The sequence below is a fragment of the Qipengyuania oceanensis genome, from assembly GCF_009827535.1.
Classification (GTDB): Bacteria; Pseudomonadota; Alphaproteobacteria; order Sphingomonadales; family Sphingomonadaceae; genus Qipengyuania_C; species Qipengyuania_C oceanensis.
In genome coordinates, this window is sequence record NZ_WTYN01000001.1 from 1,133,727 (window position 1) to 1,189,825 (window position 56,099).

53 protein-coding genes, 2 tRNA genes and 1 other RNA gene (2 of these 56 cut by a window edge) are annotated in these 56,099 nt (G+C 64.6%); 23 read left to right on the forward strand and 33 right to left on the reverse strand.

Annotated features, from left to right (window positions below; translation table 11 throughout):
- The 4 genes in view from GRI48_RS05490 to GRI48_RS05505 are tightly spaced (at most 19 nt apart) and all read right to left on the reverse strand, a layout consistent with a single transcriptional unit that may run on beyond the window.
- Positions 1-466: the 5' portion of an ABC-type transport auxiliary lipoprotein family protein gene (locus tag GRI48_RS05490; RefSeq protein ID WP_160672546.1), read on the reverse strand. Its footprint begins 131 nt before the window's first position; only the first 466 of its 597 coding nucleotides appear in the window; it begins with the start codon at positions 464-466; the stop codon falls past the left edge of the window.
- Between the two features lie 19 nt (positions 467-485).
- The gene (locus GRI48_RS05495; RefSeq protein WP_160672549.1) at positions 486-1,433 is read right to left on the reverse strand and encodes an MlaD family protein; all 948 of its coding nucleotides are present in this window, start codon (positions 1,431-1,433) and stop codon (positions 486-488) included.
- Positions 1,434-1,443: 10 nt separating this feature from the next.
- Positions 1,444-2,379 (reverse strand): ABC transporter ATP-binding protein, encoded by a 936-nt coding sequence (locus GRI48_RS05500; protein ID WP_160672552.1) that lies wholly within the window; start codon positions 2,377-2,379, stop codon positions 1,444-1,446.
- On the reverse strand, positions 2,376-3,488 hold the full coding sequence (locus GRI48_RS05505; protein WP_160672555.1) for an ABC transporter permease: 1,113 nt from the start codon (positions 3,486-3,488) through the stop codon (positions 2,376-2,378). The genes GRI48_RS05500 and GRI48_RS05505 overlap by 4 nt, the downstream gene beginning before the upstream one ends.
- 93 nt (positions 3,489-3,581) lie before the next feature.
- Here GRI48_RS05505 and GRI48_RS05510 point away from each other — a divergent pair, with 93 nt between their 5' ends.
- Together GRI48_RS05510 and GRI48_RS05515 are read left to right on the forward strand one after the other, a co-directional pair.
- Positions 3,582-6,389 carry a valine--tRNA ligase gene (locus tag GRI48_RS05510; protein ID WP_419956946.1) on the forward strand — a complete coding sequence of 936 codons (2,808 nt, stop codon included), beginning with the start codon at positions 3,582-3,584 and terminating at the stop codon, positions 6,387-6,389.
- Between the two features lies 1 nt (position 6,390).
- The gene (locus GRI48_RS05515) at positions 6,391-7,134 is read left to right on the forward strand and encodes a 7-carboxy-7-deazaguanine synthase QueE (RefSeq protein ID WP_160672561.1); all 744 of its coding nucleotides are present in this window, start codon (positions 6,391-6,393) and stop codon (positions 7,132-7,134) included.
- Positions 7,135-7,148: 14 nt separating this feature from the next.
- Here GRI48_RS05515 and GRI48_RS05520 read toward each other — a convergent pair whose 3' ends face one another.
- The 16 genes from GRI48_RS05520 to GRI48_RS05595 all read right to left on the reverse strand — a co-directional run bounded on the left by GRI48_RS05520 (position 7,149) and on the right by GRI48_RS05595 (position 22,316).
- Complete coding sequence (locus tag GRI48_RS05520) at positions 7,149-8,867, reverse strand: ATP-binding protein (RefSeq protein WP_160672564.1); 1,719 nt, start codon at positions 8,865-8,867, stop codon at positions 7,149-7,151.
- 111 nt (positions 8,868-8,978) lie between these two features.
- Positions 8,979-9,692, reverse strand: a complete 714-nt coding sequence (locus GRI48_RS05525) for a TIGR02186 family protein (protein ID WP_160675423.1) — start codon at positions 9,690-9,692, stop codon at positions 8,979-8,981.
- 35 nt (positions 9,693-9,727) lie between these two features.
- Entirely contained in the window at positions 9,728-10,639 is a 912-nt protein-coding gene (locus tag GRI48_RS05530; protein WP_160672567.1) for a sulfite exporter TauE/SafE family protein, read from the reverse strand.
- A 60-nt stretch (positions 10,640-10,699) separates the two neighbouring features.
- Positions 10,700-11,896 (reverse strand): hypothetical protein, encoded by a 1,197-nt coding sequence (locus tag GRI48_RS05535; protein WP_160672570.1) that lies wholly within the window; start codon positions 11,894-11,896, stop codon positions 10,700-10,702.
- Complete coding sequence (locus tag GRI48_RS05540) at positions 11,893-13,326, reverse strand: glycosyl transferase family protein (protein WP_160672573.1); 1,434 nt, start codon at positions 13,324-13,326, stop codon at positions 11,893-11,895. Before GRI48_RS05540 ends, GRI48_RS05535 begins: the two co-directional genes overlap by 4 nt.
- Before the next feature lie 82 nt (positions 13,327-13,408).
- Positions 13,409-15,103, reverse strand: coding sequence for a Na(+)/H(+) antiporter subunit D (locus GRI48_RS05545; RefSeq protein WP_160672576.1), 1,695 nt, complete (start codon positions 15,101-15,103; stop codon positions 13,409-13,411).
- Positions 15,096-15,395, reverse strand: a complete 300-nt coding sequence (locus GRI48_RS05550) for a hypothetical protein (RefSeq protein WP_202389185.1) — start codon at positions 15,393-15,395, stop codon at positions 15,096-15,098. Before GRI48_RS05550 ends, GRI48_RS05545 begins: the two co-directional genes overlap by 8 nt.
- On the reverse strand, positions 15,392-16,858 hold the full coding sequence (locus GRI48_RS05555) for a monovalent cation/H+ antiporter subunit D family protein (protein ID WP_202389186.1): 1,467 nt from the start codon (positions 16,856-16,858) through the stop codon (positions 15,392-15,394). Before GRI48_RS05555 ends, GRI48_RS05550 begins: the two co-directional genes overlap by 4 nt.
- Positions 16,858-18,342 (reverse strand): monovalent cation/H+ antiporter subunit D family protein, encoded by a 1,485-nt coding sequence (locus GRI48_RS05560; protein WP_202389187.1) that lies wholly within the window; start codon positions 18,340-18,342, stop codon positions 16,858-16,860. Before GRI48_RS05560 ends, GRI48_RS05555 begins: the two co-directional genes overlap by 1 nt.
- On the reverse strand, positions 18,342-18,710 hold the full coding sequence (locus tag GRI48_RS05565) for a cation:proton antiporter subunit C (protein WP_160672579.1): 369 nt from the start codon (positions 18,708-18,710) through the stop codon (positions 18,342-18,344). Before GRI48_RS05565 ends, GRI48_RS05560 begins: the two co-directional genes overlap by 1 nt.
- On the reverse strand, positions 18,707-19,762 hold the full coding sequence (locus GRI48_RS05570) for a DUF4040 domain-containing protein (RefSeq protein ID WP_160675435.1): 1,056 nt from the start codon (positions 19,760-19,762) through the stop codon (positions 18,707-18,709). Before GRI48_RS05570 ends, GRI48_RS05565 begins: the two co-directional genes overlap by 4 nt.
- Positions 19,759-20,079, reverse strand: a complete 321-nt coding sequence (mnhG, locus tag GRI48_RS05575) for a monovalent cation/H(+) antiporter subunit G (RefSeq protein WP_160672582.1) — start codon at positions 20,077-20,079, stop codon at positions 19,759-19,761. The genes GRI48_RS05570 and mnhG overlap by 4 nt, the downstream gene beginning before the upstream one ends.
- A complete protein-coding gene (locus tag GRI48_RS05580; protein WP_160672587.1) occupies positions 20,076-20,363 on the reverse strand; it encodes an MrpF/PhaF family protein in 288 nt (95 codons plus the stop codon). Before GRI48_RS05580 ends, mnhG begins: the two co-directional genes overlap by 4 nt.
- A gap of 3 nt (positions 20,364-20,366) precedes the next feature.
- The gene (locus GRI48_RS05585; RefSeq protein ID WP_160672590.1) at positions 20,367-20,843 is read right to left on the reverse strand and encodes a Na+/H+ antiporter subunit E; all 477 of its coding nucleotides are present in this window, start codon (positions 20,841-20,843) and stop codon (positions 20,367-20,369) included.
- Between the two features lie 148 nt (positions 20,844-20,991).
- Positions 20,992-21,429: a VOC family protein gene (locus GRI48_RS05590; protein ID WP_160672593.1), complete on the reverse strand. Its 438-nt coding sequence runs from the start codon at positions 21,427-21,429 to the stop codon at positions 20,992-20,994.
- A 107-nt stretch (positions 21,430-21,536) separates the two neighbouring features.
- The gene (locus GRI48_RS05595) at positions 21,537-22,316 is read right to left on the reverse strand and encodes a TorF family putative porin (protein ID WP_160672596.1); all 780 of its coding nucleotides are present in this window, start codon (positions 22,314-22,316) and stop codon (positions 21,537-21,539) included.
- 275 nt (positions 22,317-22,591) lie between these two features.
- Here GRI48_RS05595 and GRI48_RS05600 point away from each other — a divergent pair, with 275 nt between their 5' ends.
- From GRI48_RS05600 to GRI48_RS05615, 4 genes are all read left to right on the forward strand, one after another.
- Positions 22,592-23,401: a metallophosphoesterase gene (locus tag GRI48_RS05600; protein WP_337190774.1), complete on the forward strand. Its 810-nt coding sequence runs from the start codon at positions 22,592-22,594 to the stop codon at positions 23,399-23,401.
- Positions 23,398-24,720: a UDP-glucose dehydrogenase family protein gene (locus GRI48_RS05605; RefSeq protein WP_160672599.1), complete on the forward strand. Its 1,323-nt coding sequence runs from the start codon at positions 23,398-23,400 to the stop codon at positions 24,718-24,720. Before GRI48_RS05600 ends, GRI48_RS05605 begins: the two co-directional genes overlap by 4 nt.
- Before the next feature lie 233 nt (positions 24,721-24,953).
- Entirely contained in the window at positions 24,954-28,382 is a 3,429-nt protein-coding gene (locus GRI48_RS05610; protein ID WP_160672602.1) for an autotransporter domain-containing protein, read from the forward strand.
- Positions 28,383-28,516: 134 nt separating this feature from the next.
- Positions 28,517-28,939 carry a hypothetical protein gene (locus tag GRI48_RS05615; protein ID WP_160672605.1) on the forward strand — a complete coding sequence of 141 codons (423 nt, stop codon included), beginning with the start codon at positions 28,517-28,519 and terminating at the stop codon, positions 28,937-28,939.
- Positions 28,940-28,957: 18 nt separating this feature from the next.
- Here the strand turns inward: GRI48_RS05615 and rnpB are convergent.
- The 5 genes from rnpB to GRI48_RS05640 form a co-directional block, all read right to left on the reverse strand.
- Positions 28,958-29,369: RNase P RNA component class A (gene rnpB / locus GRI48_RS05620), an RNA gene on the reverse strand.
- Positions 29,370-29,452: 83 nt separating this feature from the next.
- On the reverse strand, positions 29,453-30,274 hold the full coding sequence (locus tag GRI48_RS05625) for a hypothetical protein (protein ID WP_160672609.1): 822 nt from the start codon (positions 30,272-30,274) through the stop codon (positions 29,453-29,455).
- Between the two features lie 135 nt (positions 30,275-30,409).
- Positions 30,410-31,114, reverse strand: coding sequence for an N-acetylmuramoyl-L-alanine amidase (locus tag GRI48_RS05630; protein WP_160672612.1), 705 nt, complete (start codon positions 31,112-31,114; stop codon positions 30,410-30,412).
- A 6-nt stretch (positions 31,115-31,120) separates the two neighbouring features.
- Positions 31,121-31,786 (reverse strand): histidine phosphotransferase family protein, encoded by a 666-nt coding sequence (locus GRI48_RS05635; protein ID WP_160672615.1) that lies wholly within the window; start codon positions 31,784-31,786, stop codon positions 31,121-31,123.
- Positions 31,787-31,798: 12 nt separating this feature from the next.
- Entirely contained in the window at positions 31,799-32,194 is a 396-nt protein-coding gene (locus GRI48_RS05640) for a M67 family metallopeptidase (protein WP_160672618.1), read from the reverse strand.
- Between the two features lie 16 nt (positions 32,195-32,210).
- Between GRI48_RS05640 and GRI48_RS05645 the strand changes: the two genes are divergently transcribed.
- From GRI48_RS05645 to GRI48_RS05665, 5 genes are all read left to right on the forward strand, one after another.
- On the forward strand, positions 32,211-33,155 hold the full coding sequence (locus GRI48_RS05645) for an RluA family pseudouridine synthase (RefSeq protein WP_160672621.1): 945 nt from the start codon (positions 32,211-32,213) through the stop codon (positions 33,153-33,155).
- Between the two features lie 141 nt (positions 33,156-33,296).
- A complete protein-coding gene (rpoH, locus tag GRI48_RS05650; protein WP_160672624.1) occupies positions 33,297-34,190 on the forward strand; it encodes an RNA polymerase sigma factor RpoH in 894 nt (297 codons plus the stop codon).
- A gap of 48 nt (positions 34,191-34,238) precedes the next feature.
- The gene (gene mtgA / locus GRI48_RS05655) at positions 34,239-34,907 is read left to right on the forward strand and encodes a monofunctional biosynthetic peptidoglycan transglycosylase (protein WP_160672627.1); all 669 of its coding nucleotides are present in this window, start codon (positions 34,239-34,241) and stop codon (positions 34,905-34,907) included.
- A 4-nt stretch (positions 34,908-34,911) separates the two neighbouring features.
- Positions 34,912-35,844, forward strand: a complete 933-nt coding sequence (locus GRI48_RS05660; protein ID WP_160672630.1) for a cation diffusion facilitator family transporter — start codon at positions 34,912-34,914, stop codon at positions 35,842-35,844.
- Between the two features lie 200 nt (positions 35,845-36,044).
- Complete coding sequence (locus GRI48_RS05665; protein WP_160672633.1) at positions 36,045-36,584, forward strand: hypothetical protein; 540 nt, start codon at positions 36,045-36,047, stop codon at positions 36,582-36,584.
- Between the two features lie 118 nt (positions 36,585-36,702).
- On the opposite strand, the gene GRI48_RS05670 is transcribed toward GRI48_RS05665, so the two are convergent.
- The 3 genes from GRI48_RS05670 to GRI48_RS05680 all read right to left on the reverse strand — a co-directional run bounded on the left by GRI48_RS05670 (position 36,703) and on the right by GRI48_RS05680 (position 39,264).
- Positions 36,703-37,101, reverse strand: coding sequence for a nuclear transport factor 2 family protein (locus GRI48_RS05670; RefSeq protein WP_202389271.1), 399 nt, complete (start codon positions 37,099-37,101; stop codon positions 36,703-36,705).
- The gene (gene clpX / locus GRI48_RS05675; protein WP_160672636.1) at positions 37,098-38,363 is read right to left on the reverse strand and encodes an ATP-dependent Clp protease ATP-binding subunit ClpX; all 1,266 of its coding nucleotides are present in this window, start codon (positions 38,361-38,363) and stop codon (positions 37,098-37,100) included. Before clpX ends, GRI48_RS05670 begins: the two co-directional genes overlap by 4 nt.
- A gap of 196 nt (positions 38,364-38,559) precedes the next feature.
- The gene (locus GRI48_RS05680) at positions 38,560-39,264 is read right to left on the reverse strand and encodes an ATP-dependent Clp protease proteolytic subunit (protein WP_160672639.1); all 705 of its coding nucleotides are present in this window, start codon (positions 39,262-39,264) and stop codon (positions 38,560-38,562) included.
- A 135-nt stretch (positions 39,265-39,399) separates the two neighbouring features.
- Between GRI48_RS05680 and GRI48_RS05685 the strand changes: the two genes are divergently transcribed.
- The 3 genes from GRI48_RS05685 to GRI48_RS05695 all read left to right on the forward strand — a co-directional run bounded on the left by GRI48_RS05685 (position 39,400) and on the right by GRI48_RS05695 (position 43,037).
- The gene (locus GRI48_RS05685) at positions 39,400-40,023 is read left to right on the forward strand and encodes an ATP-dependent Clp protease proteolytic subunit (RefSeq protein ID WP_160672642.1); all 624 of its coding nucleotides are present in this window, start codon (positions 39,400-39,402) and stop codon (positions 40,021-40,023) included.
- Between the two features lie 74 nt (positions 40,024-40,097).
- A complete protein-coding gene (locus GRI48_RS05690) occupies positions 40,098-41,678 on the forward strand; it encodes an amidase (protein WP_160672645.1) in 1,581 nt (526 codons plus the stop codon).
- A gap of 9 nt (positions 41,679-41,687) precedes the next feature.
- Complete coding sequence (locus tag GRI48_RS05695) at positions 41,688-43,037, forward strand: cation:proton antiporter (RefSeq protein ID WP_160672648.1); 1,350 nt, start codon at positions 41,688-41,690, stop codon at positions 43,035-43,037.
- 3 nt (positions 43,038-43,040) lie between these two features.
- Here the strand turns inward: GRI48_RS05695 and tig are convergent, their stop codons facing one another.
- Positions 43,041-44,618 carry a trigger factor gene (gene tig, locus GRI48_RS05700; protein ID WP_160672651.1) on the reverse strand — a complete coding sequence of 526 codons (1,578 nt, stop codon included), beginning with the start codon at positions 44,616-44,618 and terminating at the stop codon, positions 43,041-43,043.
- 63 nt (positions 44,619-44,681) lie between these two features.
- Positions 44,682-44,766 (reverse strand) — tRNA-Leu (locus tag GRI48_RS05705).
- A 124-nt stretch (positions 44,767-44,890) separates the two neighbouring features.
- Here GRI48_RS05705 and GRI48_RS05710 point away from each other — a divergent pair.
- From GRI48_RS05710 to GRI48_RS05720, 3 genes are read left to right on the forward strand one after another with little or no spacing between them, the layout of a single operon-like run.
- On the forward strand, positions 44,891-45,211 hold the full coding sequence (locus GRI48_RS05710) for a DUF3297 family protein (protein WP_160672654.1): 321 nt from the start codon (positions 44,891-44,893) through the stop codon (positions 45,209-45,211).
- Positions 45,212-45,269: 58 nt separating this feature from the next.
- Positions 45,270-46,694, forward strand: a complete 1,425-nt coding sequence (gene der / locus GRI48_RS05715) for a ribosome biogenesis GTPase Der (RefSeq protein WP_160672657.1) — start codon at positions 45,270-45,272, stop codon at positions 46,692-46,694.
- 2 nt (positions 46,695-46,696) lie between these two features.
- Positions 46,697-47,197, forward strand: a complete 501-nt coding sequence (locus GRI48_RS05720; RefSeq protein WP_237451860.1) for a DUF2721 domain-containing protein — start codon at positions 46,697-46,699, stop codon at positions 47,195-47,197.
- Here the strand turns inward: GRI48_RS05720 and GRI48_RS05725 are convergent.
- Positions 47,194-48,489, reverse strand: a complete 1,296-nt coding sequence (locus tag GRI48_RS05725; protein ID WP_160672660.1) for a DUF418 domain-containing protein — start codon at positions 48,487-48,489, stop codon at positions 47,194-47,196. The genes GRI48_RS05720 and GRI48_RS05725 overlap by 4 nt on opposite strands.
- 149 nt (positions 48,490-48,638) lie before the next feature.
- On the opposite strand from GRI48_RS05725, the gene GRI48_RS05730 reads away from it, so the two are divergent.
- From GRI48_RS05730 to GRI48_RS05740, 3 genes are read left to right on the forward strand one after another with little or no spacing between them, the layout of a single operon-like run.
- Complete coding sequence (locus tag GRI48_RS05730; RefSeq protein WP_160672663.1) at positions 48,639-49,355, forward strand: ParA family protein; 717 nt, start codon at positions 48,639-48,641, stop codon at positions 49,353-49,355.
- Positions 49,356-49,373: 18 nt separating this feature from the next.
- Positions 49,374-49,829, forward strand: a complete 456-nt coding sequence (locus GRI48_RS05735) for a hypothetical protein (RefSeq protein ID WP_160672666.1) — start codon at positions 49,374-49,376, stop codon at positions 49,827-49,829.
- 32 nt (positions 49,830-49,861) lie between these two features.
- Positions 49,862-51,151 (forward strand): SPOR domain-containing protein, encoded by a 1,290-nt coding sequence (locus GRI48_RS05740; RefSeq protein WP_160672669.1) that lies wholly within the window; start codon positions 49,862-49,864, stop codon positions 51,149-51,151.
- Positions 51,152-51,221: 70 nt separating this feature from the next.
- Here GRI48_RS05740 and GRI48_RS05745 read toward each other — a convergent pair whose 3' ends face one another.
- Both GRI48_RS05745 and GRI48_RS05750 read right to left on the reverse strand, forming a co-directional pair.
- Positions 51,222-52,451, reverse strand: coding sequence for a dihydroorotase (locus tag GRI48_RS05745; protein WP_160672672.1), 1,230 nt, complete (start codon positions 52,449-52,451; stop codon positions 51,222-51,224).
- Complete coding sequence (locus GRI48_RS05750) at positions 52,448-53,473, reverse strand: aspartate carbamoyltransferase catalytic subunit (RefSeq protein WP_160672676.1); 1,026 nt, start codon at positions 53,471-53,473, stop codon at positions 52,448-52,450. Before GRI48_RS05750 ends, GRI48_RS05745 begins: the two co-directional genes overlap by 4 nt.
- A gap of 126 nt (positions 53,474-53,599) precedes the next feature.
- On the opposite strand from GRI48_RS05750, the gene sppA reads away from it, so the two are divergent.
- The 3 genes from sppA to GRI48_RS05765 all read left to right on the forward strand — a co-directional run.
- Complete coding sequence (sppA, locus tag GRI48_RS05755; RefSeq protein ID WP_160672679.1) at positions 53,600-55,483, forward strand: signal peptide peptidase SppA; 1,884 nt, start codon at positions 53,600-53,602, stop codon at positions 55,481-55,483.
- Positions 55,484-55,555: 72 nt separating this feature from the next.
- Positions 55,556-55,630, forward strand: a tRNA-Val gene (locus tag GRI48_RS05760).
- A 207-nt stretch (positions 55,631-55,837) separates the two neighbouring features.
- Positions 55,838-56,099 carry the beginning of an HNH endonuclease gene (locus GRI48_RS05765; protein WP_160672682.1) on the forward strand. Its footprint extends 896 nt past the window's final position, so only the first 262 of its 1,158 coding nucleotides appear in the window; the start codon lies at positions 55,838-55,840; the stop codon falls past the right edge of the window.

A 56,099-nucleotide genomic window follows, 5' to 3' on the forward strand; every position in this document is an offset into this window, starting at 1 on the left:
CTTCCAGGCTGCGCACGGCGTCGAACACCACCACCACCGACGAGGTGGGCACGTCATAGCCGAACTGTCGAACGGTGCCGGTCAGCCGGTTGGTCGCCAGCACGCCCGGATCGTCGCCATCGATCACAACCCTGCCCGACTTCGCTCGCACGGTCTCTGCGATCAGGCGGCGGAACAGGCGGGCGGGCTTCTCGACCCAGACCGCATCCTTGAGATAGGCGAGTTCGGTGTCGGAGACCTGCACCGGCACTCGCGTGACGTCGATCGCCGAGGAGGCTTCGAACTCGGTCAGCGAAAGCGCCGTAGCCTGAGACCCGGATGCGCTGGTCCCTGCAGGGGCCACGGCGGTCGGGGTCAGGGTAAGCAGGCTTTCGGGCGGTTCGCCGCCGAAGCTCACGCAGGCGCCGAGCAGCAGGGCCGGAGCGAGAATCGCGGCTGTACGGGGAATGTGCCGGTTGCGGTTCATGGCCAAGCTATCCTCTGCCCTATGGCTCGTAATCGGGCAGCGGCTGCTTGGAAAGCAGCGCTCCTGCACCCTTATCGTCGACCTTTTCGGTCACGTCGCGCAGCGCCTTGCTGGTCGCCCTGAGGTCGCGCATCGTCGCTTCGACCGCAGGCAGCGTGCTCTCGGTCAGCTGCTTGGTGGCCGGCCGTGCCTCGGCGAGCGTCTGCTCGAGCTGCTGGGCCGCGCCGCCTGCCTGCTTGAGCGTGACGCGCAGCTGGTCGGCCAGCGCCTCGCCCTCCTTGTTGAGGATGCGATCGGTGGAAGCGGTCACCTTCTCGAACTGGTCGAGCGCCTCGGATGCCTCGCGCAGGGTCACCTGCAGCTCGCTCATCGTGCGCTCGATCTGCGGCGCGGCATCAGCCAGCGACGCGGTCATCTGGTTGGTATTTGCAAGGATGCCGGCGATCTCGCCCTGGTTGCGATCGGACAGCATCTCCGTCAGCCGCTCGGTCAAGGTCGCGAGGCGTTCGAGGAGCAGCGGAGCATTGGCCAGCAGTGCGCCAAGGCCACCCGGCTTCGGCGGAATGACCGGCACGCCTTCGGGGCACGCGGTCGAATCGCAGGTAATCGGTTCGGCGCCGTTGCGTGCGCCGTCGAGCAGGATCGTCGAGACTCCCGTAAAGCTGCCTTGGATGGTCGCGGTCGTGCCCACGAGGATCGGCACCTCGTCGTCGATCTTCATGCGCACACGGACGAACTCGGGGTCCTTGTCCCACAGGCGGATTTCGCTGACCTGCCCTACCGGGACGCCTGCGAAAGAGACCTGCGAGCCCTTGGCCAGCCCCTCGACCGACTGCTTGAAGAACACGTCGTATTCGTTCTGCGCGCCCTTCCCCCAGCCCGCAATCCATACGATCGCGAGGGCCAACGCGGCCAGCAAGCCCAGCGTGACGGCCCCGACCCAGACATGATTGGCGCGTGTTTCCATGCGGTTGGTCCTATGAACTCTTCGGCGGCGTCTTGTCCAACGCTTTGACCGTCTGCGCCGCGATCGGCATTTCCATGTGGCGGCGCAATTCGTCGAGCGCCTGGGCGGTCAGCGCGGCCCTTCCGCGCGGCCCGTTGAAGTACTCCTGGATCCACGGATGGTCGAGTTCCATGAGCTTGGGCACGGTGTCGATTGCGATCACCTTCTTGTCGGCGATCACGGCCACCCGGTCGCAGATTTCATGCAGCGTATCGAGGTCGTGGGTGATGAGAAACACCGTCAGGCCGAGCGTCCGCTTGAGCTCCAGCGTGAGCTTGTCGAACTTTGACGCGCCGATCGGGTCGAGCCCGGCGGTCGGTTCGTCGAGGAACAGCAGCTCGGGATCGAGCGACAGGGCGCGCGCCAGGCCGGCGCGCTTGCGCATCCCGCCCGACAGCTCGTTCGGATACTTGGCGACCGCTTCTTCCGGCAGCCCCGAGAGCATCACCTTGTAGCGCGCGATCTCTTCCAGCAACTGGCTGTCGAGATCGGGATAGAACTGCTTGAGCGGAACCTGCACGTTCTCGCCCACGGTCAGGGTCGAGAACAGCGCGCCGCCCTGGAAGAGCACGCCCCAGCGGTTGCGTACGCCCAGGTTCTCGTCCGGTTCGGCATCGGTGATCGAGCGCCCGAAGACCTCGATGCTGCCTTCCGCCGGCGTCTGCAGCCCGATGATGGAGCGCATCAGCACCGACTTCCCGGTCCCCGACCCGCCGACGACGCCGAGGATTTCCCCGCGGCGCACCTTCAGATCGAGCCCGTCGTGGATCGTCTGCTCGCCGAAGCTGTTGACCAGCCCTTCGACCACGATCGGATATTCGCCGCGGAAACGCTCGTGCTGGCCGGCAGCCCGGTCCCGGCTCCCGGTCTGTTCGCCGGCTGTGCTGTCCTGCTGTTCGTCGTTCATCCCCAGCCGATCTCGGTGAAGAACACCGCAAAGAAGGCATCGAGCACGATGACCGCGAAGATGGCCTGGACCACGGCCTTGGTCGTCCTGAGGCCGACTTCTTCCGAATTCCCCTCGACCTGCATGCCCTGGTAACAGCCGGTCAAGCCGACGATCAGCCCGAATACCGGTGCCTTCACCAGCCCGACCCACACATCGTAGACCGGCACCACGTCCTTGATCCGCTCGAGGAAGTTCCAGAACGGAATGCCGAGTGCGAAATTGGAGATGAAGGCCCCGCCCACGATCGCCATGACCGAGGCATAGAAGCCCAGCAGGATCATCATCAGCGTGACCGCCAGGATGCGCGGGACGACCAGCGCCTCCATTGGCGAAATGCCGATCGTGCGCATCGCGTCGATTTCCTCGGTCAGCTTCATCGTGCCGAGCTGCGCGGCAAAGGCCGAGCCGGAACGGCCCGCGACCATGATCGCGGTCATCAGCACGCCCAGTTCGCGCAAGGTAATGCGGCCGACCAGATTGACCGTCAGCGTCTCCGCGCCGAACTGCTGCAGCTGGACCGCGCCCTGCTGCGCGATCACGATGCCGATGAGGAAGCTCATCAGACCGATGATCGGCAAGGCTGACACGCCGACCAGCTCCATCTGGTGAACGAGGGCCTTCACGCGGAACCGGCGAGGGTTTCGGATCAGGCTGCCAATCGCAAGTATGACTCCGCCGAGGAACCCGATGACGTGGCGAGAGCCTGCGTACCCGGCCATCACCATGTCGCCGACCTGTTCGGGTACGCGCTGGCGCAACGGCATCCTTGCAGGACGCATGTCGAGACTGCTCTCGCTGTCGGCCAGTGCGGTGATCAACCGCTGAGCGCGTTCGCTGGCGTTGACGATTTCGGCATCGTTGCGGCGCGCGATCCTGCCGGCGACCCATGCGCCCACGGTGTCGATCTCGGTGACATCGCCGAGGTCGATCGTCGCGAGCGGCGTGTCGAGCGCGCGCAGTTCTTCATCGACTTCGCCGATGGTCGAGACGAGATACGGCCCGAAAAGCTTCAGGCAGGCGCCCGAATCGCCGCCTTCCTCGACCTCATATCCTGCCCCGCTCTGCATATCCGCTCGCGTATGGTGGCAAAAACGCGTCGCGACAAGGCGCTAGGCTTCCGGCCCGTGTTGCAATTGTTGCACTGCATCAAGGGCGCTGGCATGGGCCATCGTCTTATGAGCACACAACTGCCCACCACATTCGACCCCGCCGAGATCGAGGCGCGCTGGTATTCCCACTGGGAGGAGAACGGCCTGTTCCGGCCCGAGCGGCCCGATGCCGAGCCGTTCACGCTGGTCAACCCGCCGCCCAACGTGACCGGCTCGCTCCACATCGGCCATGCGCTCGACAACACGCTGCAGGACGTCGTCGTGCGTTACGAGCGGCTGCGCGGCAAGGACGCACTGTGGGTCGTGGGCGTGGATCACGCGGGCATCGCGACGCAGATGGTCGTCGAACGGCAGCTGGAAGAGCGGCAGGACAAGCGCACGAACTACTCGCGCGAGGAATTCGTCGACAAGGTATGGGAATGGAAAGAGGAAAGCGGCGGCACGATCACCCGCCAGCTTCGCCGGCTCGGCTGCTCGATGGACTGGAGCCGCGAGCAGTTCACGATGGACGAGCATTTTTCGAAGGCCGTGCTCAAGGTCTTCGTCGATCTCTACAACGACGGGCTGATCTACCGCGACAAGCGGCTGGTGAACTGGGACCCCGCACTGCGGACCGCGATTTCTGATCTCGAGGTCGAGAACCGCGAGGTCAACGGCCACATGTGGCACTTCAAGTACCCGCTGGCCGGCGGCGAGACCTACACCTACATCGAGCGCGACGTCGATGGGAATGTGACGCTCGAGGAAGAGCGGGATTACATCTCGATCGCCACGACCCGGCCCGAGACCATGCTCGGCGACGGTGCGGTCGCGGTGCACCCCTCGGACGAGCGATACGCGCCGATCGTGGGCAAGATGTGCGAGATTCCGGTCGGTCCCAAGGCCGATCGTCGTCTCATCCCGATCATCACCGACGAATATCCCGATCCCGACTTCGGTTCGGGCGCGGTGAAGATCACCGGCGCGCACGACGAGAACGATTACGGGGTCGCGCAGCGCAACGGCATTCCGATGTATCGCCTGATGGACGATGTCGCAGCCATGCGGGCCGACGGTGCGCCCTATGCCGCGGAATCGGCTCGCGCACGCGAGATAGCTGCCGGTGCCAACTTCAACGCCAACGAAATCGACGCGATGAATCTCGTGCCCGACGAATATCGCGGGCTCGACCGGTACGAGGCGCGCAAGCGGGTGGTCGCCGACATCGATGCCGAGGGTCTGATGATCGGTGTCGAGGACAAGCGCATCATGCAACCGTTCGGCGATCGCGGCGGCGTGGTCATCGAGCCAATGCTCACCGACCAATGGTACGTGAATGCCGAGGAACTGGCGAAGAAGCCGATCGAGGCGGTGAAATCGGGCGAGATCGAGATCGTCCCGAAGACCTGGGAAAAGACCTTCTTCAACTGGATGGAGAACATCCAGCCGTGGTGCGTCTCGCGTCAGCTCTGGTGGGGCCACCGGATCCCGGCGTGGTATGACGAGGACGGAAAGGCTTACGTCGCGCTGACGGAAGCCGAAGCACAGGCGCAGGCCGGTGACGGCATCGTGCTGACGCAGGACAGCGACGTCCTCGACACCTGGTTCTCCTCCGCCCTGTGGCCCTTCGCCACGCTCGGCTGGCCGGACAAGACCGACCTCGTCGAAAAGCACTATCCCAACGACCTGCTCATTTCGGGCTTCGACATCCTGTTCTTCTGGGACGCGCGGATGATGATGGCGGGCTATTACAACATGGGCGAAAAGCCTTGGGACAAGCTCTATCTCCACGGCCTGGTGCGCGCGGCGGACGGGCAGAAGATGTCCAAGTCCAAGGGCAACGTGGTCGACCCCCTCGGCCTGATCGACCAGTATGGCGCGGACGCGCTGCGGTTCTTCATGGCGGCGATGGAAAGCCAGGGCCGCGACATCAAGATGGATGAGAAGCGGATCGAGGGATACCGCAATTTCGCCACCAAGCTGTGGAATGCGACGCGCTTCTGCCAGTCCAATGGTATCGGTGCGAGCGAGACGATCGCGGCTCCGGAAGCGAAGCTGGCCGCCAACCAGTGGATCATCGGCGAAGTCGCCCAGACCGTCACCGCGCTGGAAGAGGCGATGGCCGACCTCCGCTTCGATGCCGCGGCGAACACGATCTACCACTTCACGTGGGACCGGTTCTGCGACTGGTACCTGGAACTCATCAAGCCGGTCTTTGCCGGAGATGCCGACAGTCCCGCCGCGGTGGAAACCCGCGCGGTCGCCGGATGGGCGCTCGACCAGATCCTCGTCATGCTGCACCCCTTCATGCCCTTCATTACCGAAGAGCTGTGGTCCAAGCAGGGTGATCGCCCGGACTATCCGCTGATCACCGCCAAGTGGCCCGTGCCGCAGGCGAGCATCAGCAAGGACGCAACCGATGCCATCGACTGGGTGATCGAGCTGACCGGCAATGTCCGCAGCGCCAAGAACGAGCTGGGCATATCGCCGGGCGCGAAGCTCGCTGCCTTCATCGCCCAGCCGTCCGACTTGGCGACACGCACCATCGATCGCAGCAGTGCGGCGATCGAGCGGCTCGCACGGCTGACACCGGTCACCGTCGGCGAGGCTCCGGCCGGCCCGGCCATGCATATTACCGCAGGCGGCGACGTTTTCGTGATCCCGCTCGAAGGGGTGATCGACATCGATGCCGAGCGAGCCCGCCTGCAAAAGGCGCTCGAAGCCTCGAAAAAGGAAGCGAAGTCGCTCGAAGGGCGCTTGTCGAACGCCAATTTCGTCGAACGGGCCAAGCCCGAAGCGGTCGAAAAAGCGCGTGCCGACCACGCGCATCACGCGAGCGAGGTCGAGCGGTTGACGTCAGCCCTGGCGCGGCTGGGGTAAGATGGCAAAGCTTGTCCTCGCGACAGACGACTCTGACGGGGGCGAGCCGGAAATCTTTGCCAGCGTGCAGGGCGAAGGGCCGAGCGCGGGAATGCCGGTCACCTTCGTTCGACTGTCGCGCTGCAACCTTGCCTGCGTGTGGTGCGACACGGCCTATACCTGGCATTTCGAAGGGGACGAGCGACCGCACCGGGCGGACGAGACCTACGATCGCAAGGCCAACCAGGTCACTCTCAACGTGTCCGACGTCGCCGGGAGGATCCTCGCGCTCGGACAGAAGCGGCTGGTCGTGACTGGCGGCGAGCCTTTGCTGCAGGCGCCGGCACTAGCCGAACTGGTCGAACTGCTCCCGGACATGGACATCGAGATCGAGACCAATGGGACGACCACCGCTCCCCCGCGGCTCGACATTCGGGTGGATCAGTACAATGTCAGCCCCAAGCTGGCGCACAGCGGCAATCCTGCGGAGCTCGCCCTGCTACCCGAACGGCTCGATTTCTACGCGACCGACCCGCGCGCCTTCTTCAAGTTCGTGATCGCCGAGCCTGCCGACCTGGACGAGGTCCTGGCGCTACAGGCGCGTTTCCGCTTCCCTGCGTCGCGCACCTTCCTGATGCCCGAAGGCACCGACAGCGAAAGCCTGCGCGACAGGGAGAAATGGCTCGCTCCCCTCTGCGTCGAGCATGGCTTGCGCTTGTCCGACCGGCTGCACATCCACCTGTTCGGCGACACGCGAGCAACCTGAGGCCTCGGCAGAGATCAGCCGCCTTGGCTGCGCCAACGCTGGACGGTGCGATAGACCATGTCCTCTTCGCCGCCGGACTTGCTCCACAGGTCGACGAAGCTGGGGTCTTCCGATGCCGGACGTTTCGCTTCCTCCAGATTGTCGAAGCTCACGCGGATCGGGATCGCGACACCTTCGCCGCAGATGATGCACTCGCGGTTGCGCAGCGCCGGGATCGAATCGAGGAAGCCGCGCGCGCCTTCGGGCATGGCCGCCTTCACGAACGCCTGGTCGCGATCGTTGTTGAGACGCATCGAGATGATCGTGCCGCACTGCGACAACACGCCTTCGGCAAGGTCCGACGGGCGCTGCGTGATGAGGCCCAGCGAGATGCCATATTTACGGCCTTCCTTGGCGATCCGGCTCAGGATCCGCCCGACCGAGGATGCATCGGCGAATTTCTCGCTCGGCACGTATCGGTGCGCTTCCTCGCAGACGAGCAGGATCGGGCGTTGCGATTCCTCCCGGCCCCAGATCGCGAAGTCGAAAACGAGCCGGCTCAGCACCGCGACCACGGTCGAGGTGATGTCCGAAGGCACGCCCGACACGTCGATGATGGAGATCGGCTTGCCGTCAGATGGCATGCGGAACACCCGGCCGATGAACTCGGCCATGGTATCACCGACCAGCATGCCCGAAAACATGAATTGGTAGCGCGGGTCGCTCTTAAGTTCTTCCAGCTTGGTCTTGATCCGCATGTAAGGCGCGGAATTGGTGGCCTTGTCGAGCTTGCCCATCTCGTCCTGGATCGCATTCGAGAGGTCGGACAGCAGATAAGGAATGGGCGAATCGACCGTGATCTTGCCCATGGTTTCGGCAAGCCGGTTCTTAGAGCGCGACTTGAGCAGGCACTTGGCGAGAATGTCGGCGTCGACCTGGCGATCGTCGCCCCTGGTCGTCAGCAGCACTTCGCAATGCTCTTCGAAGTTCATCAGCCAGTAGGGCATCTGCAGGTTCGACACGTCGAGGATCATGCCGGTCTGCTTGAACGCCGCCGAATACTCGCCGTGCGGGTCGATCATCACGATGTGACCCTCGGGCGCGGCTTCGCAGATACGATGCAGGATCAGCGCGGCGCTGGTCGATTTACCGGTACCGGTCGAGCCGAGCAGCGCGAAATGCTTGCCGAGCATGGCGTCGACGTACAGGCCGGCACGGATGTCCTTGGTCGGGAAGACCTTGCCGATCTGGATATTGGCGCGCCCGTCGCTGGCGTAAATCTGTCGCAGGTCGGCCGTGGTTGCCGGATAGATGTAGGCGCCGGGGACCGGGTAGCGGGTGACACCGCGGCGGAAGCCGTGAATGCGGCCCGTCAGCTTCTCTTCCTGCCCTTCGCCGAGAAAGTCGATGTTGGCGAGAATGCCGCCGCTCGTGCGGCGATCCTGCCGCTGGTTGCGAACGCTTGCCAGCAGCCAGCTGTCGCCGACCCTGATCTTGACCTGGCTGCCGACCTGGCCGGCCAGCGCGATCGAAGGATCGTCGTCTTCCATGCATTCGTTGAGGCGCTGCAGATCGAGCGCGATCTGCGAGCCCGAACCGGCGATCTCGATAACCACGCCGATGGGCTGCATGGCATTGTCCGAAACGGGATCGGTCGCGGGCGCAGGCCGGGCGGTTGCGCCCGGTTGCTGCGGCGCATCGGCCGGTCCGGCCGGCTGGAACTGGTCGAAATTCTGACTGCCCATGTCGGTCATGGTCGCACGCACCCCCAATTGAATTGCGCGCTCTCGCTACCACCGGGCGGTTAAGATCGCGTCAACGACGACGGGTAAGCGTGATTGCAGGCGCCGGATTTCGCCTTGCACTCAGATGAGTGCGAACAGGCGCCCGGCCATCCATCCCGTGCCGACCGACAGCATGACCGCCAGCAGCCCGTAGACCAGCGCGTAGCGGTGCGAGGCGTATTCGACGAAACGCTCGAAGCCGACTTTCTTGACCTCGACTTCGGCGACGGCAGACGCGATCACGCGGCCCCGCGTCACCGCAAAGGTTTCGGCGGTGTAGATGCCCGTCGTCACATTCGAAGGCAGCGCGATCCGGGCCTGGTACAGTACGCTCTCGTCGATCTGGACCCCGCGCATATCCTGTTTGTAAAGTCCCTGCCGTTCGCGAAGGTCGACGAGGCCAGCAGTGAAACGCGCCTGTTCCTCGGGGTCGATGACCCCGCTCGGGGACAACTGGATGTAGTCGGTCCCGAACTCGTAGATGGCGGCGGTCTTCTCGTCGACGATCTGGTCGATGGGCCGCGAGGATGCGACCGCGAAATAGGCCGGCGCGCTGCGGAAATCGCTGGAATCCGCATTGACCCAGATGCCGCCGACGCGCGCCTTCTCGCGCACGCGGATCGGCTCGGAAGGGCCCTTGAGCACCACCACGATGTCATACTCGCGGCCGACGCGCTGTCCGCGCGGGTCGAGGATCGCGCCGAACAGCAGCAGTTCGGTCCCGATGAACCCCTGGCGCACCCTGACCTCGTGCTGCGAGACTTCCGGCACCAGGATCGGATCGGTCTGCGCCATCAGAAACAGCGCAGCGAACAGGGCGAACAGCGCCTTCACAGCGGTGCAACCGTGAATATCTCGTCCGGCCGGAACCCGAGGCCGAAGAGCATGCGCAGGGCGACCGCGAGGACGATCGCGGCGAGTATCAAGCGCAGGATTTCCGGCTTCACCTTGAGCGCGAACTGCGTGCCGACCTGCGCCCCGGTGACCGAGCCGATCAGCAGCAGCGCCACCAGCACGATGTCGACCGCCTGCGTGGTCAGCGCGTGCATCATCGTGGTCGCAATGGTCACGAACAGGATGTTGAACAGCGAGGTGCCGACAACGACGTTAGCGCTCATGCCGAGAATGTAGAGCATGGCAGGGACGAGGATGAACCCGCCACCGACGCCCATCAGCATCGTCAGCATCCCGACGAGCACGCCGAGAATCAGCGGTGCGAGCGGCGAGATGTAGAGGCCCGAGCCATAGAACCTCCACCGCATTGGCAGCGCGGCGACCAGCGGATGGTGCCGCCTGCGGCGCACCACCGGCTTGTCCTTCCGGCTGCGCGAGATCGTCTGCCACGCCTCGACTGCCATCAGCGTGCCGATCGTGCCCAGCATGATCACATAGAGGATGTTGATGACCGTATCGATCTGCCCGATCGACTGGAAGAAGCGGAACAGTAGCGCACCGATCCCAGCGCCGACGATACCGCCGGCTACGATCACGCCGCCCATCCGGTAGTCGACACCCTTGCGGCCCGCATGGGCCAGCACGCCCGAAACGCTCGCCCCGGTCACCTGGGTCGAGGCGCTGGCCGCAGCAACCGTCGGCGGCACGCCATAGAAGATCAGCAGCGGCGTCGTCAGGAAGCCGCCGCCAACGCCGAACAGGCCGGACAGGATCCCCGTCAGCCCGCCCAGCGCGACGATCAGCAGACCGTTCACCGACAGGTTGGCGATGGGGAGGTAAACGTCCATGGCGCTCGCCCTACCGCAGCCGAGGGGCGGATGGTAGCGGGCTTGACGCCGGATGCGTCGCTAAAATGCGGTCGATAGCGTTACGGCAACACCGCTGTCCGGTTCGGCATCGCCCAAAACGCGGAAACGGTAATCGACCGACAGCCGGACCGGGGCATCGGCAACCGGGACGACGAGGCTTGCGCTGGGTCCGACGTCGAATCGTTCCGCGTTTGTCTGCGCGCCGCCCCATGCTCCACCGCCCACTCGCAGCGACCCGCCGCGGGTGTTGCCGAGATCGAAAGCCGCCACTTCGCGGTCGGCGACGATCTGGCCGTCGACGAAGGCCGTCGCATAGTCGCCTCCGACCCATCCGGCTTGCGCGTAACCGCGAACCTGGAAACCGAGCGGCACGTCGCGATGGACGCCCGTGGTCACGAAGGCCGCCGGGCGCAATTCGGTGCTGCCGGCAACGCGGGTCGCGCGGATTTCGGCATGCGCGGTCAGCGGGAAGCCAGCGAAGGGTTTCGCCGACAGGCCGGCCGCCACATCGGTCTCGCGCGCGCCGGCAAGCGCGCGGGTATAGCGCGCGTAAAGGCCGGGAGTGCGTCCACCTGCATCGGCGAGACGATAGCGCACGACAGCACCCTGCTGGCTCTTGCCGTAGCTCGGTTGCAGTCCAGCCGCGACCGGCGCCGCTCCGGACCCCTCTCGCAGGAATACCCACGCGTCGAGCGACCAGCGCCGCTGCCCGCGTTGCCGGGCAAGCGGAAGCCATGAGTTCGGCGCAGCCTGTCGTTGCGCGCCAGCGGCAGCCGCAACGTCACGCGGCACCGGGAGCCGGGCCATCGCAGCAAGCCACAGCAACTGGTGGCCGGCAGCCACTTCGCCAGCGGCGAACGGCTGCTGCGAACCCATTCCCTGTTCCATCCTCGATCCCGCAACGGGCACTTCAGGGGGAAGCGGAGCGCGATCGACCGGTGCCAGCGGCCCACGTTCGACGGGATTGAGTTCCGGCAGCAGGGCATTGCCCGATGGCAGATCGGTCGCGCTGTGCGCCTGCAAATCCCAACCGGCCATGGCTCGCGTCTCATGCTGCGGACGCGCCGGAGAATGAAGGTCTTCCTTTGCGGCAAGCGTCGGAACGCTATCTCGCGGTGCCGTCCGCTCGGGAAGCGGCGAGTCCCAGAAGCCCGTCCGCACAACGATCCATCCCGCGATCAGCAGCCCGTATACCAGGAGCGGCTGCCCCCGGCGCTTGTTGCGCGGCGCGGTCACAGGCTCAGCGCCTTCGGCACACGCAGCGTCTCGGCGTCAAGCGCGGCCGGGAAAGCCGCGGGGTGCCGGTCATGCGAGGTCTTGTCCCATCGCGGCGCATCGCCGGCGAGCGAGCGCAGATAGGCGGTCATGGCGCGGCGCGCAGCCATGATGGCGATGACATTGGATACCGGAATGCGCAGCACCGCCATCACGCCCTGCTTCCAGCCGTAGACCGCGGTCGTGAACCCGAAACGCCACAGAGCCCGCCAGCCGACCATCGCGAGGTTGATCCAGAGCAGCAGCTTCAGTCCGCTCGACAGTTCGATTTCCGGCACCAGCCCGAAGAGTTCGAGCGCGAAGGTCACCCCGGCCATTGCCAGCAAGAGATAAGCGATGAACAAGAGCAGCGCGCCGACCGGGCCGCGGCGGTCGCGCAGCCGCATCCAGGCCTCGCCCGCGGAATTGCCCCAGCCCATGTTCTCCCACCCCTGGAAGGCGATGCCGTGCAGCCAGCGGGTCTTCTGCCGCACGGCCGCCTCGAGAGTCGCCGGGAAGTACGATCGGGTGGCGATCAGCCTGCCGTTGTGATCGCGCAGGCGCAGGAAGCGGCTTCGGCCACCCAGTTCCGCGACCCTGAGGCCCAGCTCGTAATCCTCGGTCAGCGCCGACGCATCGAACGGATTGCCGGCTGCGTCCTGCCGCGCAAGCTCGCCGAGCACCGCGCGCGCGATCGCGCAACCTACTCCGGCCGCCGGAAGCGCCGCGCCGATCGCATCGCGCACGACCATGGCCTTGCCATGCGCCTCGGCGAATTCCTCGCAATAATGGCCGCCCACCCAGCGCGAGCCGGCCTGCGGCAGCGGCACCACCGGCAGCTGCACGAAATCGACGCTCTGGAGCGCCCGATCGAGCAGCGGCAAGGCGATCGGATCGACCAGGTCCTCTGCATCGTGGAGGACGACCATCTGCACGCTGCGGCCCGAACGGCGCTCATCTTCGCACAGCGAAGCATAGAGGCGGTTGAGGCAACCGGCTTTCGTCGTGGGTCCGGGCTCGTCCTGGATCACGATACGAACGCGCGGATCGCCCGAGGCCGCCTTCATCGCCGCTTCCAGCGTCCCGCGATCGTTGGGATAGCATCCGACATACAGGCGAAGCTGGCGCTGCGGCCACGACTGCAGCAAGTGCGCAATGGTCGAGCCGATGACTTCCTCTTCCTGCCATGCCGGAAGGAAGACGGCCGCGTCGCCATCGAGCGGCAGGTCGCGGTGAAGTTCGTGGCCGATCTGCGGCGAACGGGTCCGCCCCGTAAGCTTCAGCCAGATCCAGGACAGGTCGACCGCGAATTCGTCGATTGCGCCGAAGAGGAAGAAGAAAGCGGCGAACAGCAGCAATTCGTGCTGGACGAGCACGAACCATTCGCCCGGCGTCAACCCGAATACCGTCAACTGCGTGCTCCCCTGTTGGGGACTGCGTATCAATACCTATGTCGTCTGGCAACGACGTCGAATGTCCGCCGCCAGCGCCGCGTCAGTAAAGGTAGGACATCACCAGGTAGAGGCAGAGCAGCACCGCGGTGATCAGCACGGTGCTGCCGATCGGGCGGGCGGTAAAGAGCATGCCGTCGGGCATCCTGCTGCGCGCGAGACCGCCGAGGAACTGTTCGCCGAACAGCTTCGCCAGACCGCCCATCACCACGCTCCAGCCGCGCGAGAACGCCCGTCCGGCAGCCAGCGCCCCCGAGGGCAGGACCTTGCGATAGACCCATTCGAAATCGAGGTTGGTCGATGGCAGTTCGGGCGGATAGAGCCCGCGCAGGTTGAGCCAGACGAAGGCCAGTGCCGAGAAGAACAGCAGCTGCAGCTGCGCCAGCACATGCGTCGTGTCGTAGGCGGAATAGTCCACCTCGTAAGGCAGCAGCGAATAGAGCGCTTGCGGATAGACCCCGATCGCGATGCACAGCGTTGCCGACAGCGCCATCGCCAGCAGCATGTTTACCGGCGGCTCCTTCGCCGGGATCTTCGCGTCATGCGCGAAGAACGCGAAATAGGGGATCTTGATGCCCGCGTGGTGGAACACGCCTGCAGAAGCAAACAGCAGGCACAGCCAGACCCAGCCATAGCCTTCCTCGAGCGCGGCACTCATCACCATCGACTTGCTCACGAAACCGCTGAACAGCGGAAAGGCCGAGATCGAGGCGGCACCGACGATGCACAAGATCGTGGTCAGCGGCATTTTCTTGTACAGCCCGCCGAGGTCGGAGCCGTTCATCCGGCCGGTGACGTGCAGCACCGCCCCCATCGCCATGAACAGCAGGCCCTTGAAGATCACGTCGTTAAAGGCGTGCGCGACCGCGCCATTGATCGCCAGCGCCGTGCCGATCCCGATGCCGACGACCATGAACCCGACCTGGTTGATCATCGAATAGGCGAGCACGCGGCGCAGGTCGTTCTCGATCACCGCATAGAAGATCGGGAAACAGGTCATCGCCGCGCCTATCCAGACGAGCAGCTCGGTCCCCGGGTATCCCCGCGCCAGAGCGTAGACCGCGACCTTGGTGGTGAAGGCGCTGAGGAACACCGTGCCAGTCGGGGTCGATTCCGGATAGGCATCAGTCAGCCAGTTGTGCACGAAAGGGAAAGCGCATTTAATGCCGAAAGCGGCAAAGATCAGCCAGCCGCCCCAGCCCACAAGGCCGATCTCGCCGAAGGCCAGCGAGCCGGTATCGCCGAAGACGAACAGCGCACCGGCGAGCAGCAGGACGCCCGACAGCACGTTGATGACGAGATAGCGCATCGCCGCGCCATAGGACCGGTCGCTCCGCCGCGCCCAGATCAGGAAAGTCGAGCTGACTGCCATGATCTCCCAGAAGAGGAACAGGGTCAGCAGGTCGCCGGCGAACACCGCGCCGAGCGCGCCGCCGATATAGGCCATCGCCGAGACGTGTTGCACCGTGTCGCGCACATGCAGCGAGAAGATGACCGCGATGAAGGCTGCGAGGTGGAAGAGGTAACCGAACAGGATGCTGAGCCGGTCAATCCGCAGCGGTTCCAGCGAGTAACCGAGGAACGCCAGCTGGTGGCTCGTGCCCTCGCCCGCCTGGTAGAGCAGCCAGGCCCCGATGATCGGGACCAGCAGCATTACCGCGTTGCGCAGGTATCCGCGCAGGCCACCCGCCAGGATCGCAGCGAGGAAGAACAGCAGGGCGGGGTGCAGCTCAGTCATCGCGTGCCCCGCCGTGATCGCGATCGTCATCGTAATAGTCTTCGTCGCGCATCAGCACCTTGCGCATCTGCGTCGCGATCAGGACCAGCACGACGCAGGCGACGAAGCCGAAGATCGCGTAGAAGGCGGGCAGGTTCTCCCACGGGTGATAGACGTGGCGATGGATGACGAAATCCGCCGCGACCAGCACCGCGCACAGCACGTAGAACACGCGCAGGATCATCCTGATGTTTTCCGGCTTCTCGAAGAAGCCCGGCGCTTCGGCGGCGCCGTGCTCGCGGTCGTCGCTCACTGTCGCACTCCAAGTTCGGCCAGGTGGTACACGCCTTGCGGGAAGGCGAACAGCAGCAGGCAACCGGTCGCTGCCACGCCGATGGCGATCAGGCAGGCCAGCGGGGCCTCGCCGAATGCCGCTGCCGGTGCCGTGCGATCGCGCGGGAAGAAACCGCGGATCGGGATCGGCAGCAGATAGGCGATGTTGAGCAGCGAGCTGAGCATCAACACGCCCATCAGCACGAGGTATCCGGTCTCCATCGCGCCTAGCATCAGGTACCACTTGGCCCATGTGCCGCCTGTCGGCGGCAGGCCGATGATGCTGAGCGAACCGATGAAGAAAGCCGCCATCGTCCACGGCATGGCTCGCCCGAGCCCGTCCATCTGGCTGATCTCGGTCTTCTTGGTCGCCACGTAGATCGCGCCCGCGCAGAAGAAGAGCGTGATCTTGCCGAATGCGTGCATCGCGATCTGGAGCGCCCCGCCGATCGCGCCCGCTTCGACCGCCAGCAGCGCGCCGAGCGTGACATAGCCGAGCTGGGCCACCGTCGAATAAGCAAGCCGCGCTTTCAGATTGTCCTTCGTCATCGCGATCAGCGAGGCGATCAGCACGCTTGCGCCGGCCAGATACAGCAGGAAATCGCGCGCCTCGAGCGTCTGGAGCAAGTCGAAGCCGAACACGTAAACGGAAATCTTGAGCAGGGTGAAAACACCCGCCTTCACCACGGCGACCGCGTGCAGCAGCGCGCTGACCGGAGTAGGTGCGACCATCGCCGACGGGAGCCAGCGATGGAACGGCATCAGCGCCGCCTTGCCGACGCCGAAGAAGAACAGCACCAGCAGCAGTCCGGCAGCGGGGCCGGAGATCTTGTCGGCGAGCAGGCCGCCGGCGGTAAAGTCCAGCGTGCCGGCAACGTGGTAGGTCCAGATCAGTGCCGGCAGGAAGAAGAAGATCGAGGTGCTGAGCAAGATGCCGAGATAGATGCGTCCGCCCCGCCGCGCTTCCTCGGTGCCCTTGTGCGTCACCAGCGGATAGGTCGACAGGGTCAGCAGCTCGTAGAAAACGAACAGGGTCAGCAGGTTTCCGGCAAAGGCGATGCCCAGCGCAAAGGCGATCGCCAGCGCGAACAGCATGTAAAAGCGGGTCTGGTTCTCCTCCTTCGCGCCGCGCATGTAGCCGATCGCGTAGATCGAGGTGACGATCCACAGGAAACTGGCGATCAGCGCGAAGATCATTCCCAGCGGCTCGAGCCGGAAGGCAAGCGTGAGACCCGGCAAGGGCTGGAACAGCGTAACGGCAGGGCTCGCCCCGCCCCACAGCGCGAACAGCAGTTGCAGCACCATGGCAAAGGTCGCCGCGCCGGTGGCGAGCGTTACGCCCTCGCGCAGATTGGGACTGCTGCCGGTCAGGCGCACCAGCAATGCACCCACGATCGGCAGGGCGACTGCGAGCAGCAGGATCGTGTCGGCCGTCATGCCCATCAGCCGCCACCCATCACGGCCTGCGCCGCGCCGGCTGCCGCGTTGACGGTGAAGCTCGTCTGCAGGCCGAACCAGATTGTCGCGAGCGCAAGCGCCCAGGTCGGCACCAGCAGCGCCATCGGCGCCTCGTTACGACCCGCTATTTCGGGTTCGGTAAAGTATGCCGCCTCTACCACGCGCCAGACATAGGCGATCGAAAGCAGCGATCCGATCAGGATCACGGCGACGATGAATATGCCGATCATTCCGCGATCGAGCGCGGCGAGGATCAGGTACCACTTGCTGACGAACCCCGCCGTTAGCGGCACGCCGATCAGCGACAGCCCGCCGATCACGAAGGCGCCCATCGTCCAGGGCATCGTCTTGCCCAGCCCCCGGAAGGCGTCGAGCGAGACGCTGCCCTTGCGATAGAAAACGCAGCCGACCGCCATGAACAGGCAGGCCTTGATGATGGCGTGGTTGACCATGTGCAGCACGCCGGCGGCGACGCCTGCCGCGCTGACCATCGCGATGCCCAGCACCATGTAACCGATCTGTGCGACGCTGGAATAGGCGAGCAGGTGCTTGATGCTCCGCTGCGTGATCGCCAGGATCGACCCTCCGATCACGGCTAGCGAGGCGAGCGTCACGAGGATCGGCTGCAGCGGCATTTCGGCAAAGGCGAAATCGACCCCGAAGATCGTGAAGACGAAGCGGATGAGAGCGTAGAGCGCGACCTTGGTCGCCGTCGCTGCAAGGAAGATCGAGATGACCGACGGCGCGTAGCCATAGGCGCCGGGCAGCCAGATATGCAGTGGCGCCAGGGCGATCTTGATGCTCAGCCCGATGACGATGAAGGCGAAGGCGGCGCGCACCGTGTTGGTGTCCATGACAGCGGGCAGGCGCGCGGCGAGGTCCGCCATGTTGAGCGTGCCGGTCATCATGTAGAGGAAGCCAATGCCGATCAGCAGCATTGTCGCACCGATCGTCCCGAGCACGAGATACTGGAACGACGCGCTGAGCGCCCTCCGGTCGTTGCCGTAGCTGATCAGCAGATAGGTCGAGAGCGAGGATATCTCGAGGAAGACGAACAGGTTGAACGCATCGCCGGTGATCGCCATGCCGAGCAGGCCCGCAAGGCACAGCAGGAAGGCGGCAAAGAAGATCGGCTGGCCGGCAGCGCGGATCTCGCGTGCAACGCTCGCCCGGGCGAAGACCAGCGTGATCGCCGCCATCGACGAGACCAGCAACAGGATCAGGCTGTTGAGCCGATCGACCCGGAATTCGATGCCGTAGGGCGGCTCCCACCCGCCCATACCGTAGGAGACGACCGCGCCGTTCGAGGTTTGCACAAACAGGAGAGTCGATACCGCCAGCGTGCCGAGGCTCGCGACGAAGGCGATGAGCCACGGCAGGCCACGCACACGCAAGATGAAGCACAGCGGCGCGCAGGCCAGCGCGATCACGATCTGCAATGCAGGCAGGTTGGCGATGATCGACTGCATCACGGCTCGCCGTCCATCCCGCCATCCATGCGCTGGATGTCGTCTTCCTCGATGCTGCCATAGGCCTCGTTGATGCGGACGACCAGCGCCAGGCCCAGCGCGGTCGTCGCCACGCCAACCACGATCGCGGTCAGGATCAGGACCTGCGGCAGGGGATTGGCATACACCTCCACCCCGTCTTCCAGGATCGGGGCGATGCCGCCCTCGATCTTGCCCATGCTGATGTAGAGGAAGAAGACCGAGGTCTGGAAGATGTTCAGCCCGATGATCTTCTTGATCAGGTTTCCGGCCGAGATCAGTACGTAGAAACCGACCATCATCAGCACCACGACGACCCAGTAGTTGAACAGGCCAAGGACGGTCGTCATGCGGCGCCCTCCCCTTCGGCCGGCTTCTCGCCGGCATGACCGTCCTGCGCGCTGTGCACCGCATGGCCGGCGAAGCTGAGGAAGACCGCGATCATCACGCTGGCGACACAGATGCCGACGCCCAGTTCGATGACGATGATGCCGATGTGCTGGCCGGCGATCGGATCGGCCGCAAGCACGTCGTAATCGAGCAAATTGCCGCCCATCGACAGCGTGGCGATGCCAGTGCCGAGATAGAGCAGCACGCCGATCACCATGGCGATGAACAACGCCTTGGGCACGATCACCTTGTGCGCCAGTTCGAGCCCGTAGATCATCGTGTAGAGGATGAATGCCGCGGCAAAGATCACGCCTGCCTGGAAACCACCGCCGGGGCTGTAGTCGCCGTGGAACTGGACATAGAGCGCGTAGAGCAGGATCAGTGGTACAAGGATCTTGGAGACGACGTGCAGTACCGTGTGGTGCCGCAAGCTCGAGGTGTCCGAAAACTGCCAGTATGTCTCGCCACGGTGCTTTTCGAGCGAGCCCAGCAGCGCGAGCACGCCGATCCCGGCGGTAAAGATCACGAAAACCTCGCCAAGCGTATCGAAGCCGCGATAGCTCGCTAGCACCGAAGTGACGACATTGGGAATGTCGATCTCGTCGACCGACTGCTGGAGATATCGCGGCGCGACGTGGTTATGCGGCGCGGCCATCGGGTCGGCGAAGGCGGGCATGTCGAAAGTCGCGTAGATCAGCGCCGCACCGGTCAGCCCGACCGCGAGCAGCGGGACGATGACCTTGCGAACGGGCTTGCGCACCTTGGGTGTCGAATGGGGTATCCGGCGCACCAGCGCCAGCGTGCCGAGCATCAGGATGGGCGCGATCCCGGCGCCGATCGCCGCCTCGGTCAGGGCCACGTCGGGTGCATCTAGGTCGAGGAACAGCGCTGCCGACAGCAGGCTGTAGATGCCGAACAGCATGATCACGGCGAACAGGTCGCGCACGAAGATCGTCGACAGCGCGGTCGCGACCAGCATCGTCAGCAGGGATATGCTGATGAGGGTATCTATCGCTCGTCTCCCTTGGCGAGGCTGTCGAACTTGCGCTGTTCCTTGCGCGCGGCCTTCGCGAGCGCATGCGCCGTGGTGGGCGCGGAATAGGCGAGGATCAGTAGGACCATGCCGAGTTTCAGGACCATCATCAGCGACTGGCCCTGCAGCATCAGGCCAAGGATGATCAGCCCGGGGCACAAGGTGTCGGTGATGCTGGCCGCATGCATCCGGGTGAAGAAATCCGGGAAGCGGAACAGGCCGATCGCACCAGTCAGGCCGAAAAAGCCGCCGACCAGGATGCAGGCCCAGCTCGCGATATCAAGGATCAGGTTCATCGCGCATCCTCCGCCGGCTCTGTCTCGTCGAGGTTGCGCTCATTGAATTCGAAGAAGCGCAGCACCGCCAAGATGCTGATGAAGTTGATCAGGGCGTAGACCAGCGCGACATCGATGAACGACGCGTTCGACGCCATGACGCCGATGATCGAGACCAGCAGCACCGTCTTGGTCGCGAACATGTTGATCGCGAGGATGCGGTCGAACAGCGTGGGACCCAGGAACGCTCGCGCCAGGGCGAGCACCATGATCGAAAGAACGGCGAGCGATGCGGCGAGAAACATGGGTCAGCCCTGCTCCAGCGCCGCGACCTTGCGGCCCATGACACCGCGACCCAACTCCTCGGCTCCGGCCTCGGTGAGCGCATGGACCTCGAAGGTGTCGTCATGCACGAACAGCGTCACTGTCCCCGGCGTCATGGTGATCGAATTGGCGTACAGCACCTTGCCGACATCCGATTTCGCCTCTGCCCGAACGGTCAGGATCGTCGGGCTGAGCGACTTGCGCCCAAGCCAGACGCGTTTGGCGACATCGATGTTGGAAGCGATGATCTGGCCGATCATCCAGACGAGGTAGCCGGGCAGGCGCAGGCTCGGAACGAACAGCGGAAAGCGTTCGCCGTCATGCGCCTCCATCCGCTTGACGATGGCGATCACGATCACGATCGAAACCACGCCGAAGCCGAGCAGCATCGGCTTCAGATAGCCGGAATTGGCCATCCAGAAAGCTGCCAAGGCAACTGCCAGACCGAATACCGACCTCATTTGATGTTCCTGCAAGCAGGCATGATGCAGACCTGTCCCCGTTTCCTCGGTCCCGGATACCGAAGCGGAACCGAATCGCGAGGTCAACGAGAACCGGACGAAAATCGCCGAAAAATCGGCCTCGCCGGCGGCGGGGCGACGATCGGGCTTACCAGCTGCCGGTATTTTCCATGCTGGCCCAGGGTTCCTGCGGCTCGAGATGGCCGTCCTGGAGCAGTTCGACGGAGATGCCGTCCGGCGACTTGACGAAGGCCATGTGCCCGTCGCGCGGCGGGCGATGGATGGTGTGACCGGCATCGGCAAGGCGTTGGCAGGTCTCGTAGATGTTCTCGACCCGGTAGGCGAGATGCCCGAAATTGCGTCCGCCGTCGTAGACTTCGGCGGCGCTGCCGTCTTCGGGCGGCCAGTTATAGGTCAATTCGACCTCGGCAACCCCTTCCTGCCCCGGTGCCGCAAGGAAGATGAGCGTGAAGCGGCCCTGTTCGACATCGAAACGCCGCACTTCCTCGAGCCCGATCAGCTTGAAGAAATCGACTGTCGCATCCGGGTCGGACACGCGGATCATGGAGTGGAGATACTTGGTCATGCGCCCTGCCTAGCGCAGGCACGGGGCGGTGACGACACCAAAAAAAGGAGGCCGGCCGTTCGACGACCGACCCCCCGTTCCCCCCAATTTCTCCCGTTTGGAACGGATCAGAAGCTGAAGGCGAGAGTCGCTACGACCGTGTCGTCGGTAAAGCCGTCGATCGACGGTCCATCGACACCGATGTAGGAAACGCCGATTTCCAGCCCGCCGAGTATCGTGGCGCTCGCGCCGATCGAATAGTCGAAACCGGTATCGTCGAGCGTGCCCGCAAGCAGCGGCGGTGCCAGGACGCCGTCGGTGTAGCCGAGGTGCGCGCTCAGCGAGATGGGCGTGTTCGGGATGCTCGCGCCCAGATCGGTATAGACGTAGAGGTTGTCTTCATCGCCGAGCGATGCCTGATCCCATGCGTAGGCGACGCCGAAGGTCGCTTCTGCCGGGCCGAGAGTCGTGGTGATCGACGCGTAGGGTTCCCAGTAGTTGACGTTGTAGTCATCGACGATCAGGCCGGTGCCGTCGTCACCGCCGTCGGTCGGATACATGTAATAAAGCAGGCCGACATCGAGCGCGACGCCCTCGGCGACATCGCCGCTCCAGCCGCCGTAGATGTCGAGCTCCATCTCGCCATAGGCGCTGCCGCCCTCGATCGAGCTCGCCCAGGTGCCGACATAGAAGCCGCTCGAATGCGTGACGTCGATGCCACCCTGGATCGCGGGATCGCCGGCCGACAGGGACACGCCGCGGAAGCGGTAATCGGTGACCAGGGCAACATTGCCCGAAACCTCGATGTCGCTGGGCGGATCGGTGTCCTGCGCCATGGCGGGCGCGGCAACGGCGAAAGTGGAGAAAGCAATAGTCGCAGCAGTGATGCCGCGGATGGACGTGAGCATGACAAACTTCCTTATTTGTTGTCGCTTCGTCCCACCTGCGTTTTGCCGGGCGCCTCTTTTTTTGGCGGACGTCCCTGGCAAAGACGCAACAAATGTGAACCACTTTGCTGCAATGCACAAGGTTTGTTGCGCAAAGTTTTCATTTGCCCCGCCGAGTGTTGAATTTTCGCATCACAGTGGTTGGATCGCGACAGGTTCACGATCGGGCAATGCATTGCCCGGCAGGGGGTATGCGACTATGCGCGCGGCACAAGCCTAGCGCCCGATCGTTTGCGATGACCATGTTCCAACCGCTCAAGAAACTGTTCCAGGCGAAATCCGCCCGCAAGTTGCCGTCGACTCCCGATGGCACGCGTTATTACGTCGTCGGCGACATTCACGGCTGCGATGCGCAATTTGCAGCGCTCGTCCATGCCATCGAGGCCGACGATGCCGCCGCGCCCTCCGCCGACACGGTCATCGTCCTCCTCGGCGACCTCATCGATCGCGGCCCGGACAGTGCCGGCGTGATCGCGCGGGCCCGGGCGTTGCAGGCCCGGCGCAAGGTTCTGATCCTGGCCGGCAATCACGAGGAAATGTTCCTCGATTCCTTCGAGGATCCCGAAGTGCTCAAGCATTTCGTCAAATATGGCGGGCGCGAGACGATCCTGAGCTACGGCCTGCCGCGCGATGAATACAATTCGCTGAGCATCGAGGACCTGTTCGAGCGCTTGCACGAGATCGTCCCGCAGGCCGACCGCGATTTCATTGCCGGCTTCGAGGAAAAGGTGGTCGCGGGCGATTACGCGTTCGTCCATGCAGGCGTCGATCCTTCGCGCTCGATCGACGACCAGTCGCGCCGCGACATGCTGTGGATCCGCCAGCGATTCCTGCGTTACGAAGGTCCTTATTCGCACGTGATCGTGCACGGCCACACGATTTTCGACCGGATCGAGGATTGCGGGATGCGGATCGGCATCGATACAGGCGCGTACGAAAGTGGTCGCCTGACCGCTCTGGTGCTCGACGGTCAGACACGGCGCACGATTGCGGCCGTCGAAACCCACGGCGAAATCACGATAGAGAAAGAGGACCTCGTTTCATGAAGATCGCAATGGTGGGATCGGGATATGTCGGCCTGGTCTCCGGCGCCTGCTTTGCAGACTTCGGTCACGACGTCGTGTGCATCGACAAGGATGCCGCCAAGATCGACCGGCTGAACGATGGCGTCATGCCGATCTACGAGCCGGGCCTCGCCGAACTGGTCGCTGCCAATGTCGAGGCAGGTCGCCTGACGTTCTCCACCGACCTTGCCGAGGCCATCCGCGGCGCCTCGGCAATCTTCATCGCAGTCGGCACGCCGAGCCGTCGCGGCGATGGCCATGCGGACCTCTCCTTCGTCCATGCCGTCGCGCGCGAAATCGGCGCATCGCTCGCCAATGACGCGGTGATCGTCACCAAGTCGACTGTACCTGTCGGCACCGGCGACGAGGTCGAACGGATTCTTGCCGACAGCGGCGTTACCAGCGAGCGCGGACACCGCTTTTCCGTCGTGTCCAATCCCGAGTTCCTGCGCGAAGGCGCGGCGATCGGCGATTTCAAACGGCCTGACCGGATCGTCGTCGGCGCGGAGGACGATTTCGGCCGCGAGATCATGCAGACGGTCTATCGCCCGCTGTTTCTCAACCAGTCGCCCCTTCTTTTCGTCTCGCGCCGCTCGGCCGAACTGATCAAATACGCCGCCAACGCTTTTCTCGCGACGAAGATCACTTTCATCAACGAGATGGCGGACCTGTGCGAAAAGGTCGGAGCCGACGTGCAGGACGTCAGCCGCGGGATCGGCATGGACAACCGCATCGGTCCCAAATTCCTCCATGCCGGGCCCGGCTATGGCGGATCGTGCTTCCCCAAGGACACGCTCGCGCTGTTGAAGACCGCCGAGGACTACGACAGCCCGGTCCGGATCGTCGAATCGGTCGTCAAGGTGAACGAGAGCCGCAAGCGTGCGATGGGCCGCAAGGTCATCGATGCGCTGGGCGGCATGGAGGCGGCGCGCGGCAAGAAGGCCGCGCTGCTCGGCCTGACCTTCAAGCCCAATACCGACGACATGCGCGATTCGCCCGCCATCGCGATTGCGCAGGCGCTGGCGGACGCAGGCGTGGAAGTGGCCGCTTACGATCCGGAAGGGATGGAGCTCGCAGCACCGCTGATGCCCCACGTCACCATGTGCGAGAGTGCCTACGGCGCGATCGAAGGTGCCGACGCGATCGTGATCGTGACCGAGTGGGACGCCTTTCGTGCGCTCGACCTGGTACGCGTGAAGGATCTCGCGAAGTCGCCGGTGCTGGTCGACCTGCGTAACGTCTATGTCCCCGAAGACGCACGCGCGGCCGGGTTCGAATACGTCAGCGTCGGCAGGGCCTGACGAGGGTCCCGGGCCGCCGGGTCCCCGAGATTAGTCATACTTTCGAGTTAGCTGGCCCGATTATTGCACAGGCCAGCGCTTGACGCGCCCGCAGTGATTCGGAATGAAGGTGGCAGGGGGATTCGCCTGGAGGGGCGGATCGTGTCGGGACGCAACCATCCTCGCGCACATACCTGCTTCAAGCCACACTCTCGCGTGCTCGAGGGAGCGCGCGATCATTTTCGGGGACTGAAATGATCAAGCAGAAATATTTTCGAACCGCCGCTTTCGGCGCGCTCGCGGCAGCACTCGCCGCAACGCCTGCCTTCGCCAACGAGGATGAGAGCGAACAGGAAGTCTCGCTCGAGGCGCGGGGAACCTTCGCCGGCTTCACCGGAAGTTTCGACGTGGCGACCGACGCCATGCAGCAGATCGAACCGGCGCTCGATCTCGCGACTTTGCGTGCCGAAGCCGGTATCGTCAGCATCCAGGGCAACGGTCCGCGGATCGAGCCGCGGCTTATTTCGCGCGACGACATTAATCCAAACGGGGCCGGATTCGTCGATGTCGGCGACACCCAACCGTCAGTGGTTCAGCTGTTCAGCCAACGTAATTCGGATGGCGGGGTCTTCCTCAATTGCACCGGCACGCTGATCAATCCTCGCACGGTCATCACGGCTGCCCACTGCGTCAACAGCCTGAGTTCCGAAGATTACGGCTTGCGGGAAACGGGTGCGGCCCGCACGATGCTGATCGGCACCGGGTTCTACACAGCGGGCCGCGTATTCGAGTATATCGACTTCGGCTCCAATTATGCCGAAGGCGGCGTTGCATCGAGCACCGATGTCATCATTCACTCGACCGCTAACGAAGATGAAGTCGGCCTACCCTTCCCCTGGGCGGACGTGGCGCTGATCGCGCTCGACACGCCGATCACCGACATTCCGACCATGGATCTGCTCCTGAGCCCGCTGACCGAGCTGGCTCATGTGGTACAGGTCGGGTACGGAACTTTCGGAGACGCATTTGGCGGGGGCACAACGGGAAGTTCGCTCCTGCGCCGCGTCGGCGAGAACATGCTCGGTGCCGTCGCCAATTTCCAGGACATCACTGACGTCGTCTATGCAAACTCCGCACCCAATGCAGATCTTTCGCAGGTCTATTACTTCACCGATTTCGACTGGCCCGATCGCGACCTGATCACCCGTCCTGGCGATACGGAGCCCGGTGGCTACGGCTGCGTTTTCAACGGCAACGGTGCCGAGTGCCAGTATGTCGGAGACATTCTCGCTACCGACTGGTTCGATGGCGACGCACTGCCCAATGAGGCTGCGACCGCTCCAGGCGACAGCGGATCCCCGCTGATCGTCGACCAGTTGTACGATCGCCAGGTCGCCGTTGCCGTGCTGAGCGGCGGGATCACTTACCCCGGCACCGATCTGAGCGGCATCGGACTGACCAACACCTATGGCGACATCAGCTTCTATAATCCGCTTTATCCGTTCTTCGAGTTCATCTCGGAAAACACTGCCTACAAGTATGTCTCCGCGGCAGCGGGTGACGGCCTGTGGTCCGACCCGACTCGCTGGACCCAGGATCTCGATCCAGGCTTCTTCATCGACGATGGCACGGGGACGCTGGTCAACGGCCTGCCGCAGGGTTCGGAGCCCGGCATCTACGCGAGCGGCCCGAAGCTCGGCACCGTGCTTGGCGTGGACATCTCAGGCAATCCCGAGGGCAGCCTGATCCTGCCGCCGGACGGCGTCTTCTTCGGGATCGGCTCGCTGACGCCCGAAAGCTCGGTCCTGCTCGGGCCCGGTTCGACCGGCTTCGTGCCTAACAACACCGATGGAACGCCCGGTGTATCCTTCGCCAATCCGGCGCAGTACTTCGAGGTTCATCTCAATCGCCCCGGCACCACCACGGTCGACATGGATGTCGAAATCGACAAGCTGGTCGTCGATAATCGCGACGGCGGCATTCGCATCGAAGCGCCGTACTCCTTCACCAGCGTGATCGATGTCGAACATTGGGACGGCATCTCCATGATCGATGGCACGCTCAACACGCCGGGCGTCTATCTTGCCGGAGGCCTGATCGGCGGAAGCGGAACGATCAATTCGAACGCCTTCTTCAACATCGCCGGAGCGGTGTCGCCCGGCGCTATCCAGAACATCCGCACGCTGACCATCAACGGCGATTACGTGCAGACATCCGGCGGCGCACTGCTGGTGGACGTCAAGCCCAAGGGCAAGGGCAACCCGTCCGACCTGTTGCAGGTCAACGGGTTCGCCAGCATCGCGGGTCTGCTCGGCGTATCGAGCCTCGGCAATGCCAAGTTCGATTACGGCACGCGTTACACCGTGCTTGAAGCGAATGGCATCGACGGGCAGTTCGACGCGGTTCAATCCTTCGTCAATTCGCCGGTGATCTACTTCGAGCAGATCGTGAATGCCGACAGCGTGCAGGTCGAGGTGAAAGCCCACTCGATCGCCCGCCTGGTCGGGGCGAACAGCTCGCTCGCTTCGCTCGGCACCACGCTCGACACGCTGCGCACGAGCGGCCGCTACGCAAATTATCGCGGCCTGTTCCAGGCCGTCGACAATGCCGGTTTCGACCAGTTCGGCGCGACGCTGAGCGGGCTGACCCCGGTGAGCGGCTTTGCCCAGAGTGCCACGGCGACCAATTTCGCCATGCGCTTTGCCGGCCAGCTCTCCCAGCGCACTCTCGCGCTGCGGGGCGACGGCCGTGCGGCAGCCGGGTTTTCCAGCTACGGATCGGCCAGCTTCGCGCAGGCCGGCACGGCGCCGGGTGAAGCCAGCAAGCTCGGCTACTTCGGTTCCGTCAGCGGCTCGTTCCTGACGCAGGGCCGCGAGCGCAACACCGGAACGAAGGCTTTCGAGGAGGCGACCTTCTCGCAGGCCGGCGAACTGACGCTCGGCGCCGATTACAAGCTGAGCGATAGCGTGAGCTTCGGCATGGCGGTGAGCAGCGTCCGGGATGGTGCAGCCACCACTGCGGCACTGCAGGCCCGGCCCAACCAGAGCACCTCCGTCGCCGGTTACGGTTCGGCCAGCTTCGGCGCCGGCTTCGCCGATGCCTACGTCGGCTTTGCGGACCAGCGCTTCGGCCTCTCGCGCGAGGCACAGGGCGATCTTACCGAGGAGTTCGCCAGCGCGATGGGTCTTGCCGACGGCAAGCAGTCGATGGCGGGCATCCGCGCGGGCTACGCCTTCAAGCCGGCTCGCGGCGCAATGATCGGACCGGTCGTTTCGCTCGATTACGTGCGTTCGCAGCTCGGCGGCTACCGCGAATACGGTGCAGGCACGTTCGGCCTGGACGTACATGACCGCACCTTTACCTCGCTCGGGGCGAAGGTCGGCGCGATGGGCGCGCTCGACATGAAGCTCGGCCAGAAGAGCAAGCTCACGGCCTTCGGTTCGCTCGCTTATGCGCGCGAACTGGGTGACAGCCAGGACTTGGTCACCGCCTCCTTCGTGGGCGCGGACGACCTGCCGTTCAGCATCGCCCGCCAGCTCGATACGGACTGGGTCGCGGTCAACGCAGGGGCCAGCCTCGAAATCTCGGATGATTTCAGCACGCAGCTGAGTCTGACTTCCGATTTCGGCCGCGGCGAGCTGAGTTCGCGCCAGGCGAACGTGTCGCTGAACTGGTCGTTCTGATCGAGCCACGCCTCGGTCGAGCAGAAATGGGGTCGCGTCGCAGGACGCGGCCCCTTTTTCTTGCCGCGCTTTGGCGGTACAGGGCCGCGACCGAGCCGGCCCGACTTCCGGGCCAGGGCGCAAGGAAGACAGTGATGGCAATCGACGGCGACGAATCCGAAGGACTCGACAACCCGGTCGCGAAATGGACCGTGATCGCGACGATGGCCGCGCTCGTCCTGACGCTGGTCGTGTCGACCGCGCTGGCCTTTTCGGTATCGCTCGACAGTTTCACGCGGGTCGATCCGGGCAGCGACCGGATCCACATCCGCGGAGTCGAAACCAAGTTCGTCGGCTTCGCGACCGGTGAATACGCGGGCCGACCGGTCCTGATCGAAGGTCTGCCCGGGACCGACCAGCTCGAGGAACTGCCCATTGCCTGGCGCGCGCTGTGCATGGTGCGCGACGACCCGGCGACCGACTGGAGCAAGGCCAACCCGATGATGAAGGTCCACCTGCACTCGGACGAGATGAACGAGGCGTGCCGCCCGTTCGAAGGTCTCGAAGTCACCGAGTGACGGTCTGACAAAAGTGCGAGTGCCAGGGGGCCTGTAAGCCGGGTTCTGTCCCGCGGCCGATATGCTCGCACATCAGCGCCGCGGGGGCAGCCATTCATCTAGGCCGTGGATCGCTCCACGGCTCCAGCAGCCAACCCGGGCGGTCGATACGAAACGTATCTGCCAGCAAGCTGGCGCGCCGCCCCTATTCGGCCTTGCTCCGGGTGGGGTTTGCCATGCGGGAGCTGTTGCCAGCCCCCCGGTGCGCTCTTGCCGCACCCTTTCACCCTTGCCTGTGCGCTTTAGGCGCCATCGGCGGTATACTCTCTGTGGCACTTTCCCTCGGCTTCGGCCCGAAGACCTCGCCGGGCGGGCGTTACCCGCCACCCTTGTTTCGTGGAGCCCGGACTTTCCTCGCGTGCAAAGCACCCGCGGCTGCCCGGCCCCCTGGCGAGGCGCGGTATATCGGACGACCGGAATTATGGGAAGCGGGACAATGCCCGCCGACGGCGCGAGTTGCCCTTCTCCCATCATTCAGGACGGAACCCCGATGAGAGCGCCACCGGTATTCATCCACCAGTCCGAACTCCACAACATGCTCACGACGAGGGCAGTCGGGACCATCACGATGGCGTAGATCCAGTAGGCAGCATGGATGCTGTGCCTGCGATACAGATCCCAGGCAAACATCGGAGCGATCGCGACCAGCGGCCACAATTCGACAGTCAGCGGGGATTCCGGAAGCGTGTGCCAGAGGAATGGCATCCGGTCGAAAGCCGCAGGCATCGGGACGATGGTAGCCAGGATGATCAGCCGCTTGTGCAGCTCGGAATCCCGCTTCCTCATCGCCAGCGCGAGGCCGGCCAGCACCAGGAAGCAGAGCCCCGCCCTCAACTGGATGAGGGCGATGTTCGTCATGAACTGCATGAAGCCAGCGGTCTGCGCCTGGACCTCTGCCGAGGCCGATGCCGAGAAGGCGGTGAATGCCTGGATGTTCGCCGGCACCAGGAATACGCCCGCCACCACGAGTGCAGGCGCGAGGAACATGCCGATCACGCCCAGCTGCATGTGCATCGACTTGCGCCCGGTCGCCATAAGCGATGTCTGCGCAAGCAGGAGAAGCATCCATGTGCCCATGAGAACCGCATGGACGTGCATTGCCATCGGGAATGGTGGCCGTTGCCCTGCGGAGACCGCTGCAACCTTCTGCATGGAATCGGGAACGAAGCCCACGAGCACTATGGCGATGAGCAACACCGCCATGAACACGTAGATCCACCGGTCGATGAAGGCGGTCAACGATCCGGCATCATCGTCCGCACCGGTCGGTATCGTTTGTTGGGCATGGGTCGCCATTCGCTTTTCTCCCCCCGAGAAACGCGACCCCTGCACGCGAGAATACAGCGAATACGGGGAAAAGGCCAGCAAGCGCGGACAAGGTCAGGACGCACACGCCCGCTCCGCCCGGACGCGGGGGCCCGCAGGGAGTTGCTAGCGGGTCATCCCGCGGTCGCGATCGAGCAGCAACTGGTACAGGATCGCGCGGATCTGGCCGTCGATCTGGCCATCGATCTTTTCCGGCCGCCAGCGCCGCTGGAAGGCCTCCACTGCCTTGAACCCGTCGGTGATGTCGTAGCCGAAGCGTTCCAGCGCGAGGTAGAAGGCCGCGTCGTTGTCGAACGGATCGCCAAGTTCCAGCTTGTCAGGGCGCGGCAGGCACAGCCCGTATTCCGCCAGCCGGTCCCACGGGAACAGCTCGCCCGGATCGATCTTGCGAGCGGGCGCGACATCGGAATGGCCGACCACGTTGGCCCGCGGAATGTCGTAGTGCTTCACGATCCGCGCCACGAGCGGGACCAGCGCCTCGAACTGCGCATCGGCAAAGCCGCGATAGCCGCCGTCGTGGCCGGGGTGATCGAGCTCGATGCCGATGCTCGCGGAATTCACGTCCTTGTGACCGCGCCAGTAGCTGAGCCCCGCGTGCCAGGCGCGCTTTTCCTCGGGCACCAGCCGCACGACCTCGCCTTCCTCGGTGATGCAGTAATGGGCGGAAACCTTGGCTTGCGGATCGCACATCTTGTCGATGGCGGTCTCGACCGGCTTCATCTCGGTATAATGCAGCACGACCATCTGGATCGGCAGCGCGCGCTCGTCCCAGTTGGGGGAGAGCTGTTCGCGATGGACCAGTTCGTCCATGCCGCGCTAGCCGATCAGGCCTTCGGGCGCGGGCAATACCGCGCCGAGCACCAGCGAATCCGGGGTAAGCCGATACTGCAGCCCGCCGCCCGAATCTTCTGCAAGCAGCGCGATCATGTGGGCTGCCGCCGTCCTGCTGGACAATTCGCCCGGAGCAAGCGTCCCGTCGAGCGCCTTGCCGATCGTCTCGTCGAAAGCGATCTTTGGGCCGACCGCGCGCACCACGATCTCCGTATTGCCGTGGTCTCCGTCGGTCCGCATCTCCGCCCCGATATCGAGCGTACCGCCGCGGATCAGCGCGTCCATCGCGATCTGGGCGAAGTTCAGCAGCACCTTAACGGCGGGCTTGGGCAGCCGTGCATCGGACAACGCCCAATTCACTTCCAGCCGCTTGTTCGCCGCAGCAAGCGCATCGATCAGCGCCTTGGGCTCGTGGCTGTCGACCATGTCGCCGAAACCGCCGGCCGCACCGAAGGCGAGGCGGAAGAACTTGAGCTTGTCGGCACTGGTCCGCGCGCTCTGCTCGAGAAGTTCCATCACATTCTCGCGCATGGCCGGATCCCGCTCGTCGGCCAGCAGCTCGAGCCCGTTGTTGAGCGCCCCGACAGGCGAGAGCATGTCGTGGCACAGGCGCGAGCAGAGAAGGGCGGCGAGATCGGTAGAAGATGTCATATGCATGGGGCCTTAGCGTTCCCGGATTCGATAGGGAAGCGGCGCGAAGCCGTCATCCCCGTCGCGCCAGAGCGAAACCTTTCCGCGAGCGATGATCGCCCAGATGCTGCCGTCGTGCGCCGCGCTGGCGCGATCGGTCGCGGAAGGCTCGGCAAGGCCGTTGGGGTGGGAATGATAATAGCCGACGACCTGCGGGCCGCCGCTCCGTGCAGTTCGGTGATTGTCGACCAGCGCCTGCGGATCGATCTCGAAATGCGTCTCGGGCAGAGAATGGACGTTGCGGGCACTCACCAGCCCGTCGATCGCCTCCGTCCCGCCGAGCAGGATCCCGCAGCATTCGCGCGGGTGGGCCTGATCTGCTTCGAGCAGCAGAGCGTCACGAACTTCGCTTGAGAGTTCCACGGTCATCGCGCATGGCCCTAGCATGTCCGATGGCGAAATCATCACCGGCACGATTGCGACCGCGGGGCGGCTGGACAAGGCGCTGGCGCAATCGACGGCCCTCTCGCGCGAGCGCATCAAGACCCTCATTGCCGACGGCGTGGTGATCGTCGCCGGCCAGACTGCCGCCAGCGCCTCTGCAAAGGTGGCGGCCGGATCCGATTTTCGCATCGCCCTGCCCCCGCCCGAGCCGCTCGACACCGAACCGCAGGACATCCCGCTCGACATCGTTTTCGAAGACGAGCACCTGCTTGTGGTCGACAAGCCGGCAGGCATGGTCGTCCACCCGGCAGCGGGCAATCGGGACGGCACGCTGGTCAACGCGCTCCTCCATCATTGCCGCGGGCAGCTGTCCGGCATCAACGGGGTCGAACGCCCCGGCATCGTCCACCGGATCGACAAGGATACCTCCGGCCTGCTGGTGGTCGCGAAGAGCGATGCCGCGCACGAGGGGCTGGCCAAGCAGTTCGCCGATCATTCGATCCATCGCCGCTATCTCGCGGTCTGCGCGGGCCACCCCAACCCGCAGGAAGGCACGATCAGGACGCGCCTCGGCCGGTCGGATGCCGACCGCAAGAAGATGACCGTGCTGCCCGACGATTCAAAGCGCGGAAAGCACGCGGTCACGCATTACAAGTTGCTGAAAAGACTCGCGCATTGCGCGCTGATCGAATGCCGCCTTGAAACCGGCCGCACCCACCAGGTCCGCGTTCACTGCGCGTCAATAGGTCATCCGCTAATAGGGGATCCTGTCTATGGACGCACTCCAGCGCCGATTCGCCCCCTCCTCAAGGAGCTGGGCTTTGCCCGGCAGGCCCTCCACGCCGCCGAGCTCGGTTTCATCCATCCGGTCAACGGCGAAAGGCTCGAATTTCGGGCCGAACTGCCTTCCGATATGCAGGAACTGATCGACGAATCCGCTCGTTGAAATCGATGAATAGCGCTCCAAAAACGCGCCAAAACGCCTATATTGAAAAGTGTGGCCCGAACGCCCGGATGCCCGACAGGGGTCCGCGCAAACGAGGTCGACGCATGAAAGGTCAGAGTAATAGTGAGCAATAACAACAGAATGTCGGTCCCCGCCCTGGGCGGCGAAGCGAGTCTCAATCGCTACATGTCCGAAATCAAGAAATTCCCGATTCTCACCGCCGAACAGGAATACATGCTCGCCAAGCGGTACGAGGAGCACGAGGATCCCGAAGCTGCCGCGCAGCTCGTGACCTCGCACCTGCGGCTCGTGGCGAAGATCGCCATGGGGTACCGCGGCTATGGCCTGCCGGTGTCCGACCTGATTTCCGAAGGGAACGTCGGCCTGATGCAGGGCGTGAAGAAGTTCGACGCCGATCGCGGCTTCCGCCTCGCGACCTACGCGATGTGGTGGATCAAGGCGAGCATCCAGGAATACATCCTGCGCTCGTGGAGCCTGGTGAAGATGGGCACCACGGCCGCCCAGAAGAAGCTGTTCTTCAACCTGCGCCGGATGAAGAAGAACCTCGACGCCTACGAGGACAGCGACCTGCATCCCGACGACGTGACCAAGATCGCGACCGATCTCGGCGTGCCCGAGCAGGAAGTGATCAACATGAACCGCCGGATGATGATGGGCGGCGACGGCTCGCTGAACGTTCCGATGCGGAACGGCGAAGACGGTTCGGGCGAATGGCAGGACTGGCTGAAGGACGACAATCCGCTGCAGGACGAGCTTGTCGCCGATGCAGAAGAGGCCGAGGTGCGCCACGACATGCTGCTCGAAGCGATGGACAGTCTCAACGAGCGCGAGAAGCACATCCTCACCGAACGACGCCTGACGGAAAACCCGCAGACGCTGGAAGAGCTGAGCCAGGTCTACGACGTCAGCCGCGAGCGTATCCGCCAGATCGAGGTTCGCGCCTTCGAGAAGCTGCAGAAGGCGATGCACCGCATCGCGACCGAGCGCCTGCTGCCCAGCCCCGCGCTGGCGTAAGCCTTTCGAACCCTTGCAAGCACGGACGAACCGGCTAACCACCGGGCGATGACGCGTGTCTTATCCTGGATCGTCAAGGCCATCCTGTTGTTCGTCGCCGCCAGTCTGGTAGTGGCGGTGTTGTACCGCTTCGTCCCCGTCCCGGTGACCGCGACGATGGTGATGGACGGCAACGGCATCACCAAGGACTGGGAACCGCTGTCGGACATCGACCGCAACCTCGTGCGCGCGGTGATCGCGGCAGAAGACGGCAAATTCTGCAGCCACGACGGCTTTGACCGAGAGGCGATCGAGAACGCGATGAAGCGCAATGCGCAAGGCGGGCGAATCCGCGGTGGATCGACCATCAGCCAGCAGACCGCGAAGAACGTCTTCCTGTGGCAGGGCGGCGGCTATTTTCGCAAAGGTCTGGAAGCGTGGTTCACCTTCCTGATCGAGCGGATCTGGGGCAAGCGCCGGATCATGGAAGTCTATCTCAACGTCGCGGAAACCGGGATCGGCACCTATGGCGCGGAGGCAGGCTCGCAGCGCTATTTCGGGCATTCCGCTGCCAGCCTTACTCCGCTGGAGGCTGCGCGCATGGCGGCGGCCCTGCCGCTTCCCAAGGAACGCTCGGTAAAGAACCCGCGCGGCTGGCTTGCGCGCCACGGAAACACGATTTCCGCCCGGATCGGCGTCGTGCGGCGTGACGGGCTGGATTCCTGCGTCTACGAGTAGCTCGATGGGCGCAGGGCATTCTCACGATCACGGGAAGTCGGGCGGGGGCGGGCACGGACATGCGGGCCACAGCCACGCACCGACTGACTTCGGCATGGCTTTTGCCATCGGCATCGTCCTCAATACCGTGTTCGTCGTGGTCGAAGCGACTTACGGATGGCTGTCGGGCTCGATGGCGCTCATCGCCGATGCCGGGCACAATCTTTCCGACGTCCTGAGCCTGCTCCTCGCCTGGGGCGCTAGCGTGCTTGCAAAGCGCGCGCCGACAGAGCGCTTCACCTACGGGTTCAAGAACTCGACCATCCTCGCCGCGCTAGCCAACGCGATGCTGCTGCTGGTGGCGATCGGGATGATCCTGCTCGAGACGATCGAGCGGTTTTCCGACCCGCAACCGATCGAGGCGGGCACGGTGATGCTGGTCGCCGGGATAGGCATCGTCATCAACACCGCGACGGCCCTGCTCTTCTTGCGCGGACGCAAGCATGACATCAACATTCGCGGCGCGTTCCTGCACATGGCGGCCGACGCGCTGGTGTCGGTCGGCGTTGTGATCGCGGGCGCGCTGATCCTTTACACCGGCGCACTGTGGATCGATCCGGTCACCAGCCTCGTGATCGTGGCGGTGATCGCCTGGGGGACCTGGGGCCTGCTCAAGGACAGCGTCAAGATGAGCCTGCTCGCCGTGCCCGACGGCGTGAGCGAGGCGGACGTGCGCGCCTATCTGACCGGCCTCGACGGCGTCGATGCCGTGCACGACCTTCATATCTGGCCGATGTCGACCACCGAGACGGCGCTGACCGCGCATCTCGTGATGCCGCGCGGCCACCCGGGAGACGCTTTCCTGCGCGAGATCGCCGTGGAACTCGAACACCACCACGCGATCGGCCACGCGACCGTGCAGATCGAACAGGACCGGGAATGCGCGGGCGGGTGCTGACATTGCGCGATTCCGGCCCGGGCTGACTTCCCTTACTTGCCGGAAAGCCCGCTGGTGAAGCGGCTGGGCGGCAACGAGTTCTCGAGACGAGATACCGCCAGGACGCCGTTCATCGCATTGCATATTGTGGATCGCACATCGTGCGATATGTCCTGTCCAGTCGGCGTAAGTGTCGGCGAAACGATTGAGGACCACCGAGCATGAAGAGAACACTATTTGCCCTCGGGCTTGCCACTCTTGCCGTAAGTGCCGTCCCGGCTTCTCTTTCCGCCGAAACCGTGCGCGGCCTTGGCGATCTGATCGGCGCGCGCGGCTCGTCAGCCGAAGCGGAACTGCAATCCAAGGGCTACACCATGGCAGGAAACATGGGTGCAGCCTCGCTGTGGTGGAATGCACGAACGAAGACCTGCGCGTCGGTTCTCGTCGAGAACGGCCGGGTCGATTCGATCGAGCCGGCATCGGCCAAGGATTGCGGTCACGAAGCGATCCGGGGCAACGCGGGCTACGTCAATCACGGCGTGGCTTCCGAACGGGTTGCGGTCGCCCAGATGCCGAGGTTCTGCGCGGGAGCAGCTGCGCAGAAGTTCGGCGAGTCGCCGCGGAGCATCAGCACCCAGATGCCGATCCCTGACCACGGGATGTATTCGGTATTCGGGCAGTATCCGCCCAATGGCGCCGGGACGGTTTTCGTCTGCACCTTCACGCACGACGGCACGCTCGTCAGCGTCGACAAGGAATAGCCGAGCGATGGTGGGGACTGCAAAAAGTCCCCACCCACTCGTTTGCCCGCTAGGCCGCGCTGGCGGGAGCGAGGTGGAACGCATGGAACCCGATCCCAACTGGGCGGGCGGGTGCTAGCTAGGCACCATCGGGGTCGGCTCGATAGAGAGCTTCAGCGCAAATCGCCTTGGCATCTTCCCCAAATTGGATCCGCTCCACCACCAGTCTGGCGCGCCCTACACTGCGATAGCAAATGGCGATCGCATTCACTCCGACATGGACCCCGATCAATTCGAAATGGAGAGGCGGTCGGGCGGCAAGGCCCACGGCCCAATATGGTCGGACAGCCGCCTTGCCACGCAGACAGCCATCGGACGAGAATCCCCTTTCGGCAATGAGGGGCGAACGCATCTCGAAATCATCGTCGTAGTGCGACAAGATGCGCTCCAGATCACCCGAATTCCAAGCTGCGATCCACTCGCGGGCAAACGCCTCGGCTTCTTCCGCAGATAAACTTGGGCGAGGAGTCGAAATCAGGCCGCTGCTTCCTCGTCCTTCTGTCCGCCGTGAACCCGCACGGGGTCCTTGCGGCCTTCGACGACGTCCTTGTCGATCACGATCTCGGTCACGCCATCCATATCGGGCAGGTCGAACATCGTGTCGAGCAGGATGCCTTCGACGATCGAACGCAGGCCACGCGCGCCGGTCTTGCGGGCGATGGCCTTCTCGGCGATCGTTTCGAGCGCGTCCGGCGTGAAGGTCAGTTCGACGTCTTCCAGCTCGAACAGCTTGGCGTACTGCTTGATCAGCGCGTTCTTGGGCTCCGACAGGATCTTGACCAGCGCCTCGATATCGAGATCACGCAGCGTCGCAATCACCGGCAGACGCCCGACGAATTCGGGGATCAGGCCGAACTTGAGCAGGTCTTCCGGCTCGCACTTTTCGAGCAATTCGCCGATGCGGCGCTTGTCCGGGTCGGCAACATGCGCGCCGAAGCCTATCGAACGCTTCTGCAGCCGGTCGGCGATGACCTTTTCCAGGCCCGCGAACGCACCGCCGCAGATGAACAGTATGTTGGTCGTATCGACCTGGAGGAATTCCTGCTGCGGGTGCTTGCGGCCGCCCTGCGGCGGGACGGAAGCCGTGGTCCCTTCCATCAGCTTGAGCAGCGCCTGCTGCACGCCCTCGCCCGACACGTCGCGCGTGATCGAAGGATTTTCCGCCTTGCGGGTAATCTTGTCGATCTCGTCGATGTAGACGATGCCGTGCTGCGCCTTTTCAACGTTGTAGTCGGAAGCCTGCAGCAGCTTGAGAATGATGTTCTCGACGTCCTCGCCCACGTAACCGGCTTCGGTAAGAGTGGTCGCATCGGCCATGGTGAAGGGCACGTCGAAAGTGCGCGCGAGCGTCTGCGCGAGCAGCGTCTTGCCGCAGCCGGTCGGGCCGACGAGCAGGATGTTCGACTTGGCGAGTTCGACGTCGCCTGCCTTGCCGCCATGCTTGAGGCGCTTGTAGTGGTTGTGCACCGCGACCGAGAGCACGCGCTTGGCGCGGTCCTGGCCGATCACGTAGTCGTTGAGCGTGGTGAAGATGTCCATCGGGGTGGGCACTTCGCCTTCCTTGCGCCCGGCAAGGCCCGCCTTGGTTTCTTCGCGAATGATGTCGTTGCACAGCTCCACGCATTCGTCGCAGATGAACACGGTCGGGCCGGCGATGAGCTTCCTCACCTCGTGCTGCGATTTGCCGCAGAAGCTGCAGTACAGCGTGCTCTTGCTATCGGTTCCGCTCAATTCCGTCATTTCCCGTTCTTTCGGACCCTTGAAAACGTGGGACAATCCATTGGGATTCGCCCGACTCTAGAGCCGGAGGTCCGATAATCAATACATAGTGGTAGCATGGAGGTCTTGCAGCTAGCTGAAGCAGCAGGGTTGCCGGAATGCTACACACGGATAGGCCGCCGTCCCGCAAAGGGGCATGGACGGCATGGCGCGGCCCTTATTCAGGAGCGCCGCCCGAGCCTTCCGCGCTCTCTTCTTCCTCGTTTTCGGGTCGGGTTTCGAAGACCTTGTCGACGATGCCGAACTTCATCGCTTCTTCCGCTTCGAGGAAGGTGTCGCGGTCCATCGCCTTCTCGATGTCGGAAAGGCTCTGGCCGGTATACTTGACGTAGAGATCGTTCATCCGCTCGCGGATACGCAGGATCTCGCGGGCCTGGATCTCGATGTCGGAGGCCATCCCGCGCGCGCCGCCCGAAGGCTGGTGGACCATGATCCGCGCATTGGGCAACGCGATCCGCATGCCGGGTTCGCCCGCGGCGAGCAGGAAGCTGCCCATCGATGCGGCCTGGCCCATGCAGACGGTCGACACCCGCGGCTTGATGTACTGCATGGTGTCGTGGATCGCCATGCCGGCCGTCACCACCCCGCCCGGCGAGTTGATGTACATGCTGATCGGCTTCGACGGATTCTCGCTTTCGAGGAACAGCAGCTGTGCGGTGATGAGCGATGCCATGCCGTCTTCCACCTGTCCGGTGACGAAGACGATGCGTTCGCGCAGCAGGCGGCTGAAGATGTCGAAGCTGCGTTCGCCCCGGCTCGTCTGCTCGACCACCACGGGGACGAGTGCGCCCGTTACCGGGTCGCGGGTGAATTGTCCTTGGGTGCCGTAGGTTTCGCCGGAAGTGCCGAGCAGATCGATCATGAAAGTCCTCTGGAAGATGTTTGCGGCTATATCTGTGCTCGAGGCGCAGGGTTCAAGGCTTGAATTGCGCCGCATCGTTGCGACTTGGTGAACCTAGCGATATCGCACACACCAGATCAACACGAGGTATCTTCCATGTCGTCAGTCCAGTTTTCCGCCGGTTTCCCCGTTCGCGCCGACGAGGACGACACCGAAACCGAAGGCAACGGCATTCGCGCCGCGATGATGGCGAAGTTCCTCGAAGCACGTACGGTCATGCTGTTCGGCGGCGTCGACCAGAAGCTGGCCGAACGCGTCTCGATGCAGCTGCTCTACCTCGATCACCTGTCAAACGAGCCGATCAAGCTGATGATCAATTCGCCCGGCGGCCACGTCGAATCGGGCGACACCATTCACGATCTCATCGGATACATCAGCTCGCCGGTCGCGGTCATCGGGACCGGCTGGGTCGCCAGCATCGCGACGCATATTTTCCTGTCCGTCCCGCCCGAACAGCGCTTCTGTCTGCCCAACACCCGCTTCCTGATCCACCAGCCCTCGGGCGGTGCGGGCGGCAAGGCTTCCGACATCGCGATCCAGGCGCAGGAAATCGTCAAGATGCGCGAACGGATCGCGCGCAAGATCGCGGAAGCGACTGGCCAGACATACGAGAAGGTTCTCAAGGACATCGACCGCGACTTCTGGATGGGTACGCAGGAAGCCAAGGATTACGGCATCCTCGGCACGGTCGTGAAGCATTCGAGCGAAGTGAAGGTCTGAGCCTCGGCATTGCCGGTCGGCTCAGGTCGACCGGAACCGCTTGCATCGCGCGGCGGCTGCGGCAACATGCCGCGATGAACCATCGCATTGCCGCGCTTTCGCGCATCGCCCTGTTCTCGATCGCCTGCACGCTGGCAGCCTGCGCCCAGGGCCAGACCGCGCCAACCCGTCCCGCAGTCGTCATCGCGCCGGAACGGGTCGACCTGCCTGCCGGGGTCGACCCGATCGGCCCGCAAAGTGGCATGTACGAAGGCTATGCGGTCGGCCAGGTCGTGCGGATCGTGCGATACGACGACGGGCCCGACGGCCTCAACGCCGTTATCGCGCTCGCGCCCGACATCACGGAGCAGGTCCGCCGGACGCGCGGACTGCCGCTCGCCGGCCGCACGGTGCTGGTGAAGGACAATGTCGAGACGCGCGAATTGCCGACCACGGCGGGCAGCCTGGCGCTCGAAGGCAACATGACCGGGCGCGATGCGCCGCTGATCGCGCGCCTCAGGGCTGCGGGCGGCGTGGTCATGGGCAAGACCAACCTGTCCGAATGGGCCAACATTCGCGACGGCAATTCGACCAGCGGCTGGAGCGCGGTGGGTGGGCTCACCCGCAATCCCCATGCGATCGACCGCAACACCTGCGGATCGTCTTCCGGCAGCGGCGCGGCGGTGGCCGCGGGATTTGCCTGGGCCGCGATCGGCACGGAAACCGACGGATCGATCACCTGCCCGGCATCGGTCAACGGCATAGTCGGCTTCAAGCCGAGCATCGGCATCGTGAGCCGGACCCATGTGGTGCCGATCAGCCATTCGCAGGATACCGCCGGCCCGATGACGCAGACGGTGCGCGATGCGGCAATGCTGCTCGGCGCGATTGCCGGTCCCGATCCGCTCGACCGGGCAACGCTGGACGCGCCGAAGGCCACGATCGATTATGCCGCCGCGCTCGACGGTGCGACCCTCCAGGGCAAGCGCATCGGCGTGCTGACGAATGCCATCGGCAACGACAGGCGGGTGAAGGCCGTCTTCGACCAGGCCGTCGCGGACATGGAAGCCGCCGGTGCGGTGATCGTACCCATCGATTTCGAACCGCAGGGCGAGATGTACAGCGCCGAGCTGACCGTCCTGCTCTACGAATTGCGCACCGACATGGATGCCTATCTGCAAGGCCTGCCGGGCAAGAATCTGCCGCGCTCGCTCGCCGACCTGGTCGCGTTCAACAAGGCGAATGCCGATAAGGAAATGCGCTGGTTCGGCCAGTCGCTGTTCGAGCAGGCCCTCGGCACGACGGACGAGGACGCCTACAGGCAGGCACGCGCGCTGTCGGAACGCCTGGCCGGCAAGGAAGGCATCGACAAGCTGCTGGCGGAGAATGATGTCGTTGCGCTCATCGCGCCGACCGTTGGCCCTGCATGGACCAGCGATCTCGTCAATGGCGACCATTACAACGGCTCGATCGGAGCCGGATCGCTGGCGGCCATCGCGGGCTATCCGCACCTCACCGTGCCGATGGGCGCGGTCGAGGGATTGCCGGTCGGGCTCAGCTTCATGGGCACGAAGTGGCAGGATGCAGAGATCCTGCGGCTGGGTGCAGCCTACGAAAAAGCGCGCACGGCCGCCCTTCCCACGCCGCGCTTCCGGCGGTGGTCCGGAAACGACTGACACGAGGCGATGGAACCGCGCATCCTCCTGTTCGTGCTCTTCGGCCTCGGGCTGGTCCTTGCCGTCACGCTGGAACGCAAGCTGGCGAAATACTGGCTGTCCCTGCCGATCGTTTACGTCGCGGCGGGCTACCTGGTTTTTTCGCTGCCTCTAGGCTTGCCGCATTTCAATCCGACCGTCGACGGCTTCGATGCCCTGACGCTCGAATACGTGACCGAGTTCATCGTGATCGCGAGCCTGATGGCGGCGGGTATAGCTATCGACCGACCGGTTAGCTGGAAGAACTGGGGACAGATCTGGCCGCTCCTGGTGATCGCCATGCCGCTGACGATCACGGCAGTGGCGCTGCTGGGTTGGTGGGCGTTGGGACTGGCCCCGGCGAGCGCGATCCTGCTCGGCGCGGCATTGGCCCCGACCGATCCGGTGCTGGCGCGAAGCGTGCAGGTGGGGCCACCGGGCGACAATGAGCGACACGATGTACGCTTCAGCCTGACGGTAGAGGCGGGCCTCAACGACGGGCTGGCCTTCCCCTTCACCTACCTCGCGATCGCGGCGGCCGGCATGGCCTCGCTAGGCATGTGGACTCTCGAATGGGCCGCGCTGGACCTGGTCTGGCGGATAGCGGCGGGCGTCCTCGTCGGCTGGCTCGTGGGCCGGGCCGGCGCCTGGTACGTTTTCGAGAGGGGCGCGGACGAGGAAATGAATGACGTCGACAGCGAGGCGCCGCGCTATTCGACGAGCGAGGGCCTCGTCGTGCTCGGCACGCTGCTGCTCGCCTACGGGCTGGCCGAAATTGTCGAGGGCTACGGCTTTCTGGCGGTGTTCGTCGGCGCGGTTACCGCGCGCCAGCGCGAGAATGCCAGCCGCTATCACAAGATCAGCCACCATTTCATCGACCAGATCGAACAGATCGTGCTGGTCGCGGTGCTGTTCGCCTTCGGAGCCATGCTGGCGAGCGGCGTGCTCGATTCGCTTACCTGGCCCGCGGCGCTGATCGGGATCGCGCTGGTTTTCGTCATCCGGCCGATCAGCGGGCTGCTGGCCGAGGCCAACTGCGGCCTGCCGATCGTCGGCAAGCTGGCGGTCGCTTTCCTCGGCGTGCGCGGAATGGGCTCGATTTATTACCTCGCCTATGGCCAGAACCATGGTGAGTTCGCGGAACTGGGAACGCTATGGGCGACGGCCAGCTTCGCGATCCTGCTGTCGATCGTGGTCCACGGCATCTTCGCCGGGCCGCTGATCGCATTTGCCGAGCGTCGCGGCGCGCATATCCACGCCGGGGCGGACAAGGACATGCCGAGGCTGTCCCCGCCGGAGCGGCCACGCGTCGCAGTCGATCGCGCAGCCGCACCGGAATAGGGCTTACTTCTTGGCGGCGGCCTTCTTGGCCGGAGCCTTCTTGGCGGCCGGCTTGGCATCGTCCTTCTTGGCCGCTGCCTTCTTGGCCGGGGCCTTCTTCTCGGCCTTGGCGTCGTCCTTCTTCGCCGCTGCCTTCTTGGCCGGAGCCTTCTTCTCAGCCTTCGCGTCAGCCTTCTTGTCGTCTGCCTTGTCGGCTGCGGCCTTCTTCTTGGCCGGGGCCTTCTTCTTGGCAGCGGGCTTCGCTTCCTCGGTCTCGTCGGCCTCGATCGCGGCTTCCAGTTCCTCGCGGGTCACTTCGCGCTCGGTCACTTCGGCCTGGTCGAACAGGAAGTCGACGACCTTGTCTTCGTAAAGCGGTGCGCGCAGCTGGGCTGCAGCCATCGGCTCGGACTGGACGTACTGGATGAAGCGTTCGCGATCTTCCGGACGATACTGCTGGGCCGCCTGCTGGATCAGCATCGACATTTCCTGGTTCGAGACCTGAACGCCGTTTTCCTGGCCGATTTCGGACAGCAGCAGGCCAAGACGCACGCGGCGCTCGGCGATGCGGCGGTAATCGTCCTTCTCCGCCTCGATTTCCTTGAGTGCGGCCTCCGGATCGTCTTCGCGAGCGGCTTCCTGCTGCAGCTGCGCCCAGATCTGGTCGAATTCCGCATCGACCATGCTCTCGGGCACGGGGAAGTCGTGGCCGGCCGCGAGCGTGTCGAGCAGCTGGCGCTTCATCTGCGTGCGGGTCAGGCCGTTGGTTTCCTGCTCCAGCTGGCCGCGCATCAGGCCCTTGAGCTGCTCGAGATCCTGAAGACCCATATTCTTCGCGAGCTCGTCGTCGATGACCATCTCGGTCTCGGTCTTGACGGCCTTGACCACGATGTCGAAGGTCGCTTCCTGGCCCTTGAGATCTGCGGCCGGGTAATCTGCCGGGAACGTGACGGTGATGGTCTTCTCATCGCCTGCCTTCACGCCGGTCAGCTGCTCCTCGAAGCCGGGGATGAACTGGCCCGAACCGAGCACCAGCGGGGCATCTTCGGCCTTGCCGCCGTCGAACTCGACGCCGTCGAGCTTGCCGGTGAAGTCGATGATCACCTGGTCGCCTTCGGCGGCCTTCTTCGACTTGGGGGCGTCCTTGTAGCTCTTCTGGCCTTCGGCGAGCCGCGCGACGGCTTCGTCGACCTGCTCGTCGCTGACCGGAACGGTCAGGCGTTCGAGTTTGAGGCCGTCGAGGGTCGGGGTCTCTACCTTGGGCAGCACTTCCATGTCGACCGTCAGGACCGCGTCCTTGCCGTCCTCATAGCCTTCGCCGAGGTCGATCTTGGGCTGCATCGCCGGGCGCAGTTCCTTCGAAGTCATCAGTTCGTCGACCGATTCGCGGATCGTGTCGTTGACTGCCTGCGCGTGGATCTGCTCGCCGTGCATCTTCTTGACGAGGTTGGCCGGAACCTTGCCGGGCCGGAAGCCGGGCATTTTCACCTGCGGGGCGATCTTCTTGATCTCGCTGTCGACCCGCGCCGCGATCTCGTCGGCGGTGATCGTCAACTGATAGCCGCGCTTGAGACCTTCGTTGGTGGTTTCCTTGATCTGCATGGTGAAACGTCGTGCCTTTTTTCAAAAATCTCGTCAGTTGTCGATTGGGCTGCGGCGGCGGGCTGGTGCGGGCGAAGGGACTCGAACCCCCACATCTTTCGATACTGGTACCTAAAACCAGCGCGTCTACCAGTTCCGCCACGCCCGCTAGCCCGAACGAAGCCGCGCCAAGGCGGGGCCTTCGCGTCAAGGATGCGCCCCTTAAAGACGCCCGCACGAAAGGGCAAGCGCACAGTCTTGCCGCGAGCGGGTTTGCGCTCTAACGGGCGCACATGAGCGACGAACAGACTTCCGACACCACCGGCGAAACGACCAAGGCGAACGAGCCCTCGGACGTGCCGCCCGACCGTCTGTCGGTGAATTTCAAGAGCGAACATTTCGATTCCGACGTCCTGCAGCGCGGTGTGCGCATCAAGTTCAAGGGAACCGAGCGGACCAATATCGAGGAATATTCGATCTCCGAAGGCTGGGTGCGCGTGCAGGCCGGCAAGACGATGGACCGCAAGGGCAACCCGCTGACCATCAAACTGAATGGCCCCGTCGAAGCCTGGTACGACGACCTCGGCGACGACCCGCCGGTCGCCAAAGCCTGACCTTACCGACCCACCAGCCTTGCCAAGCGGGCCCGGAGGGGCCACCTCCCGATCCGCAATGAGTGCCCAAGTCATCATCATCGGCCGACCCAACGTCGGCAAGTCCACGCTGTTCAACCGGCTGGTCGGCAAGAAGCTTGCGCTGGTCGACGACCAGGGCGGCGTTACCCGGGACCGGCGGATGGGCGACGCGTTTCTCGCCGGCATGCCGTTCACCGTGATCGACACGGCCGGTTGGGAGGATGACGATCCCGAAACCCTGCCCGGCCGGATGCGCAAGCAGACCGAGGTCAGCGTCGAAGGTGCCGACGCGGCGCTGTTCGTGATCGATTCGCGTGCCGGGATTACCCCGCTCGACGAGGAAATCGCCCGCTGGCTGCGCCAGCAGGACGTGCCCGTCGTGATGGTTGCCAATAAGGCAGAGGGCAAGGCCGGGGACGGCGGCATCATGGATGCCTTCGCGCTCGGCTTCGGCGACCCGGTTCCGCTCAGCGCCGAGCATGGCGAAGGCGTTGCCGACCTGTTCGATGCGCTGTGGCCGATCATCGGCGAGAAGGCGGAAGGCGGCCAGGACGATGGCGATGGCGATGCCGCTGGCGAGGACGACGAGGACGCGCCGCTCGGTCCGCTCAAGCTGGCGATCGTCGGCCGACCCAATGCGGGCAAGTCGACGCTGATCAACCAGATGCTGGGCGAAGATCGGTTACTGACCGGCCCGGAAGCCGGGATCACCCGCGATTCGATCGCGGTCGACTGGCAGTGGACCAATCCGGCGAACGGGGAGACCCGCGACATCCGGCTGATCGACACGGCCGGCATGCGCAAGAAACGCAACGTGGTCGAAAAACTGGAAAAGCTGTCCGTCGCCGACGCGCGCCGCGCAGTCGACTTCGCCGAAGTGGTCGTCCTGCTGCTCGATGCGACGCAAGGGCTCGAGCACCAGGATCTCAAGATCGCCAGCATGGTCCTGGAAGAAGGCCGTGCGCTGATGGTCGCGATCAACAAGTGGGACATCGCCGAAAATGCCAGCAGCCTGTTCAACGGCATCCGCGAGGCGCTGAACGAAGGCTTGGCGCAGGTCCGCGGCGTGCCGCTCTTCGCGGTTTCCGCACGCACCGGCAAGGGCATCGACCAGATGCTTGGCGCTGCCTTCGAATTGCGTGACAGCTGGTCGAAGCGCGTACCGACCGCCGCGCTCAATCGGTGGTTCGACGATGCGCTCGAAGCCAACCCGCCGCCCGCGCCCAAGGGCAAGCGGATCAAGCTGCGATACATCACCCAGGCCGGCACGCGACCACCGCGTTTCGTGGTCTTCGGCACCCGGCTCGACATGCTGCCCAAGAGCTACGAGCGCTATCTGGTCAACGGCATCCGGCGCGAACTCGGGTTCGATGCGGTACCGGTGCGCGTCGTGCTCAAGAGCCCGAAGAACCCCTATAACGACAACAAGGGCGGCGGCGGCAATTACAGCGGATCGTCGTGACGATGATGTTCGAGGCGATGGTTGCGGCGCTTGCGCTGCCCGATCCGGGGGACCTGGTCTCCCGCACCAGCAGTTCCGCGCGGGTGCAGCATGTCGTCCAGCTGAGCCTTGCGCCCGCGTTCCTGCTGGCAGGCATCGGCGCGGTGATGAACGTGATGACTAACCGGCTCATCTGGGTCGCCAACCGGATCGAGCGCATCATGCAGCTTGACGAGGAAGACCGGGCCGGCACCCTGGTCGAAGACCTGCCGGCGTTGGAGAAACGGCGCGTGCTGGCCCAGCGCGCGGTGATGCTGTCGACCGCCTCGGCCGTCTCGATCAGCGTCGTGATCGCCCTGCTTTTCACCAGTGCGTTCGTCCGCCCGCAGATGGGCACGCTGATCGCGATCGCATGGATCGTCACCATGCTGTTCCTGATGGCAGGGCTCGTCACCTTCCTGCTCGAAACGCGGACCGCGGCCCGCCGCAATCGCGAGCGCATGAAGCGAAGCTTGCGGCGCTAGCGGCGGAACGGAAACAGCCGCCAGTAGGTGAGGCAGCGCCATAGCCATTCCAGCGGTCCCTGGGCATGGCGCTCCAGCCAGGGTTTCGACCATGCGAGCATGGCCGCCCACCCGAGCAGAACGAAGCCCGCCAGTTCCAGCCTGGTGAACGAGCCGAACAGCCCCAGTCCCCAGCCCTGGAAGATCAGCGCCATGAGCAATGACGTGCCGATGTAATTGGAAAACGCCATGCGCCCGGCGGCGATGATCCGCTGCCCCACCTTGCCGTACGCGAAGCGCGGCAGATAGGCCAGCAGCAGGAACAGCCATGCCAGCGTCATCGGCAGGCGCTGAAGGGGCATCAGCGCATGGGTGTAATACCCGATCGTCTCGATCGACAGGCCTTGTGCCAGTGGCACCCGGGCGAGCGCCAGCGCGGTGGCGATCCCGACTGCAGCCAGCCCCCAGCCCCACAGCTTCAGCCTGCCCGATCCGGCGCCGCGCGCGAACAGCCCGAGCCGGTAGAGCGCGATGCCGATCAGCATCATCGGGAAACTGTCGAACAGCGCGTCGATCGAGCCGGCCAGGTACCGATAGGCATGCGCCGCCTGCTTGTGCGCGACGATCTGCGCCAGGCTGCCGTCGCGCATCCGGCTCCGGTCCGTCAACGCCTGCTCGCGCAGATCCGCGTAATCGTACGCCCTGCCTGCGAAGGGGGACGCGTTGCCTTCTTCGCCGCTGGCCGCGAGCGCCGGCGGCTCCAGCGCGGCACCGTAGCTCGCCATGTCGAGTGGGACCATCGCGAGATAGAGCGTCGCGCCGAGCGACAGCAGCAGTGCCGGTGGCAGCCGCGTCATCATCATCGCGAAGAAGCCCCAGAAGGCATAGGCAGCGAGAATGTCACCCCGGAACAGCAGGTAGAAATGCGCGATGCCGAAGGCGAGCAGCCAGCCCAGCCGTCGCACCTGCAAGGCAACGCCGACCCCGCCCTTCGCTTCCACCCGATCGATAAACAGCGCCAGTCCGGCACCGAACAGGATTGCGAACAGCGAACGCATCTTCCCGTCGACGAAGACGAGATCGAACAGCCATACCGCGATCGATCCTTCATCGAGCGGACCGAAAATCGACGGCCAGCCCGATTCCATGCTCGAGAGCGCATAACCGGTGATATTGGCGGCCAGGATGCCGAGTACCGCGACGCCGCGGATGAAATCGAGCGAGACCAGCCGGTCGGCCGCCGCATCGCCCAGCGGGGCAAAGGTTTGCCCGGCGTCCGCTGTACCTTCCCCATCGACCCTGTCCGCGACCATCGGGCTCTCATGGCAGACCGTGCGCTGCGGACAAGCACGAAGACGCGAGCGAACCCATTAACCCAAAATTAGGGGTATCCAGCGATATCCGGTCTGGAACCGCCGTTTCGGGCGGAGATCACGGGGTTTTTCAGTAGGGGGACCAGGCCTTGCGAGTACTGGCTTTGGCATCGCAGAAAGGCGGATCGGGCAAGACGACATTGTCTGGCCATCTCGCCGTACAGGCACAACGCGCGGGCGCAGGCCCGGTCGTGCTGATCGACATCGACCCGCAGGGGTCGCTCGCCGATTGGTGGAACGAGCGCGAGGCAGAGCTGCCCGCCTTCGCCCAGACGACCGTCGCACGGCTCGCCAACGACCTCAACGTCTTGCGTCAGCAGGGCTTCAAGCTGGCCGTGATCGACACGCCGCCGGCGATCACCATGGCTATCCAGTCGGTGATTTCCGTCGCCGAACTGATCGTCGTACCGACCCGCCCGTCCCCGCACGATCTGCGCGCCGTCGGCGCAACGGTCGACCTGTGCGAACGCGCCGGCAAGCCGCTGGTTTTCGTGGTCAATGCCGCGACGCCCAAGGCCAAGATCACTTCGGAGGCCGCCGTCGCGCTGTCGCAGCACGGCACGGTTGCCCCGATCACCCTCCACCACCGGACCGACTTCGCGGCCTCGATGATCGACGGTCGCACGGTGATGGAAGTCGATCCTGAATGTCGCTCGGCTGCCGAAGTCACCGCGCTCTGGAAATACATCTCGGACCGGCTGGAGAAGAACTTCCGCCGCACCATCTTCGCGGCGCCCAATACCCAGGCGCAGAACCCCGGCGCACATCGCCCGGCCGGCGGTTTCGGCCGTCGCGTAGCGCAGTAATCGAAAGGGACGGGCCCGATGTCCGATCTCGGTTTCGCTTCGCTCAACCAGTCGCTGCTCGCTCGCAAGGGTGGCGCAAAGCCGGCGATGCGCTCGCAGCTCGGCAGCGTTTCGACCCTGCCGCTCGCCGCTAACGCGGTGGATGCGCTGGAGGACCTGGGATGGAACGATCTGGGTGAGGACGAGCCGCATAGCGCCGAGATCGTCGAGCTGACCCCGCCCCAAGGCAAGCGGGCCGAAATCGCCAAGGCACGGGACGTGGTCACGCAGACCAAGCCGCGCCAGCAGACGAAAGCCAAGGGCAAGCGCGCCGCCTTCACGCTGCGGCTCGATGCGGAGCGCCATCTCAAGCTGCGCCTTGCCGCGACGATCCGCGACCGCAGCGCCCAGGAACTCGTGACCGAAGCGCTCGATGCGCTGCTCGATTCGATGCCGGATGTCGGCGCGCTGGCCTCGCAGGTCGAGACGCGCTGATCGGGCGACAGGTACTTCAGGAGGGAAGAACGATGAAAACCATGCACAACAAGCGGCTGCTCGGCCTCGCGCTCTCGACGGCGCTGACGTCGGTGGCGCTCTCGGGCTGCACCACCTCCGATGCTTCCCGTTCGGCCCATTCGGCAAGCGCGGCGCCGGCGCAGTACAGCCACGGCATCGGATCCGCCGAAGCTGCAATCGCGGCCAGTCCGCGCAACGCGGACTATCGCGCCCTCGCAGCCTCTGCCTATCTCGAAGCCGGTCGCTTCGCTTCTGCCGAGCAGGCCTATGCCGAAGCGATCGAGCTTGGCGACAATTCCGCTCGCACGGCACTCAGCCACGCGCTCGCCGCGATCGGTGCGGGCCGGCAGGACGTGGCGCTCGCCACGCTTGCGCGCTGGGACGGAGCGATGGACGCGGGCGATTACGGTCTTGCGCTCGCGCTGGCCGGCCGCCCGCAGCAGGGCGCACACGTTCTCGGAAACGCGATCCGCCAGGGACAGAACACCGCGAAGGTGCGGCAGAACCTCGCCTATGCGATGGCGCTGGCAGGTGACTGGCGCGCCGCGCGCGTGATGGCTGCCGAAGACGTGCCCGCAGACCAGCTGGGCGCTCGCCTCGGCGACTGGGCCTCTACCTCGGCGCCGGAATTCTACCAGGTCCGCGTCGCGAACCTGCTCGGCGTGCCGATCGTCGCCGATGCTGGAATGCCGACTCATCTCGCCCTGGCGAATACGCCTGAATCGCAGGTCCAGCTCGCTGCGGCCGACGATTTCGACACCGCGTTCGAAGCCGAAGATAGCGACAGCGATGCCGTGGCCCTTGCCGCCTACGAAACGCCGAGCGATCCGGTCCAGACGGTCGCGCTTGCCAGCGACGGAGTGCGCTACATCTCGAGGGCAGTCATCCAGCAGATCCCCGCTCGCAGCGAGGCGCAGGCCGCGCCGGTCCGCGTGGCGAAGGCCGAAGCGCGCCCCGCCCAGGTTAGCAGGGCCAAGCCTGCCACAAAGGCTCCGGCCAAGCTGGTTTCGGGCGACCACCGTATCCAGCTCGGCTCGTTCCTCGACGAGGCGCAGGCTGAACGTGCCAAAACGGTCTACGCGAAGAAGTATCCGCAGCTCGACAGCGGTTCCTTCCAGGTCGCCAGGGCGCAGGTAAACGGGAAGACCTACTACCGCGTGTCGGCAGGCGGCATGGCCCGGGCATCGGCCCGGTCGATGTGCTCGACGATCACGGCGAAGGGCGAAGGCTGCATGGCCTATGCCGGCTCCACCAGTCTCCCGGGCACTTCCAACAAGGATGTTCGGGTCGCCGCGCGGTAACGTCCGCGCCCGAAAATGCAGTGAGTGAACCTGCCCCTCCCCTGACCGGGAGGGGTTTTCTTTTGCCGTCCTAGTCGCCGACCGGGATGCCGCCCTTGTAGAGCGCCAGCACGCGGCCCTGCATGGGCTGGCCATCGAACGGCGTATTGCCGGCGGTGGCCTCCATCTGACCGCTGTCGACGATCCACGGCTTGTCGGGGTCGATGATCGCGACATCGGCTTCGAAGCCGCGGGTGAGCGCACCTGCCTCCAACCCGAGCAGTTTCGCAGGGTTGGCGGCCAGCAGCTCGAACGCCTGCTTCAGGTCGATGACCTCGTCGCGCACCAGCGTCAGGACTAGCGCGAGCAGCGTTTCCGCCCCCGCCATACCGGGCGCGGCATCGGCGAATGGCAGTCGCTTGTCCTCCGGTCCGCGCGGATCGTGCCCGGACGAAACAACCGAGATCGTCCCGTCGCCGATCGCCTCGACCACCGCTTGCCGGTCATCTTCGCTGCGCAGCGGCGGCGACAGGCGGGCAAAAGTGCGGAAGCCGCCCGTGGCGAGATCGGACAGCATGAAGTGCGCCGGGGTAACTCCTGCGCTTACCGAAACCCCGCGCGCCTGAGCCTTGCGCACCAGGGCGAGCGCAGCGCGCGTCGTCACTTGCCGGAAGTGCAGCCGCGCACCGGTCATTTCGGCGAGCGCGATGTCTCGGGCAACCGCAAGCGATTCGGCTTCGGCAGGCGCGCTCGGCAGGCCGAGCCGGGTTGCCATTTCGCCCGCAGTAGCCGCGGCCTCTCCGGCCAATCCGCCGTCTTCGGCATGTGCGATGACGACGTGGTCGAGCATGGCGGCATACTGGAGAACCCGCAGCATGACGCCCGAATCGGCGATCCAGCGCCGTCCCGTCGCGATCGCCCTCGCCCCCGCATCGCGAAGCAGGGCGATTTCCGCGAGCCGCTCGCCGCCCAGGTCGCGGGTCGCCGCAGCCAGCGGGTGAACCCACAGGTCCGGCTTGCCGCTCAGCGCCACGAACCGCACCCTCTCCGGGTAATCGAGTGGCGGCGACTGGTCGGGCATCAGCGCAGCGCGGGTGATACCCCCGAAATGGAAGGCCGGCTTGTCGATCGCGAAGACGCCGCAATCGACCAGGCCTGGCGCCACGATCTTGCCCTTCGCATCGACGATCGTATCGCCGGGAGCGCCCTCTGCGACGAACTCGTCGATCCGTCCTTCGACGAGCCGCAGCGCGCCTTCGCGAATACCGTCGGGCGTGACCAGCTGCGCGTTCGTGATGGTGACCGGAGTCGACAGTTTCATGCTAGCTCTTCCCAGCCGTCGATCCCGCGGGCGCGACGGGTCAGCACGTCGAGGCATGCCATGCGGATCGCAACGCCCATCTCGACCTGCCTCGTGATAATCGAGCGGTCGAGCATGTCGGCCACGTCGCTGTCGATCTCGACCCCGCGGTTCATCGGACCGGGATGCATCACCAGCGCGTCGGGTGCGTGGCGCTGCAGCCGGTCCTGCGTCAGCCCGTAGAGATGATGGTACTCGCGTTCCGAAGGAATGAAGGCACCCTGCATCCGCTCATTCTGCAGCCGCAGCATCATAACGACGTCACTACCCTTCAGCGCCGTATCGAAATCGTGAAACGGCTGACCGCCCATGGCTTCGACGCCAGCAGGCATCAGTGCCGGCGGGGCGCACAGCCGCACCGAGGCGCCCAGTGCCTGCAGGCACAGCAGGTTGGATCGCGCGACCCGGCTGTGCAGGATGTCGCCGCAGATCGTAACGGTCATGCCGGTGAAATCCTCACCGTTGTTGCCCCGCTCGCGCAGGGCATGGCGCAGCGCGAGCGCGTCGAGCAGGCCTTGCGTGGGATGTTCGTGCTGCCCGTCGCCGGCGTTGAGGACGGGGCAATCGACCTTGCTCGCGATCAGTTCCACCGCACCGCTCGACCCGTGCCGGATGACGAGCGCGTCCGCGCGCATGGCGTTGAGCGTGATCGCGGTATCGATCAGCGTCTCGCCCTTCTTCACGCTGGACTGGGCGGCATGCATGTTCACCACGTCCGCGCCCAATCGCTTGCCGGCAATCTCGAAGCTCAGCAGCGTCCGGGTCGAATTCTCGAAGAAGGCATTGATGATCGTCAGGCCGGACAGCGCATCGGAATGCTTTGCCTTGCCGCGGTTGAACGACACCCACTGTTCGGCCTCTGCGAGCAGGAACAGGATTTCGTGCCGCTCGAGCTTGGCGATGCCGAGCAGGTCGCGATGCGGAAACGCAGCCGATCCCGCAGGAAAGCGGTCGCGCTGCATGCTGTGTGTCGCCGATGTCATTAAAGCGGCCCCCTTAAGCATAGCGGGCCGCTCACTCAAGCCAATTAACCGTGAAAGCTGGCATTCCGGTTAAGGCACCGCTATCCGCACGCCCTGAAAACAGGCAAGCACCAGGGAAGCACACCAATGAGTTTTGCAGGCAAGGTCTGGCGACTTCTGGTCGGAATCAAGGACGCGCTGGCGCTCCTCGTCCTGCTGCTGTTCTTCCTGGCTCTCTATGCGATCCTGTCCGCGCGGCCGAGCCCGGCAGAAGTGCGCGAAGGCGCGCTGCTGCTCCAGCTCGATGGCTTCGTGGTCGAGGAGGCCGAACGGGTCGATCCGCTGCAGGCGCTGCTGATGGGTGCCGCGCCGGTGCGCCAGTACCAAGCCCGCGATCTCGTCACTGCGATCGATGCGGCGGCCGACGACGATAGGATCAAGGTCGTGGTGCTCGATCTCGGCGGCTTCATGGGCGGCGGACAGGTCCATCTCCAGGACCTCGGCGCCGCCCTCGATCGGGTTCGCAAGGCCGGCAAGCCGGTGCTGACGCATTCGCTGTTCTACGGCGACGACGGCATGCTGCTGGCCGCCCACGCGAGCGAGGTCTGGCTCGAACCGATGGGAACCGCGATGGTCGCCGGTCCGGGGGGCTCCTTCCTGTTCTACAAGCGCCTGATCGACAAGCTGGCGGTCAATCCGCACATCTACCGCGTCGGCACGTTCAAGTCCGCGGTGGAGCCTTACGAGCGGACCGAGCTGTCGCCCGAAGCGCGCGAGAACCTGGAAAGCCTGTACGGTTCGCTGTGGGCGGAATGGCAAGCCAACGTGAAGAAATCGCGGCCCAAGGCCGAGCTCGAACGGATCACCTCGGCGCCTGCCGAATGGATCGCCGCCAGCGACGGCGATCTGGCCAAGGCGGCGCTGGCCGGCGGCCTCGTCGACAAGCTCGGCAGCCGGGTCGCCTTCGGCGAGCGCGTCGCGCAGATCGCGGGCAAGGACGATTGGGACGAAACGCCGGGAAGTTACGCGTACACCGACCTGGACGCCTGGCTGGCGGATAACGAGCCGGAGTCCGAAGGATCGCCGATCGGCGTCATCACGATCGCGGGCACGATCGTCGATGGCGATTCCGGACCGGGGACCGCGGGCGGCGACCGCATCGCCGAACTGCTCGACGAAGCGCTGGCTGACGGCGATCTCAAAGGTCTCGTGGTGCGCGTCGATTCGCCCGGCGGAACGACGACGGCGTCCGAAGTCATCCGCGAGGCCATCCTCCGGGTGAAGGGCACGGGTATTCCGGTCGCCGTATCGATGGCCAATGTCGCGGCGAGCGGCGGCTACTGGGTTTCTACGCCCGGCGATCGCGTATTCGCGGAGCCGGAAACGATCACGGGGTCGATCGGCATCTACGCCGTCATCCCGAGCTTCGAGGGAACGGCCGAGAAGATCGGTGTCGATCCCGATCCGATTCGCACGACGCCGTTGTCGGGCCAGCCGGATCTCATCGGCGGGATCAGCCCTGAAATGGACGCGATCCTCCAATCGTCGGTCGAGAGCGGCTATGCCAAGTTCGTCGGGCTGGTCGCGAAATCGCGCTCGATGACGCCCGCTGCGGTCGACCGGATCGCGCAGGGCCGCGTGTGGGATGGCGGAACCGCCCGCCAGATCGGCCTCGTCGACCAGTATGGCGGGCTCGACGAAGCGCTCGCCTGGGTCGCGCAAAAGGCCGAACTCGCCGATGGCGACTGGCATCCGCGCTTCCTCGGGGCTGAAGAGCAACCCTACGACACCCTGCTGGGGCAATTGCTGCTGGCCGAGGAAAGCCAGGCGTCCGGCAGCGACATCTTCGCGGTGGTTGGGCGTCAGCGGCAAGCGCTGGAAGGCAGGATGATGGCCGATGCCGCGCGCTTGTTCGGGCCGGGCGGCGCGCAGGTCTATTGTCTCGAGTGCCCGGTTCAACTGCCCGGGTCGACCAGCGGTGCGGATCGCAGCGGATGGAAGGCGTGGCTGGCGGCGCTGATCGCCAGTTGACGCTTCGCGCTTGAAATGGCCCGGGTCGCGTGGCAAAGGCGCGCCGCTGCCGTATAGAGAGGCATCTCCGGCGGGCGCGTAGCTCAGTGGTAGAGCACACCCTTCACACGGGTGGGGTCGCAAGTTCAATCCTTGCCGCGCCCACCATCTTTTCAGATACTTAGCTGGAAAGATGACCCTGAAAATCCCCGCCAAATCCCTCCGGGGTACGATAGGGGTAGTCTCGGAAAAAAATTCCTGCCCTCCCCTTCGCCACGTCTAATTCACAATTTGGGCGGGGAATGTCCGCGCTCTCGACTGGCAAATCCGATCTCCGCGAGCTAGCAACACAACTCGGCATTTGGCGGAGTTTTCATGTGGCATTGGGATCAAGGTAGGCTCGACTATTTTCAGTTCGATGCGCTTCGCAAAATTGCCAAGTTCGCTACGTCTGCCGACATTAAGGCGGCACCAAACGCCGATCTCGTAGCAGCCGTAGGCCTCCCGTTTTCACCAAACACCCCCGGCTACGAGCGGCCTTGGCGAAATTACCAGCGCGTGTTCAAGCTCAGCCTGCTGGCGTTCGACGACGGCGGGATAGGACGCCCTACCGCCTTGGCAAAGCTGCTTGCCGACG

Bases quoted from the DNA above. Each gene is read 5' to 3' on its own strand.
- GRI48_RS05495 (WP_160672549.1), bottom strand. From the start codon at position 1,433: ATGGAAACACGCGCCAATCATGTCTGGGTCGGGGCCGTCACGCTGGGC.
- GRI48_RS05500 (WP_160672552.1), bottom strand. From the start codon at position 2,379: ATGAACGACGAACAGCAGGACAGCACAGCCGGCGAACAGACCGGGAGC.
- GRI48_RS05505 (WP_160672555.1), bottom strand. From the start codon at position 3,488: ATGCAGAGCGGGGCAGGATATGAGGTCGAGGAAGGCGGCGATTCGGGC.
- GRI48_RS05510 (WP_419956946.1), top strand. From the start codon at position 3,582: ATGGGCCATCGTCTTATGAGCACACAACTGCCCACCACATTCGACCCC.
- GRI48_RS05515 (WP_160672561.1), top strand. From the start codon at position 6,391: ATGGCAAAGCTTGTCCTCGCGACAGACGACTCTGACGGGGGCGAGCCG.
- GRI48_RS05520 (WP_160672564.1), bottom strand. From the start codon at position 8,867: ATGACCGACATGGGCAGTCAGAATTTCGACCAGTTCCAGCCGGCCGGA.
- GRI48_RS05525 (WP_160675423.1), bottom strand. From the start codon at position 9,692: ATGGCGCAGACCGATCCGATCCTGGTGCCGGAAGTCTCGCAGCACGAG.
- GRI48_RS05530 (WP_160672567.1), bottom strand. From the start codon at position 10,639: ATGGACGTTTACCTCCCCATCGCCAACCTGTCGGTGAACGGTCTGCTG.
- GRI48_RS05545 (WP_160672576.1), bottom strand. From the start codon at position 15,103: ATGACTGAGCTGCACCCCGCCCTGCTGTTCTTCCTCGCTGCGATCCTG.
- GRI48_RS05555 (WP_202389186.1), bottom strand. From the start codon at position 16,858: ATGGGCATGACGGCCGACACGATCCTGCTGCTCGCAGTCGCCCTGCCG.
- GRI48_RS05560 (WP_202389187.1), bottom strand. From the start codon at position 18,342: ATGCAGTCGATCATCGCCAACCTGCCTGCATTGCAGATCGTGATCGCG.
- GRI48_RS05565 (WP_160672579.1), bottom strand. From the start codon at position 18,710: ATGACGACCGTCCTTGGCCTGTTCAACTACTGGGTCGTCGTGGTGCTG.
- mnhG (WP_160672582.1), bottom strand. From the start codon at position 20,079: ATGAACCTGATCCTTGATATCGCGAGCTGGGCCTGCATCCTGGTCGGC.
- GRI48_RS05580 (WP_160672587.1), bottom strand. From the start codon at position 20,363: ATGTTTCTCGCCGCATCGCTCGCCGTTCTTTCGATCATGGTGCTCGCC.
- GRI48_RS05585 (WP_160672590.1), bottom strand. From the start codon at position 20,843: ATGAGGTCGGTATTCGGTCTGGCAGTTGCCTTGGCAGCTTTCTGGATG.
- GRI48_RS05590 (WP_160672593.1), bottom strand. From the start codon at position 21,429: ATGACCAAGTATCTCCACTCCATGATCCGCGTGTCCGACCCGGATGCG.
- GRI48_RS05595 (WP_160672596.1), bottom strand. From the start codon at position 22,316: ATGCTCACGTCCATCCGCGGCATCACTGCTGCGACTATTGCTTTCTCC.
- GRI48_RS05600 (WP_337190774.1), top strand. From the start codon at position 22,592: ATGACCATGTTCCAACCGCTCAAGAAACTGTTCCAGGCGAAATCCGCC.
- GRI48_RS05605 (WP_160672599.1), top strand. From the start codon at position 23,398: ATGAAGATCGCAATGGTGGGATCGGGATATGTCGGCCTGGTCTCCGGC.
- GRI48_RS05610 (WP_160672602.1), top strand. From the start codon at position 24,954: ATGATCAAGCAGAAATATTTTCGAACCGCCGCTTTCGGCGCGCTCGCG.
- GRI48_RS05615 (WP_160672605.1), top strand. From the start codon at position 28,517: ATGGCAATCGACGGCGACGAATCCGAAGGACTCGACAACCCGGTCGCG.
- GRI48_RS05625 (WP_160672609.1), bottom strand. From the start codon at position 30,274: ATGGCGACCCATGCCCAACAAACGATACCGACCGGTGCGGACGATGAT.
- GRI48_RS05630 (WP_160672612.1), bottom strand. From the start codon at position 31,114: ATGGACGAACTGGTCCATCGCGAACAGCTCTCCCCCAACTGGGACGAG.
- GRI48_RS05635 (WP_160672615.1), bottom strand. From the start codon at position 31,786: ATGACATCTTCTACCGATCTCGCCGCCCTTCTCTGCTCGCGCCTGTGC.
- GRI48_RS05640 (WP_160672618.1), bottom strand. From the start codon at position 32,194: ATGACCGTGGAACTCTCAAGCGAAGTTCGTGACGCTCTGCTGCTCGAA.
- GRI48_RS05645 (WP_160672621.1), top strand. From the start codon at position 32,211: ATGTCCGATGGCGAAATCATCACCGGCACGATTGCGACCGCGGGGCGG.
- rpoH (WP_160672624.1), top strand. From the start codon at position 33,297: ATGTCGGTCCCCGCCCTGGGCGGCGAAGCGAGTCTCAATCGCTACATG.
- mtgA (WP_160672627.1), top strand. From the start codon at position 34,239: ATGACGCGTGTCTTATCCTGGATCGTCAAGGCCATCCTGTTGTTCGTC.
- GRI48_RS05660 (WP_160672630.1), top strand. From the start codon at position 34,912: ATGGGCGCAGGGCATTCTCACGATCACGGGAAGTCGGGCGGGGGCGGG.
- GRI48_RS05665 (WP_160672633.1), top strand. From the start codon at position 36,045: ATGAAGAGAACACTATTTGCCCTCGGGCTTGCCACTCTTGCCGTAAGT.
- clpX (WP_160672636.1), bottom strand. From the start codon at position 38,363: ATGACGGAATTGAGCGGAACCGATAGCAAGAGCACGCTGTACTGCAGC.
- GRI48_RS05680 (WP_160672639.1), bottom strand. From the start codon at position 39,264: ATGATCGATCTGCTCGGCACTTCCGGCGAAACCTACGGCACCCAAGGA.
- GRI48_RS05685 (WP_160672642.1), top strand. From the start codon at position 39,400: ATGTCGTCAGTCCAGTTTTCCGCCGGTTTCCCCGTTCGCGCCGACGAG.
- GRI48_RS05690 (WP_160672645.1), top strand. From the start codon at position 40,098: ATGAACCATCGCATTGCCGCGCTTTCGCGCATCGCCCTGTTCTCGATC.
- GRI48_RS05695 (WP_160672648.1), top strand. From the start codon at position 41,688: ATGGAACCGCGCATCCTCCTGTTCGTGCTCTTCGGCCTCGGGCTGGTC.
- tig (WP_160672651.1), bottom strand. From the start codon at position 44,618: ATGCAGATCAAGGAAACCACCAACGAAGGTCTCAAGCGCGGCTATCAG.
- GRI48_RS05710 (WP_160672654.1), top strand. From the start codon at position 44,891: ATGAGCGACGAACAGACTTCCGACACCACCGGCGAAACGACCAAGGCG.
- der (WP_160672657.1), top strand. From the start codon at position 45,270: ATGAGTGCCCAAGTCATCATCATCGGCCGACCCAACGTCGGCAAGTCC.
- GRI48_RS05720 (WP_237451860.1), top strand. From the start codon at position 46,697: ATGATGTTCGAGGCGATGGTTGCGGCGCTTGCGCTGCCCGATCCGGGG.
- GRI48_RS05725 (WP_160672660.1), bottom strand. From the start codon at position 48,489: ATGGTCGCGGACAGGGTCGATGGGGAAGGTACAGCGGACGCCGGGCAA.
- GRI48_RS05735 (WP_160672666.1), top strand. From the start codon at position 49,374: ATGTCCGATCTCGGTTTCGCTTCGCTCAACCAGTCGCTGCTCGCTCGC.
- GRI48_RS05740 (WP_160672669.1), top strand. From the start codon at position 49,862: ATGAAAACCATGCACAACAAGCGGCTGCTCGGCCTCGCGCTCTCGACG.
- GRI48_RS05745 (WP_160672672.1), bottom strand. From the start codon at position 52,451: ATGAAACTGTCGACTCCGGTCACCATCACGAACGCGCAGCTGGTCACG.
- GRI48_RS05750 (WP_160672676.1), bottom strand. From the start codon at position 53,473: ATGACATCGGCGACACACAGCATGCAGCGCGACCGCTTTCCTGCGGGA.
- sppA (WP_160672679.1), top strand. From the start codon at position 53,600: ATGAGTTTTGCAGGCAAGGTCTGGCGACTTCTGGTCGGAATCAAGGAC.